General features: G+C 64.9%; 54 protein-coding genes and 2 pseudogenes (1 of these 56 running past the window's edge). 23 read left to right on the forward strand and 33 right to left on the reverse strand.

What is annotated here, in order from left to right; genetic code table 11:
* The 14 genes from ASE11_RS26625 to ASE11_RS12500 form a co-directional block, all read right to left on the reverse strand.
* A partial coding sequence (locus ASE11_RS26625) for a hypothetical protein (protein WP_235501279.1) occupies nucleotides 1–296 on the reverse strand: 296 nt, incomplete at its 3' end.
* A 142-nt stretch (nucleotides 297–438) separates the two neighbouring features.
* On the reverse strand, nucleotides 439–1929 hold the full coding sequence (locus ASE11_RS12440) for a DegQ family serine endoprotease (RefSeq protein WP_082585704.1): 1491 nt from the start codon (nucleotides 1927–1929) through the stop codon (nucleotides 439–441).
* Nucleotides 1930–2046: 117 nt separating this feature from the next.
* Complete coding sequence (locus ASE11_RS12445; RefSeq protein ID WP_235501280.1) at nucleotides 2047–3027, reverse strand: MucB/RseB C-terminal domain-containing protein; 981 nt, start codon at nucleotides 3025–3027, stop codon at nucleotides 2047–2049.
* A 120-nt stretch (nucleotides 3028–3147) separates the two neighbouring features.
* Nucleotides 3148–3873 carry a sigma-E factor negative regulatory protein gene (locus ASE11_RS12450; protein ID WP_056271544.1) on the reverse strand — a complete coding sequence of 242 codons (726 nt, stop codon included), beginning with the start codon at nucleotides 3871–3873 and terminating at the stop codon, nucleotides 3148–3150.
* A gap of 60 nt (nucleotides 3874–3933) precedes the next feature.
* On the reverse strand, nucleotides 3934–4572 hold the full coding sequence (rpoE, locus tag ASE11_RS12455) for an RNA polymerase sigma factor RpoE (RefSeq protein ID WP_056271547.1): 639 nt from the start codon (nucleotides 4570–4572) through the stop codon (nucleotides 3934–3936).
* 94 nt (nucleotides 4573–4666) lie between these two features.
* Nucleotides 4667–5140 carry a hypothetical protein gene (locus tag ASE11_RS12460; RefSeq protein ID WP_056271550.1) on the reverse strand — a complete coding sequence of 158 codons (474 nt, stop codon included), beginning with the start codon at nucleotides 5138–5140 and terminating at the stop codon, nucleotides 4667–4669.
* A 33-nt stretch (nucleotides 5141–5173) separates the two neighbouring features.
* Nucleotides 5174–6418: a beta-ketoacyl-ACP synthase II gene (gene fabF, locus ASE11_RS12465; RefSeq protein WP_056271553.1), complete on the reverse strand. Its 1245-nt coding sequence runs from the start codon at nucleotides 6416–6418 to the stop codon at nucleotides 5174–5176.
* A gap of 92 nt (nucleotides 6419–6510) precedes the next feature.
* Nucleotides 6511–6750: an acyl carrier protein gene (gene acpP, locus ASE11_RS12470; RefSeq protein ID WP_056271556.1), complete on the reverse strand. Its 240-nt coding sequence runs from the start codon at nucleotides 6748–6750 to the stop codon at nucleotides 6511–6513.
* 123 nt (nucleotides 6751–6873) lie between these two features.
* The gene (fabG, locus tag ASE11_RS12475; RefSeq protein WP_056271559.1) at nucleotides 6874–7635 is read right to left on the reverse strand and encodes a 3-oxoacyl-ACP reductase FabG; all 762 of its coding nucleotides are present in this window, start codon (nucleotides 7633–7635) and stop codon (nucleotides 6874–6876) included.
* Nucleotides 7636–7650: 15 nt separating this feature from the next.
* Nucleotides 7651–8601, reverse strand: coding sequence for an ACP S-malonyltransferase (gene fabD / locus ASE11_RS12480; protein WP_056271563.1), 951 nt, complete (start codon nucleotides 8599–8601; stop codon nucleotides 7651–7653).
* 54 nt (nucleotides 8602–8655) lie between these two features.
* Nucleotides 8656–9633: a beta-ketoacyl-ACP synthase III gene (locus tag ASE11_RS12485; RefSeq protein ID WP_056271567.1), complete on the reverse strand. Its 978-nt coding sequence runs from the start codon at nucleotides 9631–9633 to the stop codon at nucleotides 8656–8658.
* A 19-nt stretch (nucleotides 9634–9652) separates the two neighbouring features.
* Nucleotides 9653–10714, reverse strand: coding sequence for a phosphate acyltransferase PlsX (gene plsX, locus ASE11_RS12490; RefSeq protein WP_056271572.1), 1062 nt, complete (start codon nucleotides 10712–10714; stop codon nucleotides 9653–9655).
* Between the two features lie 134 nt (nucleotides 10715–10848).
* Nucleotides 10849–11031 carry a 50S ribosomal protein L32 gene (gene rpmF, locus ASE11_RS12495; RefSeq protein WP_019575026.1) on the reverse strand — a complete coding sequence of 61 codons (183 nt, stop codon included), beginning with the start codon at nucleotides 11029–11031 and terminating at the stop codon, nucleotides 10849–10851.
* Nucleotides 11032–11175: 144 nt separating this feature from the next.
* Nucleotides 11176–11742, reverse strand: coding sequence for a YceD family protein (locus ASE11_RS12500; RefSeq protein WP_056271576.1), 567 nt, complete (start codon nucleotides 11740–11742; stop codon nucleotides 11176–11178).
* Nucleotides 11743–11779: 37 nt separating this feature from the next.
* Here ASE11_RS12500 and ASE11_RS12505 point away from each other — a divergent pair, with 37 nt between their 5' ends.
* Nucleotides 11780–12394, forward strand: coding sequence for a Maf family protein (locus ASE11_RS12505; RefSeq protein ID WP_056271580.1), 615 nt, complete (start codon nucleotides 11780–11782; stop codon nucleotides 12392–12394).
* A 59-nt stretch (nucleotides 12395–12453) separates the two neighbouring features.
* Nucleotides 12454–13188 (forward strand): SAM-dependent methyltransferase, encoded by a 735-nt coding sequence (locus tag ASE11_RS12510; RefSeq protein WP_082585730.1) that lies wholly within the window; start codon nucleotides 12454–12456, stop codon nucleotides 13186–13188.
* A gap of 18 nt (nucleotides 13189–13206) precedes the next feature.
* On the opposite strand, the gene galU is transcribed toward ASE11_RS12510, so the two are convergent.
* Nucleotides 13207–14091 carry a UTP--glucose-1-phosphate uridylyltransferase GalU gene (galU, locus tag ASE11_RS12515; RefSeq protein WP_056271586.1) on the reverse strand — a complete coding sequence of 295 codons (885 nt, stop codon included), beginning with the start codon at nucleotides 14089–14091 and terminating at the stop codon, nucleotides 13207–13209.
* Nucleotides 14092–14236: 145 nt separating this feature from the next.
* Between galU and ASE11_RS12520 the strand changes: the two genes are divergently transcribed.
* Nucleotides 14237–15673, forward strand: a complete 1437-nt coding sequence (locus tag ASE11_RS12520) for a mannose-1-phosphate guanylyltransferase/mannose-6-phosphate isomerase (RefSeq protein ID WP_056271590.1) — start codon at nucleotides 14237–14239, stop codon at nucleotides 15671–15673.
* 9 nt (nucleotides 15674–15682) lie between these two features.
* Nucleotides 15683–16714: a UDP-glucose 4-epimerase GalE gene (galE, locus tag ASE11_RS12525; RefSeq protein WP_056271593.1), complete on the forward strand. Its 1032-nt coding sequence runs from the start codon at nucleotides 15683–15685 to the stop codon at nucleotides 16712–16714.
* A 95-nt stretch (nucleotides 16715–16809) separates the two neighbouring features.
* On the opposite strand, the gene ASE11_RS12530 is transcribed toward galE, so the two are convergent.
* Genes ASE11_RS12530 through ASE11_RS12555 form a run of 6 tightly spaced genes read right to left on the reverse strand, consistent with a single transcriptional unit; the run spans nucleotide 16810 to nucleotide 21300 of the window.
* A complete protein-coding gene (locus tag ASE11_RS12530) occupies nucleotides 16810–17793 on the reverse strand; it encodes a S49 family peptidase (protein WP_056271596.1) in 984 nt (327 codons plus the stop codon).
* Nucleotides 17794–17806: 13 nt separating this feature from the next.
* Nucleotides 17807–18187, reverse strand: a complete 381-nt coding sequence (locus ASE11_RS12535; RefSeq protein ID WP_156406336.1) for a Rieske (2Fe-2S) protein — start codon at nucleotides 18185–18187, stop codon at nucleotides 17807–17809.
* 7 nt (nucleotides 18188–18194) lie between these two features.
* A complete protein-coding gene (locus ASE11_RS12540; RefSeq protein ID WP_056271599.1) occupies nucleotides 18195–18854 on the reverse strand; it encodes an HAD family hydrolase in 660 nt (219 codons plus the stop codon).
* Nucleotides 18855–18858: 4 nt separating this feature from the next.
* Nucleotides 18859–19704: an S-formylglutathione hydrolase gene (gene fghA / locus ASE11_RS12545; protein ID WP_056271602.1), complete on the reverse strand. Its 846-nt coding sequence runs from the start codon at nucleotides 19702–19704 to the stop codon at nucleotides 18859–18861.
* Nucleotides 19704–20810 carry an S-(hydroxymethyl)glutathione dehydrogenase/class III alcohol dehydrogenase gene (locus ASE11_RS12550; RefSeq protein ID WP_056271607.1) on the reverse strand — a complete coding sequence of 369 codons (1107 nt, stop codon included), beginning with the start codon at nucleotides 20808–20810 and terminating at the stop codon, nucleotides 19704–19706. The genes fghA and ASE11_RS12550 overlap by 1 nt, the downstream gene beginning before the upstream one ends.
* Before the next feature lie 46 nt (nucleotides 20811–20856).
* The gene (locus ASE11_RS12555) at nucleotides 20857–21300 is read right to left on the reverse strand and encodes a MarR family winged helix-turn-helix transcriptional regulator (RefSeq protein WP_056271611.1); all 444 of its coding nucleotides are present in this window, start codon (nucleotides 21298–21300) and stop codon (nucleotides 20857–20859) included.
* A gap of 109 nt (nucleotides 21301–21409) precedes the next feature.
* On the opposite strand from ASE11_RS12555, the gene ASE11_RS12560 reads away from it, so the two are divergent.
* Nucleotides 21410–23101, forward strand: a complete 1692-nt coding sequence (locus tag ASE11_RS12560; protein WP_056271614.1) for an FAD-dependent oxidoreductase — start codon at nucleotides 21410–21412, stop codon at nucleotides 23099–23101.
* 4 nt (nucleotides 23102–23105) lie between these two features.
* Here the strand turns inward: ASE11_RS12560 and ASE11_RS12565 are convergent, their stop codons facing one another.
* Entirely contained in the window at nucleotides 23106–24302 is a 1197-nt protein-coding gene (locus ASE11_RS12565) for a urate hydroxylase PuuD (RefSeq protein WP_056271618.1), read from the reverse strand.
* Between the two features lie 140 nt (nucleotides 24303–24442).
* A complete protein-coding gene (gene xdhC, locus ASE11_RS12570) occupies nucleotides 24443–25303 on the reverse strand; it encodes a xanthine dehydrogenase accessory protein XdhC (protein ID WP_056271621.1) in 861 nt (286 codons plus the stop codon).
* A 174-nt stretch (nucleotides 25304–25477) separates the two neighbouring features.
* Here xdhC and ASE11_RS25860 point away from each other — a divergent pair, with 174 nt between their 5' ends.
* Entirely contained in the window at nucleotides 25478–26047 is a 570-nt protein-coding gene (locus tag ASE11_RS25860) for a hypothetical protein (protein ID WP_056271625.1), read from the forward strand.
* Between the two features lie 209 nt (nucleotides 26048–26256).
* Here the strand turns inward: ASE11_RS25860 and uraH are convergent, their stop codons facing one another.
* Nucleotides 26257–26610: a hydroxyisourate hydrolase gene (gene uraH / locus ASE11_RS12580; protein WP_056271629.1), complete on the reverse strand. Its 354-nt coding sequence runs from the start codon at nucleotides 26608–26610 to the stop codon at nucleotides 26257–26259.
* A 71-nt stretch (nucleotides 26611–26681) separates the two neighbouring features.
* Here uraH and ASE11_RS12585 point away from each other — a divergent pair, with 71 nt between their 5' ends.
* The 8 genes from ASE11_RS12585 (at nucleotide 26682) to ASE11_RS12620 (ending at nucleotide 37113) form a co-directional block, all read left to right on the forward strand.
* Nucleotides 26682–27347, forward strand: a complete 666-nt coding sequence (locus tag ASE11_RS12585) for a GntR family transcriptional regulator (protein ID WP_056271632.1) — start codon at nucleotides 26682–26684, stop codon at nucleotides 27345–27347.
* A gap of 121 nt (nucleotides 27348–27468) precedes the next feature.
* Nucleotides 27469–28419 carry an allantoinase PuuE gene (gene puuE / locus ASE11_RS12590; protein WP_056271635.1) on the forward strand — a complete coding sequence of 317 codons (951 nt, stop codon included), beginning with the start codon at nucleotides 27469–27471 and terminating at the stop codon, nucleotides 28417–28419.
* 3 nt (nucleotides 28420–28422) lie between these two features.
* Nucleotides 28423–30207 carry a 2-oxo-4-hydroxy-4-carboxy-5-ureidoimidazoline decarboxylase gene (uraD, locus tag ASE11_RS12595; protein ID WP_056271637.1) on the forward strand — a complete coding sequence of 595 codons (1785 nt, stop codon included), beginning with the start codon at nucleotides 28423–28425 and terminating at the stop codon, nucleotides 30205–30207.
* A 6-nt stretch (nucleotides 30208–30213) separates the two neighbouring features.
* Complete coding sequence (locus ASE11_RS12600) at nucleotides 30214–31461, forward strand: M20/M25/M40 family metallo-hydrolase (protein ID WP_056271640.1); 1248 nt, start codon at nucleotides 30214–30216, stop codon at nucleotides 31459–31461.
* A 100-nt stretch (nucleotides 31462–31561) separates the two neighbouring features.
* Nucleotides 31562–33856 carry an NADP-dependent malic enzyme gene (locus ASE11_RS12605; RefSeq protein ID WP_056271643.1) on the forward strand — a complete coding sequence of 765 codons (2295 nt, stop codon included), beginning with the start codon at nucleotides 31562–31564 and terminating at the stop codon, nucleotides 33854–33856.
* 546 nt (nucleotides 33857–34402) lie between these two features.
* Nucleotides 34403–35434: an ABC transporter substrate-binding protein gene (locus tag ASE11_RS12610; protein ID WP_056271647.1), complete on the forward strand. Its 1032-nt coding sequence runs from the start codon at nucleotides 34403–34405 to the stop codon at nucleotides 35432–35434.
* Nucleotides 35435–35504: 70 nt separating this feature from the next.
* Complete coding sequence (locus tag ASE11_RS12615) at nucleotides 35505–36326, forward strand: ABC transporter ATP-binding protein (protein WP_056271650.1); 822 nt, start codon at nucleotides 35505–35507, stop codon at nucleotides 36324–36326.
* A gap of 13 nt (nucleotides 36327–36339) precedes the next feature.
* Nucleotides 36340–37113 (forward strand): ABC transporter permease, encoded by a 774-nt coding sequence (locus ASE11_RS12620; RefSeq protein ID WP_056271654.1) that lies wholly within the window; start codon nucleotides 36340–36342, stop codon nucleotides 37111–37113.
* 348 nt (nucleotides 37114–37461) lie between these two features.
* Here the strand turns inward: ASE11_RS12620 and ASE11_RS12625 are convergent, their stop codons facing one another.
* Nucleotides 37462–37893 (reverse strand): hypothetical protein, encoded by a 432-nt coding sequence (locus ASE11_RS12625; protein ID WP_414842454.1) that lies wholly within the window; start codon nucleotides 37891–37893, stop codon nucleotides 37462–37464.
* 30 nt (nucleotides 37894–37923) lie between these two features.
* Nucleotides 37924–38034 (reverse strand): annotated as a pseudogene (locus tag ASE11_RS27095) (Rieske 2Fe-2S domain-containing protein); the annotation flags it as partial.
* Between the two features lie 142 nt (nucleotides 38035–38176).
* Between ASE11_RS27095 and ASE11_RS12630 the strand changes: the two are divergent.
* Nucleotides 38177–38359, forward strand: a pseudogene (locus ASE11_RS12630) (nucleoside deaminase); the annotation flags it as partial.
* Between the two features lie 4 nt (nucleotides 38360–38363).
* Here ASE11_RS12630 and ASE11_RS26630 read toward each other — a convergent pair.
* A complete protein-coding gene (locus tag ASE11_RS26630) occupies nucleotides 38364–38732 on the reverse strand; it encodes a hypothetical protein (protein ID WP_156406337.1) in 369 nt (122 codons plus the stop codon).
* Nucleotides 38733–39208: 476 nt separating this feature from the next.
* Nucleotides 39209–39799 carry a phage tail protein gene (locus ASE11_RS12640; RefSeq protein WP_056271667.1) on the reverse strand — a complete coding sequence of 197 codons (591 nt, stop codon included), beginning with the start codon at nucleotides 39797–39799 and terminating at the stop codon, nucleotides 39209–39211.
* Nucleotides 39800–39934: 135 nt separating this feature from the next.
* Between ASE11_RS12640 and ASE11_RS12645 the strand changes: the two genes are divergently transcribed.
* Both ASE11_RS12645 and ASE11_RS12650 read left to right on the forward strand, forming a co-directional pair.
* Nucleotides 39935–40762, forward strand: coding sequence for an urease accessory protein UreD (locus ASE11_RS12645; protein ID WP_056271670.1), 828 nt, complete (start codon nucleotides 39935–39937; stop codon nucleotides 40760–40762).
* A 116-nt stretch (nucleotides 40763–40878) separates the two neighbouring features.
* Nucleotides 40879–42564 carry a tetratricopeptide repeat protein gene (locus ASE11_RS12650; RefSeq protein ID WP_056271673.1) on the forward strand — a complete coding sequence of 562 codons (1686 nt, stop codon included), beginning with the start codon at nucleotides 40879–40881 and terminating at the stop codon, nucleotides 42562–42564.
* Between the two features lie 81 nt (nucleotides 42565–42645).
* Here ASE11_RS12650 and ASE11_RS12655 read toward each other — a convergent pair whose 3' ends face one another.
* Nucleotides 42646–43554: a LysR family transcriptional regulator gene (locus tag ASE11_RS12655; RefSeq protein WP_200959356.1), complete on the reverse strand. Its 909-nt coding sequence runs from the start codon at nucleotides 43552–43554 to the stop codon at nucleotides 42646–42648.
* A 110-nt stretch (nucleotides 43555–43664) separates the two neighbouring features.
* Here ASE11_RS12655 and ASE11_RS12660 point away from each other — a divergent pair, with 110 nt between their 5' ends.
* The 6 genes from ASE11_RS12660 to ASE11_RS12685 all read left to right on the forward strand — a co-directional run bounded on the left by ASE11_RS12660 (nucleotide 43665) and on the right by ASE11_RS12685 (nucleotide 52047).
* Nucleotides 43665–45830 (forward strand): indolepyruvate ferredoxin oxidoreductase subunit alpha, encoded by a 2166-nt coding sequence (locus tag ASE11_RS12660; RefSeq protein WP_056271679.1) that lies wholly within the window; start codon nucleotides 43665–43667, stop codon nucleotides 45828–45830.
* A 2-nt stretch (nucleotides 45831–45832) separates the two neighbouring features.
* Nucleotides 45833–47443, forward strand: coding sequence for an indolepyruvate oxidoreductase subunit beta family protein (locus ASE11_RS12665; protein ID WP_056271683.1), 1611 nt, complete (start codon nucleotides 45833–45835; stop codon nucleotides 47441–47443).
* Between the two features lie 59 nt (nucleotides 47444–47502).
* Nucleotides 47503–48501: a Bug family tripartite tricarboxylate transporter substrate binding protein gene (locus ASE11_RS12670; protein ID WP_056271688.1), complete on the forward strand. Its 999-nt coding sequence runs from the start codon at nucleotides 47503–47505 to the stop codon at nucleotides 48499–48501.
* A 328-nt stretch (nucleotides 48502–48829) separates the two neighbouring features.
* On the forward strand, nucleotides 48830–49606 hold the full coding sequence (locus tag ASE11_RS12675) for a class I SAM-dependent methyltransferase (RefSeq protein WP_082585708.1): 777 nt from the start codon (nucleotides 48830–48832) through the stop codon (nucleotides 49604–49606).
* Between the two features lie 394 nt (nucleotides 49607–50000).
* Nucleotides 50001–50243, forward strand: coding sequence for a glutaredoxin domain-containing protein (locus ASE11_RS12680; protein WP_056271703.1), 243 nt, complete (start codon nucleotides 50001–50003; stop codon nucleotides 50241–50243).
* A gap of 85 nt (nucleotides 50244–50328) precedes the next feature.
* Nucleotides 50329–52047, forward strand: coding sequence for a hypothetical protein (locus ASE11_RS12685; RefSeq protein WP_056271706.1), 1719 nt, complete (start codon nucleotides 50329–50331; stop codon nucleotides 52045–52047).
* Between the two features lie 4 nt (nucleotides 52048–52051).
* Here the strand turns inward: ASE11_RS12685 and urtE are convergent, their stop codons facing one another.
* From urtE to urtB, 4 genes are all read right to left on the reverse strand, one after another.
* Entirely contained in the window at nucleotides 52052–52744 is a 693-nt protein-coding gene (urtE, locus tag ASE11_RS12690; protein WP_056272219.1) for an urea ABC transporter ATP-binding subunit UrtE, read from the reverse strand.
* Between the two features lie 609 nt (nucleotides 52745–53353).
* Nucleotides 53354–54229, reverse strand: coding sequence for an urea ABC transporter ATP-binding protein UrtD (gene urtD / locus ASE11_RS12695; protein ID WP_056271710.1), 876 nt, complete (start codon nucleotides 54227–54229; stop codon nucleotides 53354–53356).
* Nucleotides 54226–55323, reverse strand: a complete 1098-nt coding sequence (gene urtC, locus ASE11_RS12700) for an urea ABC transporter permease subunit UrtC (RefSeq protein WP_414842450.1) — start codon at nucleotides 55321–55323, stop codon at nucleotides 54226–54228. Before urtC ends, urtD begins: the two co-directional genes overlap by 4 nt.
* 137 nt (nucleotides 55324–55460) lie before the next feature.
* On the reverse strand, nucleotides 55461–56488 hold the 3' portion of the coding sequence (gene urtB, locus ASE11_RS12705; protein ID WP_056271713.1) for an urea ABC transporter permease subunit UrtB. Its footprint extends 580 nt past the window's final position; the window shows 1028 of its 1608 coding nt (coding positions 581–1608); its start codon lies beyond the right edge, outside the window — the gene reads right to left on this strand; it ends in the stop codon at nucleotides 55461–55463.

Here is a 56488-nt window from a genome sequence, read left to right on the forward strand (position 1 = left end):
CCGTAACCAACAATCAATGGCAACTGCGATAGTTGGGGTTTCATTGTAGGCAAAAAGCCCGGAATGCACACCACAGAACCACCGACAGCCCCTTGTTGCGACGCAGCAACGTGAACTTTATGCACAGCATATCCACAAGACAACGGGAAAACTTGTGGACCGACTGTGGACGACCTGGGGACTTCCGAGGCCACTCCCACATCGTGGGTCAATGCAGCACCTCGGCGCAGGAATTTCTCTAAAAACAGGCCCATTTTAGCGAAATCGGTCAACACAAGATCATCGATAGTGAGCATCCACTAACAAATCTTCCATCCGGTGCACGATCACTTGACTCCACGCACTGTGGCGAATCGGCCACCCCCAGAAAAAACCCCCAGCTCGCAAAGGGTCTGAGGGTATTTGGAGCCTCCGACCAGCGGTCGGGCCGAGGCGGTCTCAGCGCTGCGGGCGGATCACCGCGTATTGCGCCCACTCACCGCGACGGAACAGCACATTCACAGGGCGTGACTTGTCGATCTTGGTCAGCGCGGTTTCCATGTCTTTCAAGCTCGCGGTCTCCGTGTTGGCGATGGCCACGATGACGTCGCCCTCGCGCAAACCTGCACGCGCTGCAGGCCCCTCGGCCGATGCGATGCGCACACCACCCTTGAGGTTGAGTTCCTTCTTTTCGGCGGCGGTCAACTCAGCCAGGCCAAGGCCCAGCGACTGCACGGCATTGCTCGCCTGGGGCTTGGTGGGCTCGGGTGCTGCGGCTTTCACCTCTGGCTTTTCGGGCTCAAGCTCCGCCACCGTGATGGTCAGTTCCTTCTGGGCCCCACGCCGCAAGACGGTCATGGCGCTCTTGTTGCCCGGCTTGGTGTTGCCCACAAAGCGCGGCAAGTCCACCGACTTCTCAATGGTCTTGCCATCGAACTTCAAAATGATGTCGCCGGGCTCGACGCCCGCTTTCGCAGCGGGCGAATCGGGCTCCACACCCCGCACCAACGCACCCTTCGGGCCACCAAGCCCGAGCGACTCGGCCACCTCCTTGCTCACCTGGTCGATCTGCACGCCAATGCGCCCTCGCGTCACGCGCCCGGAGGTCTTGAGCTGATCGGACACGCGCACCGCCTCGTCGATCGGAATGGCGAACGAGATGCCCTGAAAACCACCCGAGCGCGAATAGATCTGGCTGTTGATGCCGATCACCTCGCCCCGCATGTTGATCAGCGGACCGCCCGAGTTGCCCGGGTTGATCGCCACGTCCGTCTGGATGAACGGCAGGAAGTCGCCCGTGTCGCGCTGCTTGGCGCTCACGATGCCGGCGGTCACGGTGTTCTCGAGCCCAAACGGTGAGCCGATGGCCATCACCCACTCGCCCACCCGCAGCCGGTTCACATCGCCAATCTTCACTGGCGCCAGGCCGGTGACCTCGATCTTCACGACGGCCACATCGGTGCGTTTGTCGGCACCCACCACCTTCGCTTTGAATTCGCGGTTGTCGGGCAAGGTCACAAGCAACTCGTCGGCCCCCTCCACCACATGGGCGTTGGTCATGATCAGACCATCGGCGCTCAGGATGAAGCCGGAACCTACCCCGCGCGGCTGTGCATCCTCCGACGGTCCCCGCTCCTGTCTGGGTGTGCGCGGCGTCATGCCGGGCGGCACCGGAATGCCGAAACGCTTGAAGAATTCGAGCATCTGTTCGTCGGGCGCACCTCCAGCGCCAGGGCGAACAGCTGCGGCGCGCTCCAATGTGCGGATATTGACCACGGATGGACCGACCAGATCGACCAGATCGGTGAAGTCCGGCAGGCCTCGCACACTCGCCGCAGGCGTCACGGGAACCACCGTCTGCGCTGAAAGAGAGGGGTGCAGCATGAGCAATGCCGTCCCGATTGCGGCCAGTGCCAGCAGGGGTTGTTGAGTACGTTTCAGGTACGTCATGGTGATCCTTTACACAAACGCAAATGGCAGAACTGAGCAGCGTGCAGCCGCAGCGCAGGACTCAAATAAAACCTCGCGCAGATGCGGCTTCACCAGACAAAAACAAGCGTGGCAGGTTTACCGAGTCCGCTCCAACGCAAGGGCAAAACGGCGCAGTGTCGACGGAGGAACCTCGCCCAGCACCGTCAGCCAATGGTCGCCAACCCGCTTGCTGACAGAGTGCGTTGCGCCGACCGCAGCCGCCTTTTCCTGCCCATGCCGTTGCGGATCGAAGGGTTCGACAAACAGGGACACCGAGGCCAGGCCATCGGAGAACACCCATTGCATCGGTGCTGTGCCAGGCGCCTGGGCGGCACCGGTGTCGCGGGTGTGGCAACTCATGGCGGCGAATCCGGGCACAGCTTCTTTCAACCGCCATCCCTCAGCTTCAGCCGTGGTCTTCTTCAGCACCGGTTTGTGTACTTCATAGCCACGCGTGTCCTTCATCAGTCGCTGAAGCTTGTCCATGCTGACCGAAGCATCCAGGTGAAGTTCGGAGAACGCCATTTGCTCCAGCACGGCCCCTTGCTCACCCAGCGTCTGCAGCTTCACCACCAGACCCGTCTGCCGTTCGGACCAGATGCGATAGCCGAACCTGAGCTCATCTCTGGGCAGGATTTCAACCATGTCGGCCAAGTGCCCCGCCACGCGTTGCACACCGGTCTCGCGCGCCGAATAGAACTGTGGAATCAGGTTGCCCGGTGTGCGCAGCAACTCGGGGAACAGGCCCAGCGATTCGCGCTTTTCGACAAACGCCGTCTTGGTCTCTGGCTCGAACGTGATGACGTCGTTGTTGCGGCGAATGGTCGTGCGAGGCGCACCCGTCAGCGTGTCGATGCGCTCCATTTGCTGGGTACCGTCGCACACATGCCAGATCTTCGAAGCGGACATGGCGGGTCCTGCCGACACCACCAGCGTGCCGGTGTAGGCCCGTTGTCGCGAAGCCTCGTGCATGCGGGTGAGCCACTCATTGACGGTCCGCGTCCCGTTTTGGGCGCCCGGGCTGACCTGTGCCTGCAAGGGACCGCCCAACAGCAGCCCCGCGGCCAACAAGGCCATGGCTCCCACCGGGCGCCAACGGCCACGGCGAGAAAGACTGCGTGGGATGTGCATGAACGAGGCATCTGCAAAAACAGGCGCGACGGGTCTGGCGTCAAACAGGTGTGGCGTCATGGCAATTCAGCGCCCCGCCGCGTCGTACGTTGCGTTGCGAATGAAGCCGGAAGGCATTTGCAGGGCCGACATACCACCATGCTGGCGGTGCTCGGCCAGCAATGCTTCGAGCTGGGCATCGCGGATCAAAACGCCCCTATCGGTGCTGACCGCCACCGGCGTGGCGGTCGAAGGCACAGCGGCGGTTGCCGCCGTCGTGGGCTGCAGGGAGGGCATCGAATCAGTGCCAGGCGAAGTCAACGCCAGTTGAGCGCCCGCAGAGCCATCCAGCACGCCCCCCGATCCAACCAACACACTCCAGCTCACAGCCATCACGGCTGCGATGGAGGAAAGCCCTGCCACCAGCTTCCACCGAAAGACGGCATCGTTGGCGGCTTCGCTGCGGCGATTTGCGGCGCTGACAGCAATCACCTCTGCAGGTCGCAGGGGCGTGGCATCCACTTCGATGTCCTGTGTTTGCAGACCACGTCTGACCGCGGCCAGGAAATCGCTGGTCGAAGTGGAACCCATGGGATCTTCATGTCCACGGAGAACATCCCCGATCACCTGATAAGCATGCCAGTCCGACATGGTTTCGGTTGACACGTCAAGGGAAGCCAGCAAACGGCCCAGCTCCGATGCAAGGAGTTCCCCATCAACCAGCGCCGACATGGCGAGATCGTTGTCGGCGCCGTCCGTCAGGGCTGCGGCGTTTTCATCTGGCGACTGGTTGTGATGTTGTGCGGCATTCATGATTCGTTTCCCCGTTTGCAATGCAATCGGCCGAGCTTGTGTCATTCGATTGCTGCGCCGTTACCAGCGCTTACCCGTCTGGCGCTCCAGCATGGGCTTGATGCGCCCCGAAATCGCCTCGCGGGCCCGGAATATCCGCGAGCGAACTGTTCCGATCGGACATTCCAGCGCCTGCGCTATTTCCTCGTAACTCATGCCCTCAATTTCCCGCAAGGTAATCGCCATGCGCAACTCTTCGGGCAACGCATCCATGGCCGCATTGACCGCCTGGGCGATCTCCTTGCTGGCCAACACCGCTTCGGGCGTCTCGGTATCGGCAGCATTGAAATTTAGTTCGCGTTCTGACGAGGAAGTTTCATCGTCATCCGAGGATTTCATCTGCGACTGAAAAATCAAGGGATCACGCTTGAGCTCCATCAGTTGCTTCTTGGCCGTGTTGACCGCAATGCGGTAGAGCCATGTGTAGAACTGGGCGTCGCCCCGGAACTGCGCCAGGGCACGGTACGCGCGGATGAACGTTTCCTGCGCGATGTCCTGCACCAAGTCGGAATCGCGCACCATGCGGCCAATGAGCCGCTCGACTCGGCGCTGGTACTTGATGACGAGCAACTCGAATGCGCGCTGCTCGCCGCCCAGCGTGCGCTGCACCAACATGACATCGCTGTCGGGCGGCGGGGCTGTGTGATCTTCGGGTGTCATGCGCGCGGAAATATAACCCAAGGGGTCGAACGGAGGACTGGGCGTGCTCCAAGACCTGCCATGCGGGCCTCGGTCCAATGGGGGCAGGCGCTCCTCAGGCGCGACTCGAAACAAGGGCGCGGCGAAGGTCGTTCCAACGCGCCGGATGGCTGCGTCTCTCCAGCCAGATCCAGCGCTGGCCCGTGTTGACTGACCGAAAGCGCAGCAGAATCCTGTCTTGAAGATCCAGCACCCACTCCATATGGATCAGTGCTACAGGCTCGAAACTGGACAGGTCGCTCCAAAGCCACACGCCTGCCTCGCCCTCGTCGAGCGCCGCATTTGAGTTCCACTCCAGGTTTCCTTGTGGTGACCGCAGCCAACCCGTGACAGCGACCGCAGCCCAAGCCATCCACAACAGCAAGCAGGGCAGCACAGCGGTCCACCTCGAAGAATGATCCAACCGCTGAGCAAGCCCGAACAGGAACAAGGTCCCCACCGCCGCACTCACCAAGCCGATGATCGTCAGCAGCAAGGCATAAAAGGCGCAACGCCCCACCGGGTAGACCACGGATGGGGCGTTGTACATGGAGGTTTCTCAGGATAGAAGCGATCGTTGGGTTCAAACGCGCTTGAAAACCAGTGAGCCGTTGGTGCCGCCAAAGCCAAAGTTGTTCTTCAGCGCAACGTCGATCTTCATGTCTCGCGCCGTGTTGGCGCAGTAGTCCAGGTCGCATTCCGGATCCTGGTTGAAGATGTTGATGGTCGGCGGGCTCTTTTGATGATGCAGTGCGAGCACAGTGAACACACTCTCGATGCCGCCGGCTCCACCCAGCAAGTGACCAGTCATGGACTTGGTGGAGTTCACCACCACCTTGTGCGCATGGTCACCCAGGGCCGCCTTGATGGCATTTGTTTCGTTCAGATCTCCCAGAGGCGTCGAGGTGCCGTGCGCGTTGAGGTAATCCACCTGATCGGCGTTCAAGCCTGCATTGCGCAGTGCATTGACCATGGCGCGCCGAGGGCCATCCATGCTGGGCGCCGTCATGTGGCCGGCATCGGCGCTCATGCCGTAGCCCGAAAGCTCGGCATAGATTCGCGCGCCGCGTGCCTTGGCGAACTCGTACTCTTCCAGCACCATGACCCCGGCACCTTCACCCAGCACGAAACCGTCCCTGTCCTTGTCCCATGGACGAGAGGCAGTTGCGGGGTCGTCGTTGCGCGTCGATACCGCCCGCATCGCGGCGAAGCCCCCGACACCCAAGGGCGACACAGTGGCCTCCGAGCCACCTGCAACGATCACGTCGGCATCGCCGTATTCGATCTTGCGCGCGGCCTCGCCGATGCAATGCAAACCCGTCGTGCATGCGGTGACCACCGCCAGGTTCGGGCCCTTGAAGCCGTATCGAATGGAGACGTGGCCGGCGATCATGTTGATGATCGAAGCAGGCACAAAAAAGGGCGAGATGCGGCGCGGGCCGCGACTCACCAGCTCGGCGTGCATGTTTTCGATGAGCGGAAGCCCGCCGATACCCGAACCGATGATGCAACCGATGCGGATGGCGGTCTCTTCATCCAGCGCATCACCCAAGGGCAGTCCCGAGTCAACGACGGCCTGGTGAGCCGCTGCAATTCCGTAATGGATGAAGCTGTCCATCGTGCGCGCCTCTTTGGCGCTCATGTAGGACTCCAAATCGAAGCCCTTCACTTCGCCTGCGATCTTGCAGGCGAAGTTGGATGCGTCAAACCGGGTGATGAGATCAATGCCGGAACGTCCGGCCAGGAGATTGGTCCAAGCGTCTGCCACCGTGTTGCCCACGGGGCTGATACAGCCCAGACCGGTCACGACAACGCGACGACGGCTCATTCAATTCCCCCACGCCCTGTGTCGCGCACCTCGGACGCGGCGTCTGATGGACGTGCGGGCCGGGCGACGATCAAGCGTTTGCAAATGGACAATCAGGCCTTCTGGTGGGCCGTTGCGTATTCGATGGCGTTTTGCACCGTCGTGATCTTCTCGGCGTCTTCGTCGGGGATTTCGATACCGAATTCGTCCTCGAGAGCCATCACCAGTTCGACCGTGTCCAGGGAATCGGCGCCGAGATCGGCCACGAAAGCTTTCTCGTTGGTGACCTGACCCTCTTCCACGCCGAGTTGTTCGGCAATGATTTTCTTAACACGTGCTTCGATATCGCTCATAAGTCCCTCTGAGGGTGGTTGAAATACAAGGCCGCCATTTTAGCCGGGCTAGGGAGGTCTCCCCAGATGGCCCGCCGGGCGGCTGGCGCGGCGATTCAACAAAATTGAAAGCGGATGACCTCGTCAGGACATGAACATGCCGCCATTGACGTGCAACTCCTGGCCCGTGACGTAAGACGCCTGTGGGCCGGCCAGGTAAGCCACCGCATGCGCGATGTCGGCTGGTTTGCCCAGATGCCCGAGTGGAATCTGGCCCAACAAAGCCTTTTGCTGCTCTTCGGGCAGCGCCGCGGTCATGTCTGTTTCGATGAAACCTGGCGCCACGCAATTCACCGTGATGTTGCGGCTGCCTAGTTCACGCGCCAGCGCACGTGTCATGCCCGCCACGCCGGCCTTGGCGGCTGCATAGTTGGCCTGGCCTGCATTGCCCGAGGCGCCGACCACGCTGGTGATGCTGATGATGCGACCGTAGCGCTGCTTCATCATCGGTCGAATCACAGCCCGGCTCATGCGAAAAACGGCTTTGAGGTTGGTGTCCAGCACGGCATCCCAGTCGTCGTCCTTCAGGCGCATGGCCAGCATGTCACGGGTGATGCCGGCGTTGTTCACCAGCACCTGCAGACCGCCGTGGGTCTTGACGATCTCATCGATCAGCAGCTCAGCCAAGGCCGCATCGTTCACATCCAGCTTCGCGCCACGGCACCCCGCAGCAACCCCGGGAACACCGGCCAGACTGGTGGTGATCTTGGCGGCACCCTCGTCGCTGGTGGCGGTACCGATCACGATCAGGCCGCGTGCAGCGAGCTCGTGAGCAATGGCGGCACCGATGCCGCGCGAGGCCCCGGTGACGAGCGCCACCTGACCTGCAAACTTCACTTCAGACATGGTGTGCTCCGGGCCTCAGGCCAACAAGGTTTTGACATCGGCCAGCGTGGCCGGGTCGTACAGGGCCGCGCCTGTGAGTTCGGTGTCGATGCGTTTGACCATGCCGGCGAGCACCTTGCCCGGGCCGCTCTCGATGATCGTGTCAATGCCACGCGCCTTGATGGCCTGCACACATTCGACCCAGCGCACCGGGCCGAAGGCCTGGCGGTACAACGCGTCGCGGATGAGGTCGGCGTCGGTTTCCTCGGCCACGTCGATGTTGTTGATCACGGGAATCTGCGATGGGGCAAATGCGGTATTCGCCAACATCTCCCTCAACCGCTCTGCCGCCGGCTTCATGAGGCTGGAATGGAAAGGCGCCGACACCGGCAACAGCAGCGCGCGCTTGGCACCATTTGTCTTGAGCACCTCGCAGGCCTTGTCCACCGCTGCCTTGCTGCCGGCAATCACGGTCTGGGCGGGATCGTTGAAGTTCACGGCCTCAACCACTTCAACACTGCCCGCGCCAAACGTGGCTTGCGCCTCGGCACAGCCGGCGATGACACGTTGCGCCTCCATGCCCAGGATGGCGGCCATGGCCCCGGTGCCGACAGGCACCGCTTCCTGCATGGCAGTCGCGCGAAATCGCACCAGCGGCGCTGCCTGGGCCAGCGTCAACACGCCAGATGCAACCAACGCGGCGTATTCACCCAGTGAGTGTCCAGCCAGCACGGACGGCAACGCACCACCCTCGGCGCGCCAAACGCGCCATGCGGCCACGCCCGCAACCAGCATCACCGGCTGGGTATTGGTGGTCAGGGACAGCAATTCCTTGGGGCCTTCGTGAATCAGCTTGCCCATGTTTTCGCCCAGCGCATCCGATGCTTCGGCGAGGGTGCCCAGCACCTCGGGATGGTCGCCCCAGGCGTCGAGCATGCCCACAGATTGGGAGCCCTGGCCTGGAAATACAAACGCGAAATTCTTCATGTGATCTTCAATTGGTCTTGTGCGGGAGAAGCCTTGGCTCAGAGGCCACCGAGCTCAGAAGTCCAGCAGCACAGCGCCCCAGGTGAAGCCGCCGCCCACCCCTTCAAGCATCAAGGTGTCACCCCGCTTCACCTGCCCCTTGCGCACGGCATGGTCCAGCGCCAGCGGAATCGAGGCTGCTGACGTATTGCCATGCTGATCGACGGTCACCACCACCTTGTCCATGGGCAGCTTGAGCTTGCGTGCCGTGCTTTGCATGATGCGGATGTTCGCCTGGTGAGGAATGAGCCAGTCGACATCTTCGGCTGTTCGGCCCGCCTTGGCGAGCACGGCTCGCGCGGTGTCTTCGAGCACGCCAACGGCCAGCTTGAACACCGCTTGGCCGTCCATCTTGAGCAAAGGGTCGCCCAGAATTGCGCCACCCGACACATGCCCGGGCACACACAGGATGCCCGAGTGCTTGCCATCGGCATGGATGTCGGTGGCGAGAATACCGGGCACATCAGACGCTTCGAGCACCACGGCGCCCGCACCGTCACCGAACAACACGCAGGTCGTGCGGTCATTGAAATCCAGGATGCGGCTGAACACTTCGGAGCCGACCACGAGCGCCTTGTGGGCCGTACCCGACTGGATCAGGGCGTCGGCCACGGTCAGCGCGTAGATGAACCCACTGCAGACCGCCTGCACATCGAACACCGGACAACCCGCCATGCCCAGTTTGTGCTGCAGAAGCGCCGCGGTGGAGGGAAAGACCATGTCAGGCGTCGACGTGGCCACGATGATGAGATCAATGTCTGCCGGCTGCACGCCTGCGGCGGCTATGGCGTCGCGGCAGGCCACGGCGGCCAGATCGCTGGCAAACACGCCGTCAGCGGCGAAATGCCGCGCGCGGATGCCGGTGCGCTCGACGATCCAGTCGTCGCTGGTTTCCACACCGCGCTTGGCCAACATGTCAACCATGTCGGCGTTGGTCAGGCGGTTGGGCGGCAGGCAACTGCCGGTGCCGGTGATGCGGGCAAAGCGGGTCATGCGAAGCGGATCGGGCGGATCAAAGTGTCGGGATGCTCTTGAGCTCGCTGGGCAGCGACTCTGGCGAGATCAGTTGCTTGGCATGTGCGATGCGATCACGCACGTTGTCCAGCAGCTGGTTGTGGGCCGCATCATAAGCCCGCCTCAAGGCATGCTCGAACGCAAAAGCATCTGCGGAGCCGTGACTCTTGAACACCAGCCCTTGCAGGCCGAGCAAGGCAGCTCCGTTGTACCTGCGATGGTCTACGCGATTTTTAAACGACTTTAAAACCGGATAGGCAACAATCGCCGCCATTTTTCGGAAAATGCTGCTTGAAAACTCTTCGCGTATGAAGCCGCTGATCATGGAGGCCAAGCCTTCGCTGGCCTTCAGCGCAACATTGCCCACAAAACCGTCGCAAACAACAATGTCGGTCGTCCCCTTGAAAATGTCATCACCCTCAACATTGCCAAAAAAGTTGAGATCGCCGGTGTTGGCTGCATTTCGCAGCAAAACACCCGCTTTTTTTATCACCTCACTGCCTTTGATGACCTCCTCACCCACATTCAGCAACCCGACGCTGGGCTCCGGGCGACCGGAGGCGGCTGCCACCAGGGCCGAACCCATCACGGCGAACTGCAGAAGGTGTTCGGCCGAGCAATCGACGTTGGCGCCCAGGTCCAGAACGGTTGTGGCACCACCGCGGGCATTGGGCATTTGCGTGGCAATTGCAGGTCGGTCGATACCATCCATGGTCTTGAGCACATAGCGGGCAATTGCCATCAAGGCACCGGTGTTGCCGGCCGAGACCACCGCCTGCGCATGGCCGTCCTTGACCTGATTGATGGCAATTCGCATGGACGAGTCTTTTTTGCGGCGAAGCGCTATCTCCAGCGGATCGTCCATCCCGACAACCTCTGTGGCCGACACCACCGTGCAGCGGACGTTGTTGAGCAACTGTGGCCATGCCCGGAACACCTCGGGTTTGCCCACCAACAACAGTTGGGCCTGCGGGTGACTGGCAAGAAAGGCCTGGCAGGCGGGCATCGTCACGCCCGGGCCGACGTCTCCACCCATGCAATCCACGGCAATGGTGATCATCTCAACTTCCTGAGGCGGGCACGCAAGATGCCCCGTCCATGAAAAAAGCCCGCATGGATCATGCGGGCCTGTGCCTGTCGAGCCCGCCCGGCCCCGAGCGCATGACGCAGCAGGGCCAACGGCGAACCGTCACGTCAGGCTTCGGATTTGTTCTTCAACACCTGGCGGCCACGGTAGAAACCGTTGGGGCTGATGTGATGACGCAGGTGGATTTCGCCGGTGGTGGGTTCCACAGCAATGCCCGGCACGTTCAGGGCGTTGTGCGAACGGTGCATGCCGCGCTTGGAGGGGGACTTTTTGTTTTGCTGAACAGCCATGGTGGGCTCCTGAAATCGGTAGGGTCAAACGGGTGCGCCTGAACCATGCACATCGGTGTGCCTTTGGATGCCAGCGCAAAGCCAAGCATTATAGCCCGAAGCCTGGGCCTGCAGCCACCTCCTTGTCGGGGCTGCTCAAAGAGCCTACTTCTTGAGCTTGGCCAGCCCGGCGAACGGGTTCTTGCGCTCGGGCTCACCGTCCTCCAGCCCTGTCATGGGATCGGATGTGCTCATGACCACAGGGACTGGACAGGTTTCGTGCAGCGGCACCAGCGGCAATTCCATCAGCAGTTCGTCTTCCAGCACATCGTAGAGCCTGGGACGTGGCTCCAGCGCCAGCAGGTCTTCTTCGCAATCGTCGTCTTCCGCGGCCGCGGTGGCCTCGTCGGCGACAAAGCGGAACCAGCGGTCCACCGACAGGGACGTTTCAACCGGACCCAGGCAGCGCTGACAAATCAGGGGCACCCGGGCGCTGGCCTCCAGGTGCAACCAGACGGCCGGGGCACCGCCGGAAGCCCCGGGGCGCATTTCGCCCTGGGCCTGCCAGTTCACGCAGCCCAGCGCTGGTGCACCGTCTTCCAGGTGAGCTTCGGCTTGGAGGCGCTCGAAACGCGACATGGAATCTTGGGCTTTCAAACTGGCGCCGGCCTGGGCAAATGCGCGCACATCCAGCCGATCGGGGCTCCAGGCTGTCTTGGGGGTGGGTTTCATATGGGTCAGTTTAAGAGAATGCAAGGAGAATAGCGGGATGACCTCCGATCGCCCAAGCGCAACACCTCCGGCCTCGCGCCCTCTCATACTGGGCTCCACGTCCCGCTACCGGCACGAACTGCTGTCGCGCTTGAAATTGCCCTTCGAGGCTGTGGCGCCGGATGTCGACGAAACCCCGCGTTCGGGCGAAAACCCCGCCGACCTGGCGGTGCGGCTGGCGTTGGCCAAAGCGCGCGAAGTGGCGCAGCGCCATCCGCAGGCCGTGGTGATCGGCAGCGACCAGGTGGCAGATCTGCGCGGCGAGCCGCTGGGCAAACCTGGCACGCACGAGCGAGCGGTGGCACAACTCAAACGGCTGCGCGGCGAAACGGTGGTGTTTCAGACCGCGCTGGCCGTGGTTTGTGCGGCCACGGGATTCGAGCAATGCGACATCGCCTCGGTACGCGTGGTGTTCCGCAAACTCAGCGACGCCGAGATCGAGCGCTACCTGCGGGCTGAGCAACCTTACGACTGCGCCGGCAGCGCCAAGAGTGAAGGCTTGGGCATTGCGCTGCTGGAGCGCATCGACAACGACGACCCCACAGCACTTGTGGGCCTGCCCTTGATCCGCACCTGTCGCATGATCCGCGCCGCCGGCGTACATGTGCCGTGAGCGGCAGGCAACCCCGAACGGGCGTGCTGTACCTGGTACCCACGCCACTGGATTTCGGCATGGCACTGGACGCCGCGCCGGCAGACACCTGGCTGCCCCGGGAGACGATGTTGGTGGCCAGCAGCCTGACCCACTGGATCACGGAGAACGCCAAGAGCACCCGTGCTTTCCTGAAGCGTGTGGAGACGGCAGCGGGTATCGCGGCGCCGATGCAGGGTCAACACATCACCGAACTGCCCCGTGCTGCGCACAAGAAGGGTGACCACAACCCGCAGGCCGAGAGTGACGCCCAGGCGCGCGATCTGCTGGCACCAGCCCTGCAAGGCCACGACATCGGCCTGGTGAGTGAAGCCGGCATGCCGGCCATCGCCGACCCGGGCAGTGCGGTGGTGCGCGCTGCGCACGCGATGGGATTGAGGGTGGTGCCGCTCACGGGCCCAATATCACTGATGCTGGCACTGGCGTCCAGCGGTCTGAACGGGCAGAACTTCGCGTTTGTCGGCTATGTGCCGCAAGAGGCCACGGAGCGGGGCAAGCGCCTGCGCGAACTGGAAGCTCTGGCCCTGAAGACTGGACAGACTCAGATACTGATCGAGACGCCCTACCGCAACACCACGTTGTTGCAAGCGCTCCTGCAGACGCTGCATCCGCACACCCGGCTGGCCGTGTGCTGCGCGATGTCGCTGCCGCAGCAGGTAAGCCGCAGCGCGTTGGTGAGTGAGTGGAAACGCACCCAGGGCATGGTCAACGGACTGCCACTGGACACGCCAGCGGTGTTTCTTTTCGGTCGCTGAGGCGATCCCCCGCAGTGTTCAGCCCATCACACGTTTGAGGTGGGCGCGCACAGACGCGCCGAGATCGGTATTGGCCAGTGCCAGATCGATCGTCGCCTCCAGAAAACCCTCTTTGCTGCCGCAGTCGTAACGTGTGCCGTCGTACCGGAACGCCTGCACCTTCTCGATGCCAATCAAGGCGGCAATGCCGTCGGTGAGCTGGATCTCGCCACCCGCGCCGCGCGGCTGACGCCGAATGCTCTCGAACACCGCGGGCGTGAGGACGTAGCGGCCAGCCACGGCCAGGGTGGACGGCGCCACGTCGGGCGCGGGCTTCTCGACCATGGCAAACACCTCGGCCAATGCCGAGCTCACGCCATGCACATCGACCACACCATAGCGCCGGGTATCCGCTCGCGGCACGTCCTGCACGGCCAGCACGGTGCCGGGGCTGGATTCGTACGCCTGCACCATCTGCTGCAACACGGTCGGGCCACCCTCGCTTTGGCGGGATCCCATCATCAAGTCATCGGCCAGCAGCACGGCAAACGGTTCATCGCCCACCAGCCGCTCGGCGCACAGCACCGCGTGACCCAGACCGAGCGCGCGGGGTTGGCGCACATACACGCAGTCCATGTCGTCGGGTTTGATGGAGTGCACCAGTTCGAGCAGAGCCGACTTGCCGGCCGCTTCGAGCTCCATCTCCAGTTCATAGGCGGTGTCGAAGTGATCTTCAATGGCCCGTTTGTGTCGGCCGGTCACGAAGATCATTTCGCGGATGCCGGCGGCATAAGCTTCCTCCACCGCGTACTGGATCAAGGGCTTGTCCACCACCGGCAGCATTTCTTTTGGAATGGCTTTGGTGGCGGGAAGGAATCGGGTGCCCAGGCCACCCACGGGGAAAACGGCTTTGCGAATTTTCATGCTCTCACTTTGCGTTGTGGTGTCGTGCACGAAGGATAGCCTTCCACGGCCACGGTCAGATGTAAAAATACGTTGAAAGGCTACACTGCCCCCAGCATCGAGGCGGCCTCATCGTCCTCACCGCCCAACCCAAACACTGCAGCGCATGAGCATCACCCCCGTCATTCTTTGCGGAGGCTCCGGCACCCGCCTGTGGCCACTGAGCCGCCAGAGTTTCCCCAAACAATTCGTGCCCCTGGTGGGTGACCAGAGCCTGCTGCAACTCACGCTCGCGCGCCTGGCCTGGTGTGGCAATCCACCCGTGTGCGTGGCCTCGGAAGACCACCGCTTCCTGGTGGCCGATGCGATGGAATCGCAAGGAACGGCGGGCCAGGTGCTGCTGGAGCCCGCCGCGCGCAACACGGCTGCGGCCATGGCACTGGCCGCGCTGCTCGCCGCCAGCCCTCCCGATGCCGACCCGCTGCTGCTGTTCTGCCCGTCCGATCACCACATTCCGGATGTCGCGGCTTTTGCACACACGATCCGTCAGGGTGTTCCGGCGGCGCAGGCCGGTGCCATCGTCACCTTTGGTGTGGTGCCCAGTTTCCCGAGCACGGCCTATGGTTACATCGAGCAAGGCGATGCCCGAGCCGACGGCAGCCGCCGCGTGGCGCGCTTCATCGAAAAGCCTGCCCCTGCGGCCGCGCAGGCCTTGCTGCTGCAGGGCAACGTGCTGTGGAACGCCGGCATCTTCCTGGCTCGCGCCAGCACGCTGCTGACCGCGCTCGGCCAGTACGCCGACGACATCCTTCAATCCTGCCGCCTGGCCATGGCCAGTCCGAAGCAGGACACCGTGGGTCAAATCCATTTCGTGCGACCGGACGCCGTGCCGTTCCTGGCCTGCCGCTCGCAGAGCATCGACTACGCCGTCATGGAGCACCACGCCGATGTGGCCGTGGTGCCTTTCCAAGGCCAGTGGAGCGATGTCGGCAGTTGGAACGCTGTGGCCGACCTCAGCCCGGCCGACGACGACGGCAACCGCATCACCGGACAAGGCCACGCCCTGCACGCGAGCAATACCTTCATCCACGCACCCGGCCGCACCGTGGTGGCCCTGGGCACGCGAGACCTGTTGATCATCGACACGCCCGATGCCTTGCTGGTCGCGCAGCGGGACCACGCGGAACAGGTCAAGGACGTGGTCGCGCATCTCTCGCGGTTGCAGGTGCCGCAGGCCGCCCTGCACCGCCGCGTGGCGCGCCCCTGGGGCTGGTACGACAGCGTCGACATGGGCGAGCGGTTCCAGGTCAAGCGCATTGGCGTCAAACCCGGCGCCTCCCTGAGCCTGCAAAAGCACCACCACCGCGCCGAACACTGGATCGTCGTCAAGGGTACGGCCGAGGTCACGCGTGGACAAGAGGTCTATCTGCTGTCCGAGAACCAGTCCACCTACATCCCCATTGGCGAGGTGCATCGTCTGCACAACCCCGGCAAGCTGCCGCTGGAGATGATCGAGGTGCAGTCCGGCAGTTACCTGGGTGAAGACGACATCGTTCGCCTGGAAGACAAATACGGCCGCCAGCCCGACGCCGCCAAACCCTGAGAACCCGACATGAAGATCCTGCTAACCGGCGGCGCCGGCTACATCGGCAGCCACACTGCGGTGGCCCTGGTCGCGGCCGGGTTCGATCCGGTCATTCTGGACAACTTCGCCAACAGCCATCCGGTGGTGATGGAGCGCCTGGCCACGATCACCGGCAGGCGGATGGTGCTCGAACACGGCGATGTGCTGGACACGCCTTGGGTGGAAGATGTGTTGCGCCGCCACCAGCCGGCGGGCGTGGTGCATTTTGCTGGCGACAAGGCAGTGGGCGAGAGCGTGGCGCTGCCACTCAAGTATTTCCACAACAACATTGGTGGCGCGGTGAGCCTGCTGCGCGCCATGGAAACCGCACACGCCGACGACCCCGGCACGGCGCCAACGCTGGTGTTTTCCAGCAGCGCCACGGTGTACGGCGACCCGGCCACCGTACCCATCACCGAAGATTTTCCGCGCAGCCACACCAACCCATACGGGCACAGCAAGCTGGTGATCGAGGACATGCTCTCGGCGCTGGGCGCGGCCAACCCGGCCTGGCGGGTGGGCGTGCTGCGCTACTTCAATCCGGTCGGCGCACACCCCAGCGGACTCATCGGCGAAGACCCCGCGGGCATTCCCAACAACCTCATGCCCTACGTGGCCCAGGTGGCCGTGGGCCAGCGCGAACACCTCAATGTCTACGGCAACGACTACCCAACGCCCGATGGCACCGGCGTGCGCGACTACATCCACGTGCAAGACCTGGCCGCCGGCCATGTGGCCGCCATCAAGGCGTTGCTGGGTCGTGGAGAGAGTTTCACGGTGAACCTGGGCACAGGCCGCGGCCACAGCGTGCTCGACGTGGTGAAGGCGTTTGAGGCCGCCAGCGGCAACCCCGTACCCTACCGCGTAGCGCCGCGCCGCGCGGGCGATGTGGCGCAGTGCTGGGCCGACCCCGCGCTGGCGCTGCGGCTGCTCGGCTGGCAGGCCTTGCACACGCTGGACGACATGTGTGCCGATGCCTGGCGCTGGCAGAGCGCCAACCCCAGCGGCTACAGAAGTTAGCCGCGGTGATTTTTCCAGGGCACCCGCGGAACCGGCTCTGCCGGGCCGCCAGGTGCGCCCCCTGCAGGGGGTGACGCCGAAGGCGGCGCGGGGGGTTACCTCAATTGAACGCCTGCGGCGCGGGCTGCGAGGAACATGCCTTCGCCCACGCTCGCACCGAAACGCTTGGCCAGCCGCAGACCCACGTTTTCGCGGCGCGTGTAGTCCACCAGCTCCTCGGCCTTGACGATCTCGCGCGCCACGTAGTCGAGGTTTCCCAGACCATCGGCCAGGCCCAGCGCGACGGCTTGCTGGCCGTTCCAGACCAGGCCGCTGAAGGTGTCGGGCGTTTCCTTGAGGCGCTCGCCACGGCCTTTTTTCACCACTTCGATGAACTGCGCATGGATTTCACCCAGCAGGTTCTGCATGAACAGGCGCTGCGATTCGTCCTGTGGGCTGAACGGATCGAGCAGCCCCTTGTTGGCACCCGCCGTCATGAGGCGGCGCTCGATGCCCAGTTTTTCCATCAATCCGGTGAAGCCAAAGCCGTCCATCAGGACACCGATGCTGCCGACCAGACTGGCCTTGTCCACATAGATGTCGTCGGCCGCCGCCGCGATGTAGTACGCCGCCGATGCGCAGGTTTCTTCAACCACCGCATAGACCTTTTTCTCGTGCAGGCCCTTCAGGCGCGTGATCTCGTCGTTGATGATGCCGGCCTGCACCGGGCTGCCGCCGGGTGAATTGATCAGCAGCACCACCGCCTGTGCGCCTTCGTCGTCAAAAGCAGAGCGCAACGCAGCGACCACGTTCTCCGCGCTGGCTTCAGCGCCCGAGGCGATTTCCCCCTTGATTTCCACCACCGCGGTGTGCGGTGTGCTGGTGGTCGATACCACGCCATCGCTGGAGTAGATCAGCCAGACGATGGCGCCCAGGATGGCCAGCCACATGAAGCGGGTGAACATCTTCCAGCGGCGTGCCGCCTGTTGCTCGCGGATGGTGGCGAACACCAGTTTTTCCAGCGTGGCGCGCTCCCAGGCCCCGCCGTTGTTGCGGTCGTTGCCAGCGGAATTGGCCGAGCCCAGGTTGTCGTCGTTCATGGTGCGTGTGTTCTCAGAATTCAACGGGTTTGAGGTGGTATTGTGACCGCCAGTGGATCACCCCATCGAGCTCCAGCAGTTCGATCTTGAACAGCCCGCCGCGGCAAGGTCCGCCCCGGCATTCCCCTGTTGAAGGCTCATATACCGCTCCGTGCGTGGCGCACATAAGCCAACGACCCGTGTCGTCGAAAAAGCGGTCGGGCTGCCAGTCGAGTTCCATCGCCACGTGCGCGCAGCGGTTCAGATAGGCGTGCGGCTGGCCCTGGTAACGCACCGCAAAAGCTCGACAGGTCTGGCCCGCGTAGTTCACATCGAACGAGACCGCCCTCCCCCCGTCGACCAGATCACGGCTGTTGCACAGCGGGTGGACCGGGTCGTCGGGCAGTGGCGTCATGGTGGCCTCAGGCGTGCTCGGTGAGCCAGTCGTGCAGTTCGCGCACCGAATGCGCCACATGCAAGGGCTTGAGTTCGTGGAAGGCGTCGGGCACGTGCGCGCCATAGCTCACACCCACGCTCGCACAGCCCGCGTTCAGCGCCATCTGCAGGTCGTGCGTGGTGTCACCGATCATGAGCGTGCGCTCAGGCGTCACACTGAACTCGTGCATCAGCTCGTTGAGCATCAACGGGTGGGGCTTGCCGGCGGTTTCGTCGGCCGTGCGCGAACCGTCGAACACGCCAGCGAGTTCCACCGTGCGCAACACCTCGTCGAGACCGCGGCGGCTCTTGCCCGTGGCCACCGTCAGCCAATGCTGGCGGTGCTTGAGCTCGGCGAGCAGCGGCAGCACGCCCTCGAACAGGCTGAGATCATGCTGTCGCGCCATGTAGTGATGGCGGTAGCGCTCGCCGAGCTGCGGGTATTTCTCGGCGGGCACGTCGGGCGCGGCGTGGGCCAGTGCCTGCATCAAGCCCATGCCGATCACGTAACTGGCGGCCTGGGTGGTGGGCGGTGTGCCTCCCACGTCGGTCACGGCCAGCTGGATGCAGCGGGCGATGAGCGCGGTGGAATCGAACAGGGTGCCGTCCCAGTCGAAGGCGATGAGGTCGAATTGGCGAGCACGCATGGTGTCAGTGACCCGCCAGAGCCTGCGCGTGGTGGCGCAGATGATCTTCGACAAAGCTGGCAATGAAGTAGTAGCCGTGGTCATAGCCCGGGTGGCTGCGCAACACGAGCGGCTGGTCAGCGTCCACGCACGCGGCCTGCAGCAGGTGCGGATGCAGCTGCACGGCGAGGAAGGTGTCGCCCAGGCCCTGGTCGATCAGCAGGGGCGGCGCCTTGTGGCCGGCCTTCACCAGTTCGGTGGCGTCGTGCGCGGCCCAGGCCGAACGGTCGGTACCCAGGTAACCGGTGAACGCCTTGTCACCCCAGGGGCACTGGCCGGGCGCGGCGATCGGTGCGAAGGCTGAGACACTCTGGTACAGCCCCGGGTGTCGCAAAGCCAGCGTGAGCGCGCCGTGGCCGCCCATGGAGTGGCCGAAGATGCCAACACGATCGGGTTTCGCCGCGAAGTTCGCCAGTACCAGAGCACGCAGCTCCTGCGTGATCCAGCTCTCCATGCGGAAGTGCTTCGCCCAGGGCGCCTCGGTCGCGTCCAGGTAGAAGCCGGCGCCGTGGCCGAAATCCCAGGCGGCGCTGGCACCGTCGATGCCGGTGTCGCGCGGACTGGTGTCGGGCGTGACGATCATCAAGCCGAGCTCGGCCGCCATGCGCTGCGCGCCGGCCTTGATGGCAAACGTTTCCTCGGTGCAGGTCAGGCCCGCCAGGAAGAACAACACCGGCACCGGGCCATGAACGGCCTGTGGCGGCACGAAAACGCCGAACTTCATCGGCAGGCCGATCTCGGTGGATGCATGCCGGTAAAAGCCCTGCACGCCACCAAAGCAGCGGTGCTCGCTGAGCGTCTCCAGGCTCATCAGAACTCCACCACGGCGCGGATGGATTCGCCGCGCTTCATCAGGTCGAAGCCTTCGTTGATCTGGTCCAGACGCAGCTTGTGGGTGATCAGGTCGTCGATGTTGATCTTGCCTTCCATGTACCAGTCGACGATCTTGGGCACGTCGGTGCGCCCGCGCGCGCCGCCGAAGGCCGAGCCTTCCCACTTGCGGCCAGTGACCAGCTGGAAGGGGCGCGTGCTGATTTCGGCGCCGGCCTCGGCCACGCCGATGATGATGCTGCGACCCCAGCCCTTGTGCGTGCACTCCAGCGCGTCGCGCATCACCTTGGTGTTGCCGATGCACTCGAAGCTGTAGTCGGCACCGCCGTCGGTGAGTTGGACGATCGCATCCACCACATTGGGCACTTCCTTCGGGTTGATGAAGTGCGTCATGCCGAACTTGCGGGCCATGGCTTCGCGCGCGGGGTTGAGGTCGACACCGATGATCTTGTCGGCGCCCACCATCTTCGCACCCTGGATCACGTTCAGGCCAATGCCGCCCAGGCCGAACACGACCACGTTGGCGCCCGCTTCCACCTTGGCCGAGAAGATCACCGCGCCGATGCCGGTGGTCACGCCGCAGCCGATGTAGCAGACCTTGTCGAACGGTGCGTCTTCACGGATCTTGGCCAGCGAGATCTCGGGCGCCACGGTGTAGTTGCTGAAGGTGCTGGTGCCCATGTAATGAAAGATGGGCTTGCCGTCCAGGCTGAAGCGGCTGGTGGCGTCAGGCATCAAACCCTTGCCTTGCGTGCCGCGGATGAGCTGGCACAAATTGGTCTTGCGGCTCAGGCAGAACTTGCACTGGCGGCATTCGGGCGTGTAGAGCGGGATGACATGGTCGCCCTTCTTGAGCGAGGTCACGCCTGGGCCCACATCCACCACGATGCCCGCGCCTTCGTGGCCCAGGATGGCGGGGAAGATGCCTTCGGGATCGGCGCCCGAGAGCGTGTAGTAGTCGGTGTGGCAGATGCCGGTGGCCTTGATCTCCACCAGCACTTCGCCGAACTTCGGGCCTTCCAGATCCACGGTTTCAATGGTGAGAGGCTGGCCTGCTTTCCAGGCGACGGCGGCTTGCGTTTTCATGGTGTCTTCGATGGGTTGATGAGGTCTCTGTCGAGAGTACCGCAGATCAGTTGGCGCTGCCCTGGGGACCGATGGATTCCACCACGCCGGCATACCTTGCCAGAGCATCGAACAGTGCGGCAGCCGCGTCATCGCCAATTTCGTCCATCAGCTCCCGTTCCGCCTTCTTCAATGCTTTGGAGAACGCGGCCAGCCACAAACGGCCCGCCTCGGTGAAATTCACGATACGCACCCGCTTGTCCGAGGGATCGGCCATGCGAACCACCAGGCCCAGGCTTTCACATTGGTCGATCAGCTCCGTCATCGCTGCATTCGTCATGTTCGCGCGCTGTGCCAGCACCGTGATGCGGGTGCCTTTGAGGTCGAGGTGTCGAGTGAGGTTGATGTGGGGAAGCCGTGTCTGGCCGTGGCCAGCCTGAACCATCAAGTCCAGTACCCGTGCCTCGAAGCGCGTGAGCGCATTGCCCAGCACACGTCCTGCGTTGTGCATGCGCCAGGCGTCGGACGCACGGCGCGCCCTGGACGGCGATCTGTTTTTCGGTACACTCAAAGTATTTAGGCAACCTAAGTAAATAACCGACATGGCTGGAGAATTATCGATGAGCCCGGCGGTCGTTCCGAAGGAAGACATTCATACCGATGTGCTGATTGCTGGCGGCGGGCCCTGCGGTCTCATGCTGGCCAATGAACTCGGGCGACGCGGCGTGCGCGCCTTGCTGGTGGAGCCCAAGCCCGGAACCGCATTCAACCCGCAGGCCAATGCGACGCAGGCACGCACCATGGAACATTTCCGGCGACATGGTTTTGCCGACGAGATCCGGGCTCAGGGGCTGCCTGCTGACCACCCGACCGACATCGCGTACTTCACCCGCTTTGCGGACCACGAGCTGGCCCGGCTTCGCCTGCCCACGGCGGGGCAGGCTGCAACAACCATCAAGGGTCTCGACGGCTCGTGGAGTGCAGCAGAGCTGCCCCACCGCGTGTCGCAAAAGTTCGTCGAAGCCACCCTGCTGCGCCACGCCTGCGGTTGGCCGAGCATCGAGATCCGGCATGGCTGGCAGCTCCGGCAGTTCACCGACTGGGGAACCGATGTTGAGGCACACATCACCACCGTGGACGAAACGGATGCCCGCACCGTGAGGGCACGCTATCTGGTGGGTGTGGACGGTGCGCGCAGTTCGGTGCGCCAACGGCTCAACATCGGTTACGGTGGTGCGACAGGCTTCAAACGGGCGTTCATGGGCGGCAAGATGTTTGCCGTGTACTGCCGCGCCCCCGCCTTCTACGAAGCGTTTCCGCATGACCGGGCCTGGATGTACGTGTCCGTGAACGCGCAGCGGCGCGCGTTCATGGCGTCGGTCGACGGCCAGAGCGAATTTGCCTTTCATGCCGCCGTCCACGAGGGCGAAGATGCCGACGCCTGGACGGAAGACGACGCCAGACGCATTTTTTCTGAAGCCATGGGCCGCGAGCTCCCCATCGAGGTCTTGTCCTTGCTGACGTGGACGGCCGGTCACGCGCTGGTGGCCGAGAGATTCCAGAAGGGCCGCGTGTTCCTGGGTGGTGATGCTGCCCATCTGTTCACGCCGACGGGTGGTCTGGGCTACAACACCGCCGTGGAGGATGCCGTCAACCTGGGCTGGAAACTGGCTCACGTGCTCAAAGGTTGCGCACCCACCTCACTGCTGGACACCTACGAGGCCGAGCGCAAGCCGCTGGCCGAACGCAACACGGGCTATGCCCGGCACTTTGCCGACTCGGTGGGTCTGTTCCAGGCCACGGCAGAACTGGAGCAGGACACGGCCGGCGGTGAGCTCGCCCGACAGGCCGCGTCGGCGCACCTCAACACGCACGTGCGACTGGAGTTCAACATACCGGGCGTGACCTTTGGTGGCCGCTACGACGGATCGCCCATCATCGTGTCCGATGGCTCCAAACCCCCACCCGACAAGCCCAACGAATACGTGCCGACGGCCTGCCCCGGTGGACGCCCTCCGCACGTCTGGCTGGAAGACGGTCGATCGCTCTACGACACGTTCAACTTCGAGTGGACGCTGCTGGCATTGGGGCCGCACCCGCCCGACACCGGTGCTTTCGAGCGCGCCGCCCTGGAGCGGGCGCTGGACCTGCGGGTGACCCGTCACGCCGCGCCGGATCTGCTGGCCTTGTACGAAGCCCCGCTGGTGCTGATTCGGCCAGATCAGATCGTTGCCTGGCGCGGGGCCGATGCAGGCAACGCCGCGTGGATCCTGGGCTCCTGTGTCGGCGCCGCTGCGCCAACAATGCCCTGACACATCACTCGACCTTGGCGCCACCCTTGAACCATTGCGCCACCAGCGCGCGCTCTTCATCGGTGATGCCCGTGGCGTTGTTCATGGGCATGAGGCGCGACACCACCACTTGCTGGTAGACCGCTTGCGCGTGCTGCTGCAACGCCTCAGGTGAATCGAGCCGCACGTTCTTGGACTGCAGTGCCTCGCCGTGGCACATGACGCAACGTTGTTCGATCACCGGTTTGAGCTGCGCATAGCTCACGGTGTCGGGCACCGCCACGGCCTGCACCGGCGCGGGCTTGAGCCAGACGATCAGCGCCACCAACACCACCACACCGACGGCGGCGTAAGGCCATGGATGCGCATTGCGGCCCAGCTTGAAGCCGTGGCGCATGACGAAGAACTGCCGGATCGCCGCGCCCGCGAACATCATGCCGATCAGGATCAGCCAGTTCTGCGGATGGGTGTAGGTAAAGCTGTAGTGGTTGCTCAGCATGGCGAACAGCACCGGCAGCGTGAAGTAGGTGTTGTGCACGCTGCGCTGCTTGCCGCGCTGGCCGTGGATGGGGTCCACCGGACGCCCCGCCTTGAGGTCGGCCACCACGGTGCGCTGCCCCGGGATGATCCAGAAGAACACGTTGGCGCTCATGGCGGTGGCGATCATCGCGCCCACGAGCAGGAAGGCCGCGCGCCCGGCAAACAGCTGCGTGGCCAGCCAGGCCGCCACGCACACCAGCACCAGCACCAGCGCACCGACCTTGGCGTCGCCGTTCTCCTTCTGCCCCAGCGTGCGGCAGATCGCGTCGTACAGCAGCCAGAACACCACCAGGAAAGCCAGCGCACCGGCGATCGCGGCGGCCGGACTCCAGACGAACACCTTGGGATCGATCAGGTAGACGCTCGGGCTCCACAGGTACGAAATGAGGAACAGCGCAAAGCCCGAAAGCCAGGTGGAATAGCTCTCCCAGTAGAACCAGTGCAGGTGCCCGGGCAGTTGGGGCGGCGAGACCGCGAACTTCACCGGGTGGTAGAAGCCTCCGCCGTGCACGGCCCAGAGCTCGCCGCTCACGCCGTCCTTCTTCAACTGTTCGTCTTCAGGCGGCGTGAGGCTGCTGTCGAGGAACACGAAATAAAACGAGGAGCCGATCCAGGCAATGGCCACGATCACGTGCAGCCAGCGCAGCAGCAGATTGGCCCAATCGAGCAGGTAGGTTTCCATGGCACCTCAAGGCAACATCAAGGGTTGCGACTCACCACCGCGGGCGCTGTGAGTCGACTGAGGGCCGCGATTGGGTGGGCTGGTGCTCACCTGCTCCGCTGCGACCAAGCCATCAAAGTGTATACACATTTTGGAGACAATCAAGGTGTTTCTGAACTGCGGGCATGGGCATCCACGGCAAGCAACAACTGAGCCACGACCGACGCCGCGATCACCGCGGGCACCTTGCTGTCAATGCCCGGCAAGCCGATCGGGCAGGTCACGCGGCCCAGGTCTTCCGCGGAAAAGCCGCGCTCCATGAGGCGATGGCCAAAGGTCGCCCACTTGGTGCGGCTGCCGATCAAACCAATGAAGACCAGATCGTTGCGCTCCCGCTGGCGCTGCAGGCACGCCGCCACCACGTCCAGGTCTTCTGCGTGCGAGAAGCTCATGATCAATACGCAGGAGCCCGCGGGGAGGTCGCGCACGGCGGCGTGCACCGGGTCGGAATGTTCGGTGCTCACCTGCGCCGGCAGGCTCAAAGGAAACACGCCGTCGCGGCTGTCGATCCAGGTCACGTCGAACGGCAATGGCTCCAGCGCCTGCACGATGGCGCGTCCCACATGGCCGCCGCCGAACAGCGCCAGCGGTGTGTGCGCGGGCCGCAGCCGGACGCGCAGTTCCTCGGCGTGCGATGCATCCACCGGCTCGAAGCGCAGCACCAGAGAACCGCCGCAGCACTGGCCCAGACTGGGTCCGAGCGTGACGCGCTCTTGCCAGCCCTGTGGGGTTTCGTCGGGTTGCTCAGCCCGGCGAGCCAGCGCTTCGCGCGCCTGGTGCATGGCTTTCCACTCCAGATGCCCACCGCCGATCGTGCCCACTTCGCCGCGTGTCGCGTCCGCAAAGACCGCCATCCACGCACCCGCTTCGCGAGGAACGGAGCCCCGTGTTTGCTCAACGGTGATGAGCACTGCGGGAACATGCGCCAGAGTCAGCAGAAAGGTTTCAAGTTCGCTGGGCATGTGTGGCGTCGAAGTCAAAGAATGTGTATGAAAAAGTAAGGTCAAACCAGGCGCGTCAGTATCAACCGTACTGTGCGAAACCTTGCAGTCCAGCCACAATACATTCCATCCACCCGTTTGTATGCGCACACGTGGCCACACCGGGTTCCGATCAGTTCAAACAGGCCAGCCCATATGAGAGACATTGAACCCGCACCGCAACAGGCTTCACGGCCCGATGCGCCTGTTACATCCAACCGCGCCAGCCGCGGCTCGTGGGCCTGGATCGGCGTGCTGACCGCAACACTGCTCGCCTCGTGCGCATCCCCGCCTCCGCCTCCGCCTCCCCCACCGCCGCCCCCACCGGCACCGGCGCCCGCACCGCCACCCGTCTCCGAACTGCCTGCGCCCGACATCGTGTCCAACGCTGTGTCACCGCTTGACTACCGCAAGGACGGTGCCCGGCACATCTACCAACGCAACGGCCACCGCATCTACAAAGGCCAGTTGCCCCCGCTCATGCATGCGGTGGGCGTGCTGCAGGTCGAAGTGGATGGCCGTGGCAATGTGCGCAACGTGAACTGGATGCGTGCGCCGAGCCACGTGCCCGACGTCATGCGCGAAATCGAGCGCACGGTGCGCGCAGCCGCGCCCTTCCCGGCACCGGTGCGCATGGGTGGCGTGACGTACACCGACATCTGGCTCTGGGACAAGAGCGGCAACTTCCAGCTCGACACGCTGACCGAAGGGCAACGCAGCAAGTAATACACCCCCCGCGCCGCCTGCGGCGTCACCCCCCAAGGGGGGCGATGCGAGTGGCCTGGCAGAGCCAGTTCCACCGCATCCTGGGCGTGGGAGACAGTTCGCGCCGGAGAAAGTGCCTGAACCCAGAACGCGGCGGAACTGGCTTCGCCAGGCCGCACCGCGTTGCCCCCTTGAGGGGGTGACGCCGCAGGCGGCGCGGGGGTGCACCGTCAGCTGCCCCTATACGTGGAATAGCTCCATGGGCTCACCAGCAACGGCACGTGGTAATGCTGGTCGGTGTGCGCCACGCCGAAGTCCAGCGAGACCCGGTTGAGAAAGTTCGGCTCCGGCAAAGCCACGCCCTTGGCGGCAAAGTAACCCTTCACGTCGAACACCAGCCTGTAGGTACCTACCTTCAGGCTGGCGCTGTCGTACAGCGGGCCATCGGGGTTGCGCCCATCCTGGTTCAGCACGAAGCGTTTGACCAACGTGGACTGATCGCCTTGCGTGGTGTGCAGCTCCACCTGCATGCCGGCGGCGGGGCAGCCGTGCATGGTGTCCAGAACGTGTGTACTCAAGCCCATGGTCGTCCTTTGAAGATTTGCAGTCGACTGAAAGTGTATACACTTTTTGTTTTTCTGGATATGATGATTCCATGGAAACCTCCAGCACCCTGCACATCGTCGAATCGCTCACCAGGGCCATCGTCGAACACCGACTGCACCCGGGCACCAAACTGGCCGAGCAAAAGCTCGCCGACCATTTCGGCGTCTCCCGAACCCTGGTGCGCCAGGCGCTGTTCCAGCTGTCGCAGAACCGGCTGATCCGCCTGGAGCCCGCGCGCGGCGCCTTTGTGGCCGCGCCGTCGGTGGAGGAAGCGCAGCAGGTGTTTGCGGTACGGCGCATGCTGGAGGCGGAGATGACGCGAGCCTTCGTCAAGACCGTGACCAACGCCAAGATCAAGGCGCTGCGTGAACACGTGGCGCAGGAAAAGCTCGCAGTGAACAACGAGGACGTGGCCGGGCGCACCGAACTGCTGGGCGACTTCCACGTGCGCATGGCCGAACTCATGGGCAACCGGGTGCTGGCCGAGATGCTGCGCGATCTCATCTCGCGCTGCGCGCTGATCACGCTCATGTACCAGAGCAACCAGGCCGCCGAGCATTCGAACGACGAACACGCCGACATCGTGAAGGCGTTGGCAGCGCGCGACGAGGCACTGGCGGTGCGGCTGATGACCGAGCACCTGCAGCACGTGGAGGAAAACCTGACCTTCGATCGCAAGCTGCCGACCAACGACATCTCCATGGCCCTGTCATGACAGGTATGCCTCACCCCCGCCACGCCCCTGCGGGTCGTGACCCCCTCAAGGGGGCAACACCTGCGGCCCGGCAAAGCCGGTTCTGCGGTGTTCTTGAAAAAGACCTCTCGCTCCAACGCTCATGAGTCTCTACGATTCGACTTTGCCCTACCCGCGCGACCTGGCCGGCTACGGCCGCGACGCGCCCCATGCCCGTTGGCCGAACGGCGCACGCATCGCCGTGCAGTTCGTGCTGAACTACGAAGAAGGTGGTGAGAACAGCGTGCTGCACGGCGATGACGCGTCCGAGCAGTTCCTCTCCGAAATGTTCAGCCCGGCGGCCTACCCGGCGCGGCACATGAGCATGGAAGGCATCTACGAATACGGCTCACGTGCTGGCGTGTGGCGCCTGCTGCGCGAGTTCGAGCAGCGCGGCCTGCCGCTCACCGTGTTCGGCGTGGCCACCGCGCTGCAGCGCTGCCCGGACGTGACCGCCGCCTTCAAGGAGCTGGGGCATGACATTGCCTGCCACGGCCTCAAGTGGATCCACTACCAGAACGTGGACGAAGCGACCGAGCGTGCGCACATGGCGCAGGCCATGCAACTCATTCAGCAGCTCACCGGCAGCCGGCCACTGGGCTGGTACACCGGGCGCGACAGCCCGAACACGCGCCGCATGGTGGCCGACTTCGGCAGTTTCGAATACGACAGCGACTACTACGGCGACGACCTCCCGTTCTGGATGAAGGTGCGCAAGACCGATGGCAGCGATGCGCACCAGCTCGTCGTGCCCTACACGCTGGACTGCAACGACATGCGCTTCGCGCTGCCGCAGGGCTTCTCGCATGCCGATCCGTTCTTCCAGTACCTCAAGGACAGCTTCGACGTGCTGTATGCCGAAGGCGACCCGGCCGGCCTGGACCGACCCAAAATGATGAGCATCGGCATGCACTGCCGCCTGCTCGGCAAGCCAGGCCGCATCGCCGCGCTGCAGCGTTTCCTGGACCACGTCGCGCAGCACGACCACGTGTGGGTGGCGCGGCGCATCGACATCGCCCGCCACTGGCGGCAACACCACCCGGCCCCCGCCTGATCCATGACCCTCACCCTGCAACAACTCAACAGCGCCGACCCTGCCGAGGCGCTGCGCCTGCTCGACGGTCTGTACGAACACTCGCCCTGGATCGCCGAGCAGGCGCTGGCGCAACGTCCGTTTGCCTCGCTGGCCGCGCTCAAGCACGCCATGGTGACGGTGCTGGCCCACGCGGGCGTGGACGCGCAGCTCGCCCTGATCCGCGCCCACCCCGAGCTCGCGGGCAAGGCCATGGTGAGCCAGTCGCTCACCGCCGAGTCCACCAACGAGCAGACCAAGGCCGGGCTCACGAACTGCACGCCCGAAGAGTTCGCGCACATCCAGCAGCTCAACGCGCAATACAACACCAGGTTCGGCTTCCCGTTCATCCTGGCCGTGCGCGGTCCGCGCGGCACCGGTCTGGCCAAGCGCGAGATCATCGCCACCTTTGAACGCCGCCTGGGCAACCCGGTGGACTTCGAACGCGCCGAGTGCCTGCGCAACATCCACCGCATTGCCGAGATCCGTCTGAACGACAAGTTCGGCTTCGAGCCCATGGTCGGCAACGCGGTGTGGGACTGGCATGAAGACCTCTCGCGCCACAGCGACCCCGAGTTCGCCGAACAGGGCCAGCTCACCGTGACTTACCTGACCGACGCACACCGCGCCTGTGCCGCCGACCTGGTGGTGCGCATGCGCGAGTGCGGCTTTGATGAAGTGGACATCGACGCGGTCGGCAATGTGGTGGGCCGCTACCACGGCGCCACGCCGGATGCGCCCGCCCTGCTCACCGGCAGCCACTTTGATACCGTGCGCAACGGCGGCAAGTACGACGGGCGCCTCGGCATCTTCGTGCCCATGGCCTGCGTGCGGCAACTGCATGCCGCTGGCCGGCGCCTGCCCTACGCCTTCGAGGTGGTGGGCTTTGCCGAAGAGGAAGGCCAGCGCTACAAGGCCACCTTCCTCGGCTCGGGCGCACTCACCGGCCACTTCAACCCGGCCTGGCTCGACCAGCAGGATGCCGATGGCGTGACCATGCGCGCGGCCATGCAGCACGCCGGCCTGCCCGCCACGCTGGGGTCCATCGGTGCGCTCAAGCGTGACCCGTCGGACTACCTCGGCTTCGTCGAGGTACACATCGAACAGGGCCCGGTGCTCAACGAAATGGACCTGCCGCTGGGCGTGGTCACCTCCATCAACGCCAGCGTGCGCTACTTGTGTGAAGCCATCGGCATGGCCAGCCACGCGGGCACCACGCCCATGAACCGCCGGCGCGATGCCGCCAGCGCCGTGGCCGAGCTCGCGCTCTACGCCGAGCAGCGCGCCGCCACCGATGGCGACTCGGTTGCCACCATCGGCATGCTGCAGGTCCCCGGCGGCTCGATCAACGTGGTGCCGGGCCGTTGCCTGTTTTCGCTCGACCTGCGCGCACCCAGCAATGCGCAGCGCGACGCCCTGGAACGCGACATCCTCGCGCAGTTGCGCGTCATCTGCGAACGGCGCGGCATTGGCCTGAAGACCGAAGAAACCATGCGCGCCGCCGCCGCGCCCAGCGCCCCCGCCTGGCAGGCCCGATGGGAACGCGCCGTGGCCGCGCTGGGCGTGCCGCTGCACCGCATGCCCAGCGGCGCCGGCCACGATGCGATGAAGCTGCACGAGGTGATGCCGCAGGCCATGCTCTTCGTGCGCGGCCAGAACAGCGGCATCAGCCACAACCCGCTGGAGTCCACCACCAGCGACGACATGGAGCTGTGCGTGAACGCCTTCTCGCACCTGCTCGACCAACTCGCCACCGAACACAAGCACTGAAGCCACATGACCACCGACCAACAACTGGATGCCTGGATCGACGCCCACTTCGACGAGGAGGTGCGCTTCCTGCAGGAACTCGTGCGCGTGCCCACCGACACGCCACCCGGCAACAACGCACCACACGCCGAACGCACGGCCGAGTTGCTCGCCGCCATGGGCCTGAATGCCGAAAAGCACGCCGTACCCGCGGCCGAGGTGCAGGCCGCCGGCCTGCAGAGCATCACCAACCTGATCGTGCGCCGCCCTTATGGCCCGGGCAGGACCATCGCGCTCAATGCGCATGGCGACGTGGTACCGCCGGGCGAAGGCTGGACGCACGACCCCTACGGTGGCGAGATCGTCGACGGCAAGATCTACGGCCGCGCCACCGCGGTGAGCAAGTGCGACATCGCGAGTTTCAGCTTTGCGATCCGCGCGCTGGAATCGCTGAACGCGAAGCTCGCCGGCGGCGTGGAACTGCACGTGACCTACGACGAGGAATACGGCGGTGAGGTCGGCCCCGACTGGCTGCTGAAGAAGGGCCTGACCAAGCCCGACCTGATGATCGCCGCCGGATTCAGCTACCAGGTGGTGGTGGCGCACAACGGATGCTTGCAACTGGAGGCGACGGTGCACGGCGACATGGCGCACGCCGCCATTCCCGACAGCGGCACCGACGCGCTGCAAGGCGCGACGCACATCCTCAACGCGCTCTACGCGCTCAACGCCGACTACCTGAAGATCACGTCCAGCGTCGAAGGCATCAGCCACCCGTATCTCAACGTGGGCCAGATCAGCGGCGGCACCAACACCAACGTGATCCCCGGCAAGGTGCTGCTCAAGATCGACCGCCGCATGATCCCCGAGGAGGACCCGGCCGAGGTGGAAGCGGCCTTGCGCCGCACCATCGAGCAGGCTGCGGCCAGCTTCAACCCGCCACGCGGGGGCCGCGCGATCCGCGTCGATGTGAAGCGCATCTTGCTGGCGCGTGCACTCAAACCCCTGCCGGGCAACCAGCCGCTGGTCCAGGCGATCCAGAAGCACGGCCAGGCGGTGTTCGGTGAAGCCATCCCCGCCGTGGGCACGCCGCTCTACACCGATGTACGCATCTACGGCGAGCACGGCATCCCCGGCGTGATCTACGGCGCGGGCCCGCGCACGGTGCGCGAATCGAACGCCAAGCGCGCTGACGAAAATCTGCTCCTGGAAGACCTGCGCCGCGCCACCAAGGTGATCGCGCGCACGCTGTTCGATCTGCTGCAAGCCACCTGAATCCCCTCTCGGAATCACCTATGAAATGCCGCGCCCGTCGCGGTCATCGGGGGCCGAACGCGTGACACAATAAACGTGCATTCACGCCTCTGGAGACAACATGACCCCCGCTGAACAAGCCCTGCGCGACGCCGCGTTTGAATACCACCGCCTGCCGCGCCGCGGCAAGATCTCCGTCACCCCCACCAAGCCCCTGTCCAACCAGCGCGATCTCTCGCTGGCCTACTCGCCCGGCGTGGCCTACCCTTGCCTGGCCATCGAGGCCGACCCCACGCTCGCGGCCGAGTACACCAGCCGCGGCAACCTGGTCGGTGTGATCACCAACGGCACGGCCGTGCTGGGCCTGGGCGACATCGGCCCGCTGGCCAGCAAACCGGTGATGGAAGGCAAGGGCTGCCTGTTCAAGAAGTTCGCCGGCATCGACGTCTTCGACATCGAGCTCGATGAAAAGGACCCGGACAAACTGGTCGAGATCATTGCCGCGCTCGAGCCCACGCTGGGCGGCATCAACCTCGAAGACATCAAGGCACCCGAGTGCTTCTACATCGAGAAGAAGCTGCGCGAGCGCATGGGCATTCCGGTGTTCCACGACGACCAGCACGGCACCGCCATCATCTCGGCCGCTGCCCTGCTCAACGGCCTGGAGCTGGTGGACAAGGACATCAGCACGGTCAAGCTCGCCGTGAGCGGCGCGGGCGCCGCCGCCATTGCCTGCCTGGATGTGATGGTCGGTCTGGGTGTGGCGCGCGAGAACATCTTCGTCTGCGACTCCAAGGGCGTGGTGTACGAAGGCCGCCCCGGCGGCTACGACGAGTCGAAGGCGCGTTTCGCGCAGAAGACGCAACTGCGCACGCTGGCCGATGCGGTCAACGGTGCCGACGTGTTCCTGGGCTGCTCGGCGCCCGGCGTGCTCACCGCCGAGATGGTCAAGAGCATGGGCAGCAAACCCATCATCCTCGCGCTGGCCAACCCCGAACCCGAGATCCGGCCCGAGCTGGCCAAGGCCGTGCGGCCCGACTGCATCATTGCCACCGGCCGCAGCGACTACCCGAACCAGGTCAACAACGTCCTGTGCTTCCCCTACATCTTCCGTGGCGCGCTCGACTGTGGCGCCACCAAGATCACGGAAGAAATGAAGCTGGCCTGCGTGCGTCAGATCGCCGATCTGGTCAAGAGCGAGACCAGCGAGGAAGTGGCCAACGCCTATGCGGGGCAAGACCTCTCCTTCGGCCCCGACTACATCATCCCCAAGCCGTTCGACTCGCGGCTGATCCTGCGCATTGCACCCGCCGTGGCACAGGCCGCGGCCGACTCCGGTGTGGCCACGCGGCCCATCAAGGACATGGACGCCTATCGGCAGGAACTCAGCCGCTTCGTCTACCAGACCGGCATCTTGATGCAGCCGATCTTTCACGCGGCCAAGTCGCAGCCCGACCGCAAGCGCGTGGCCTACGCCGATGGCGAGGACGAGCGCGCGCTGCGCGCCGCGCAGATGGCGATCGACGACCAGCTCGCGCTGCCGATCCTGATCGGGCGTCCGGCGGTGATCGAGGCGCGCATCGCCAAGGCGGGCTTGCGCATGAAGCTCGGGCAGGATGTGCAGAACGTCAACCCCGAGGACGACCCGCGCTTTCGCCAGTACTGGGAGCACTACCACCAGCTCATGGGCCGCGAAGGTGCCACGCCCGAGGTGGCCAAGGCGGCGGTGCGGCGCTCCAACACCATCATCGGCTCGCTCATGGTCTCGCTCGGTGACGCCGACGCGCTCATCTGCGGGTTGGTCGGCGGCTACATGACGCACCTGGATCGCATCGACCACGTGCTGGGTCGCCGCGACGGCGCGGGGCTCTATGCCTCGGTCAACGCGCTCATGACGGACCGTGGCCCGATCTTCATCGCCGACACCTATGTCAACGAGCTGCCTTCCGCCGAAGAGCTGGCCGAGATCGCCTGGATGGCCGCGCAAGAAGTGCAGCGCTTCGGTCTGCCGCCCAAAATCGCCTTCCTCTCGCATTCGAGTTATGGCTCCAGCAAGCGTGCATCGGCCCGCAAGATGGCGCACGCCCGCGACCTGTTCGTGGCCGCGCACCCCGAGATCGAGTGCGACGGCGAGTTGCACGGCGATGCAGCGCTGCAGCCCGAAATCCGCAGCGCCTACCTGGCCGAGACCACCCTCAAGGGATCGGCCAACCTGCTGATCTGCCCCAACCTGGACGCGGCCAACATCCTCTACAACGTGATGAAGACCACCGCCAGTGGCGGCGTCACGGTGGGCCCCATCCTCATGGGCTCGGCGGGCACGGTGCATATCCTCACGCCGGCGGCCACGGTGCGGCGCGTGCTCAACATGACTGCGCTTGCGGCGGCCAGTGCGCAGGGTGTGGCCAAAGCCTGAGCGCTTGCTGTGTGCATGCAAGGGGACGCCGCGCGTCCCTTTTTTTCGTGCCTGCACCGCGTGGGCTCGCGGACGCGGCGTGCGCTGCTCTGCGGCTGTCCCCCAGCGGCTGGAGCCGCCTCCTCCTTTATGCCGCTGCGCAGCGCACACCGCGCCCGCGAGCCGAAGTGACATTGGCCCACTCACAGACCGAGTACCACCGAGGTCATCGGCGGCCATGGGGCACGGCGCAGCGAAATAGAGGAGGAGGCGGCCCCAGCCGCCGGGGGACATTCGCGGAGCCGTGTCTCGTGGTCGCCGATGACCGGAACCACGCAGAATTCCCATTCATGGTGCACCCCAATATGGTGCGCACCATTCAGGGTTACCCATGTAGACGCGCCCGGCCCCCGAAATCAGAATCTGTATACACATTCTGTGTTCAAACCGTGTCCAAACACCTGCTTCCAAGGGTAAGCACCGCTGGCACCCTTATTGCTGATGAAGAAACATGCCTGGGCGCTCCATTCCCGGCCCCTCACAACCCCTCACCCCACAGGAGAACCCATGAACAAACGCCACTTCATCCAGACCGCCGCCGCCCTGGCAACCCTGGCCGCCATGGGCACCACCCAGGCCCAGACCCCCATCAAGTTCCAGCTCGACTGGCGCTTCGAAGGCCCGGCCGCGCTGTTCCTGCAGCCCGCTGCCAAGGGTTACTTCAAAGCCGCCGGCCTGGACGTGACGATCGACTCCGGCAACGGCTCGGGCGGCACCGTCACCCGTGTGGCCTCGGGCACCTACGACATCGGCTTCGCCGACATGGCCGCACTCATGGAGTTCCACGCCAACAACCCGGACGCCCCGAACAAGCCGGTCGCCGTGATGATGGTCTACAACAACACGCCAGCCGCCGTGCTCGCGCTCAAGAAGAGCGGCATCACCAAGCCCGCCGACCTCAACGGCAAGAAACTCGGCGCGCCGGTGTTCGACGCAGGTCGCAAGGGCTTTCCGATCTTCCAGAAGGCCAACAACATCGGCAACGTGGCCTGGACCTCGATGGACCCACCACTGCGTGAAACCATGCTGGTGCGCGGCGACATCGACGCCATCACCGGCTTCTCGTTCACCTCGCTGCTCAACCTCGAAGCACGTGGCGTGAAGGCCGAGGATGTGGTTGTCATGAACTACGCCGACAACGGCGTGAAACTCTATGGCAACGCGATCATCGCCTCGCCCAAGCTCATCGCCGAGAACCCGGCCGCCGTGAAAGCGTTTCTCACGGCCTTTGCCAAGGGTGCCAAGGACGTGATGGCCAACCCCGCGGCCTCGATCGAAACCGTGAAGGCACGCGACGGCATCATCAACGTGCCGCTGGAAACGCGCCGCCTGCAGCTCGCCATCGACGCGGTGGTGGCCAGCCCCGACGCCCGCAAGGAAGGTTTTGGCCAGGTCGTGCCCGGTCGCCTGGCGCTGATGGCTTCGCAAGTCTCCGATGCCTATGGCACCAAGACCCGCGTCGATCCCGCCAAGATCTGGAACGGCTCCATGCTGCCCGCCGCCGCCGACCTCAACGTGCTGCCGCCCGCGAAGAAATAAGGCCGAAGACCAGCCCCTCTGGCCCAGGCCAGCCACCCTGCGGCGGCTGGCCTTTTTTTCAGGAAGATCCATGCAAGACACCCTCGGCACCGCGCCCTTCGTCGATTTCGACCAGGTCTGGCTGGCCTACAACGACGAGCTGCTGGCCAAGAACATCTTTGCCGTCGAAGACATCAACCTCAAGGTCAGGCAGGGTGAGTTCATCGCCATCGTCGGCCCCTCGGGCTGCGGCAAGTCCACCTTCATGAAGCTCACCACCGGGTTGAAGATGCCCAGCATGGGCAAGATCCGCATCGACGGCCAGCCCGTCACCGGCCCGCTGAAGATCTCGGGCATGGCGTTTCAGGCGCCTTCGCTGCTGCCCTGGCGCACCACGCTGGACAACGTGCTGCTGCCGCTGGAGATCGTCGAGCCCTACCGCAGCCAGTTCAAGGACCGGCGCAAGGAATACGTGGAACGCGCCGGCCGCCTACTGGCCAGCGTGGGCCTGGGCGGCATGGAGAAGAAGTTTCCGTGGGAACTCTCCGGCGGCATGCAGCAGCGCGCCAGCATCTGCCGCGCGCTGATCCACGAACCCAAGATGCTGCTGCTCGACGAGCCCTTCGGCGCGCTCGACGCCTTCACCCGCGAAGAACTCTGGTGCACGCTGCGCGACTTGTGGGAGGCGCAGCGCTTCAACGTCATCCTGGTCACGCACGACCTGCGCGAGTCGGTGTTTCTGGCCGACACGGTGTACTGCATGAGCAAGAGCCCGGGCCGCTTCGTGGTGCAGCGCGAGATCCCGATCCCGCGCACGCGCGACCTGGAGGTCACGTACACCAAAGAATTTTCAGACATCGTGCTCGAACTCCGAGGCCACATCGGGGCCATGCGCACCCCTGTCAACCAGTGAACGGAACCACGCCATGAACCTGAACAAAAAACAGATGGAGCGATGGTCGCCGTTTTTGCTGCTGCTGGCCATCATCGTCATCTGGGAAGTCATCACCAGCGGCTTCGGCGTTTCCGAATTCATCTTCCCCAGCCCCTCGCGCATCTGGGAACAGACGCTGGAACACAAGACCACCATCCTCGGCCACGCCTGGCGCACCTACTGGGTGACCATGGCCGGCTTCGGCATCGCCATCGTGGTCGGTGTGTTGTTGGGCTTTCTCATCGGCAGCTCGCGCCTGGCCTATGCGGCGGTCTACCCGCTCATGACAGCCTTCAACGCCCTGCCCAAGGCGGCCTTCGTGCCCATCCTGGTGGTGTGGTTCGGCATCGGCGTGGGCCCGGCCATCCTCACGGCCTTCCTCATCAGTTTCTTCCCCATCATGGTGAACATCGCCACCGGTCTGGCCACGCTGGAGCCCGAGCTGGAGGACGTGTTGCGCGTGCTGGGCGCCAAGCGCTGGGACGTGTTGACGAAGGTCGGCCTGCCACGCTCCATGCCCTATTTCTTCGGTTCGCTCAAGGTCGCGATCACGCTGGCGTTTGTGGGCACCACCGTGTCGGAGATGACGGCGTCGAACGAAGGCATCGGTTACTTGCTGATCTCGGCCGGTTCGTCGATGCAGATGGGTCTGGCCTTCAGTGGTCTGCTGGTGGTGGGTGCAATGGCCATGGTCATGTACGAGCTGTTCAGCTGGATCGAGAAGCACACCACGGGTTGGGCACACAGAGGCTCGCAGAACACATGACCCCGGATCTGGTCAGGGCCTGTGGCTTCCTTGGAGGCTGAGATGTTGGAGCCTCACCTCGGCTTTTGGGCCTCTCGCTGAGTGGCTTCTCCGGCTGGTCCGGTCATCGGCGACCACGGGGCACGGCTCCGCGAATGTCCCCCGGGGCCTGCGGCCCCTCCTCCTTGATTTCGCTGCGCCATGCCCCATGGCCACCGATGACCTCGCTTTCACTCGGCCTGTGGGCTCCCATACGCCACTTCAGGCTCGCGGACGCGGTGTGCGCTGCGCAGCGGCATCAAGGAGGAGAGGCGGCGAAGCCGCCTCCACACCACGTCCGCGAGCCTGCGAGGTGCAGGCACAAGAACCTCAGCGATGAACCTCAGCCTCCCCAGCAGAACTCAACAAAGCCATCAACCGAGGACGAATCAGAATCCCGGGCCGATCCGAGTCCATCGAATACTCCACACCGCGCCGCCGCAGATCCACCACCGCATCCGGATCGGTGGATTCGAGAATGTCCTTGTCCTCCCGCGTGATCTCGTCGTCGAAATCGATCAGCATCTGCGCTGGGCAATCGGCCTCGGTGTCGATGCGAAACTGCCATTGGCACAACTGCATGCGACCGTCGTCAATGGGCGTGAACGCGTTGATGATGATGTGGCGAATGCCGCTCGGGTACTCGATAGCGAGCCGGCGCGAGAACTGCTGGTAGTACGCGTTGCGCATGTGGCGCTGCGTGATCGCGTCCTTCACGCCGCTGATGCGCTGAAACCGCTCCGGGTTCGCTGCGTCGATCACCGTTTCGGCATAGAAGCCGGCGCGCCCGCTGCGGTTGTAGACCCAGCCGTGGTAGCCACACTGGATGTTGCCGTCCTTGCACCGGCCCTTGCTCAGCCTGGCGGTGCGGTGGCAACAGCGGTCTTTCAACGCGGCGGGCTCGCCGTGTTCATCAAGGAAATGGCTTGAGAAATCTCAAGAGCAATTTCCTGCTTCGCATGGCGCGGCGCTGAACGCTTCTACTCTGGGTGGGGATGCTAGCAAAACGCAGGCCATGGTCATGCACCGATTTGAAGAACCGCTGCTGGTGTTCGGCATCGACGCGGTGCGGCTGCGGTTGTTTCGCGGCGATCTCGCCGAGCAGCGCGATGCCGAGCTCTCATGCCGAGATGTGTTCAACGCCTCACCGCACCCGATCGAATGTATCGGGCCGGTGTTGATCGAAGAGGCCAGCGCACCGCACAAAGGTTTCTGGACGCCTGGGTGACCGGCTAATTGCAGCTGAACGCGATGCCGATAGGCCCCGGGACGGCCTGCGCCAAAACGGTCGCCGAGTTGATCCATTGAAGTTCAATCGCATCGCCGGCGTTGAAGTTCACCACGCCTGAAGTGACACAACTGCGCGCGGCACTGCTGATCGTGCAGGAGAACGCGGCAGGTTCCTGCAGGTCTGCGATAGCCGGTGAGGGACCAGGCGCCCGTAGCAAGTTGAAAGTATGGGTCTGATCCGCAGCGGGCACACCCAGCGTCGCAACGCGAAGGGTTCCAGTGCCGCAGTCCTGGGGAAGAATCTGGACAAAACGGGTGGTGCTGATGGGCGAGGCACCAATGGCCTGCACCGAATTGGTTCCCGGTGGCAATTGGTTGTTGCTTGACAGCGACCAAGTGGCTTCAAAAGAAGCGGGGCCCGTGGCGCCCGTCGGTCCCGTGGCACCTGGGGCACCTGGGGCACCTGGGGCACCTGGGGCACCCGCAGGGCCTTCCGGTCCGACGGGACCTGTCGGACCCACCTCACCTGCGGGGCCCACGGCGCCCACAGGCCCTGCAGGCCCGACAGCGCCGTCTGCACCCGCCTGGCCCGCCAGGGAGACCGGCGTCGATGGCCAGGCGCCGGCGACCTTGGGCCCATACAGCGCCCCGGTCAGGTCGTCGACGAAATAGTCACCATCCTTGCCCACGGAGGCAACGGGTGCGCCCGGCCCACCGTAAAACACCGGGTGGGTGATCTCGGGCGCACTCGGGGCTGCTCCGTCGCCACCACCGCAGGCGCTCAACAACAAGGCAACCAGCACCGCGACAGGCAGCGGGCGTGCGGGAGAAGAGCGAAGCTTCATGCTCAGCCCCGCGACGGAAACACGCCTTCGAGGGCGATCACGTAGTACACCCCAAGGTAGGGGTTGCGCAGCGCCACCGGCTTGTTGTTGCCGGTGGAGCCCACGCCGATGTTCAGCGTCAACGGCAAGGGGGCCAGGGTCTGGTTGGCTGCCGAAGGAGGGGCAAACGCGGACAAGACCTCATTGGACGTGGATTCAAAAATTTCCGCGGGAATGGCCCCGGCGGGGCTGGGGAGGGTGCCGAAGTTGGTGGAGCAACTCTGCTGCGCATGTGCTCCGGGCTGGACGGACGCCGTGTGCGTGTGCGCGGGCAGCTGGTCGGTGTTCAGGACCACGTATTCGGAACCGCCGGACTGGCCCAGGTACACCGGCTGCAATCCGGAACCGGTGCCGGCACAAACGGGGCCACGGCCACGCAGATCGGGGATCGCGAAGGTCTGTACCCCATCCCCCCCGTACGCCACACCGATCAACGAAAAGAGCGCGGGGTACTGCGCGATCTGCAACAAACTGCCATCACACTGGGCGAAGCCCACGGGCGCGAACGGGAAAGACACCATCTGGATTTCACCGAGAAAGGGTTCTGTGCTCATTTTTGATTCCTCCTGAATGTTTGACGAATGGCTGACGAATGCCACACCGATGTGGCCGCGCCGATGCTAGGGAGCACCAACGCCCACGCAAATACTGCGAAGGGACTAATTCATTGCGCCTCGTACACTTTCGCCATGCCTTGGCACGCCCGTCTCTCGCTCGACCTGACATTCGAGAACCACAAAACCACCGCCCGTTTCGAGCACGACGGCCCGCTGCGCATCCTCAAGAGCCTTTACCCGGAGGGCCCTGCGATCTGCCACAACGTGATCGTTCACCCACCCGGCGGTCTGGTCGGGGGTGATGTGCTCGATGTCAGCGTGCACGCGGGCGCGGGCACGCATGGTTTGATCTCCACACCCGGGGCCACGCGCTTCTACCGCTCCGAGGGCCCGGCCACCGAGCAACGGGTCTCGCTCACGCTCGACGAAGGCGCGCGGCTCGAATGGCTGCCGCTGGAAGCCATCGCCTACCCCGGTTGCCTGGCGCTCAACAGCCTGCGTGCCACGCTGGCCGAGGGTGCCGAGATGATCGGCTGGGACGTGTGCGCGCTCGGTCTGCCCAACGCCAACCAGCCGTTTGACCGCGGCAGCCTCACGCAGCACCTGGAGATACCGGGCCTGTGGCTGGAGCGCTCGCGCATCGACGCCAGCGACACGCGCCTGCTCGAATCCCCGTTGGGCCTGGGCGGGCACAAATGCATGGGCACGCTGTGGCTGGCCTGCGGCACACCGATCACGCGCGAGCGTCGCGAACACCTGCTGGAGGCGGTACGCACCGTGCTGGGCGGTGAGCACGGCGTGCAGGTGGGCGCCACCTGCCCCAACCCCCGCATGCTCGTGGTGCGCGCCGTGGCGCCGCTGGTGGAGCCGCTCATGGCGCTTTTCCAGCAGATCTGGGCCACGCTGCGCACGCAGGCCTGGGCCCTGGACAGCACCCCACCCCGCATCTGGAAAGTCTGAAACGCACCGAACTGGGGGGCAAAACGCCCGCTGATCGGCGCACCAGGACGAGGCCGCTGTGAGCAGAATGGGATAGCCATTGATGGGCGAGCACGCCGCGCGCCCTGAACCACCCCATGCCCTTCGCCCCGAACAGCCTGCAAGACGCCCATGCACTCGTGATCGAGGGCAACCTGCAGTCGCGCTCCATCCTGGTGTCGCAACTGCGCGAGCTCGGCGTGGGCACGGTCTCGCAGTGCTCGCGGCTGGTGGAGGCTCGGCGCAAGCTGGAGGTGAACCGCTACGACGTGGTGATCTGCGAACAGCATTTCGAGCGCGACTCGATGTCGGGCCAGGATCTGCTCGACGACCTGCGGCGCAACCAGCTGCTGCCCTTCTACACGGTGTTCATCATGGTCACCGCCGAGGCCTCGTACGCCAAGGTGGCCGAGGCCGCCGAGTCCGCACTTGACGCCTACCTGCTCAAGCCCCACACCGGCGCCCGCCTGAGCGACCGCATCATGATGGCGCGTGAACGCAAGAAGGCGCTGGAGGCCATCTTCACCGCCATCGACGCCGAGCAGTTCCACGAAGCCGCGGTCCTGTGCCTGGATCGGTTCGAGGCCCGCGGCACCTACTGGCTCTATGCCGCGCGCATCGGCGCCGAGCTGCTGCTGCGCAACGGCGAGATCGGCGACGCGCAGAAACTCTACGAAGCCGTGATCGCCGCCAAAACCCTGCCCTGGGCTCGCCTGGGTGTGGCGCGCGCGCAGCTCGAAGGCGGCCAGCCCGCCAAGGCCGTGACCACGCTGGAGAGCCTGATCCAGGACGACAACACCTACGCCGATGCCTACGACGTGATGGGCCGTGCGCAGTTCGAGCTGGGCAATTTCCAGAGCGCGCTGACCACCTACCAGATGGCCACCAAGCTCACGCCGTCCTCCATCAGCCGCCTGCTCAAGCACGGCATGCTGGCCTACTACACCGGCGACAAGAGCGAAGGTGTGGAGCTGCTCGACCGCGCCACGCGCCTGGGGCTGGACTCCAAGATGTTCGACGCCCAGGCCCTGCTGCTGCTGGCCTTCGCGCGCCTGGACAACAACGACCAGCGCGGCCTGGCCCGCACGGTGGACCAGCTCACCCGCCTGCGCGACCGCAGCCACGCGCCCGCGCGACCGCACCGCCTGCTGACCATCGCCGAGAGCCTGCTCGCGCTGCAGCAGCAACACACCTCGCGCGCACTCGACGATGTGCGCCGCATGGCCAACGACGCCTTGAGCCCCGACTTCGACTTCGAGACCGCGTGCAACCTGCTCGCGCTCATGAGCCGGCTGCAGGTGCGCTCCATCGCGCTCAACGAAGCCGAAGGCGCGGTGGACACGCTGGCCCTGCGTTTCTGCACCAGCAAGGCCATGAGCGAGCTCATGGCCTGCGCCGCTTCGGGCAGCCAGGACTTTGCCGATCGCGTGCGCGGCGCGCACAGCCAGATCCTGAAAATGACCGAGCAGGCCATGACGCTGAGCATCAAGGGCGACCCGCAGGGCACGGTGATGAAGCTGCTGGACGACGGAGAGCGCACGCTCAACGCCAAACTCATCGAGTCGGCCCACCAGGTGCTGCAGCGTTACACGGTGCGCATCGCCGACCACGTTGCCCTGAACGAGCGCACCGAAGCGTTGCGCGAGCGGTACCGCACCACCGCGCAGCATTCCCGCCTGGGCGAGCACACGGGCGCGGCGCCAACGCCTGGCGGCGTGTCCTTGCCAACGGGCTACAAGCCACCGAGCGCCGACGGCCTGCTCGGCAGCGCAGAACCGAACTAGAGTGCCCCCACGCTCCGCCGCTGCGCGGGTCGCTGCCCCCCGAGGGGGCGAAGCCTGCCTTGGGGCGGCCCGGCGGCTGGCTCAACGGTCCGCGAACAGCGACAGCACCTGTTCGCGAAACCAGCGGTTGTCCGGGTCGCCTTCAAAGCGGTGGCTCCAGTGCAGCGACACGGTGAAGCCCCGGTCCACAAACGGCGGCTGCACGATCACGCACCCGCCGGTTTGCACGAAGCCCTGCGCGATGTTGCCCGGCATCACCACGCACAGGTCGGTGGCCTGCACGATGGAGGGCAGCACCATGAAGTGTTCGGTGGTCAGGCGCAGGCGCTCCTGCAGACCGGTCTGCGCGAGGATGCGCAAGGTGTCGCTGTGCGTGCGAACCGCCACGAAATCGAGCTGTTGCAAAGCCTTGAGCAATGCCGCGCCGCGCAGGCGCGCCAACGCCGCGTGCATCGGGTGGCCGCTGCGCATGAGCACCACGTAGCGGTCTTGCAGCAGCTCGGTGCGCTGGGTGTCCTTCACCTGCGGCAGGAAGCCGAACGCGAAATCGATGACGCCACTGTCCAGCGCATCGGTCAGCCCACCGTGGGGCACAGGCCGGGTGGCCACGCGCACGCCGGGCGCCTGCTGCTGCAGGTGGGCCATGAGCTCGGGCAGGAAACGGCTCTCGCCGATGTCGCTCATGTGCAGGCGGAACAGGCGGCGCGAGCTGGCCGGGTCGAAACCGCTGGATTCACTCAGCGCGCTGGCCAGCGTGGCCAGCGCGCCCTGCACCGCCTCGGCCAGCGCCACCGCCTTGGGCGTGGGCTTCACGCCGCCGGGTGCGCGCACGAACAGCGGATCCTTCACCAGCAGGCGCAGGCGCGTGAGGCCGTGGCTCACCGCCGGCTGGGTCAGGCCCAGGTGTTCGGCGGCCCGGCTCACGCTGCCAGCGCGGTACACCTCGTTGAACAGGCGCAGCAGATTCAGGTCCAGGTCTTTGATATGCATGGCGTTCATGTCGCTTAGTCCGTTCATTGTATTGATCGATGACCGAGGCCTGCCCATACTCGAAGGCTCGGTCGCAAGCTCACGATGACGACCCCGCTGGAGACAAGCACTTGGAAGTTTCATTCACTCAGGAAATCGAGTCCCTGCGGCTCGGTGACGGCCAGACCTTTCATGGCGAGGGCATCCTGGCCATCACCAAGGCCCTGCTGCAATCGGGCGTGGCCTATGTAGGCGGCTACCAGGGCGCGCCGGTCTCGCACCTGCTCGACGTGATGGTGCAGGCCAAGCCCTACATGGACGAACTCGGCGTGCACGTGGAGGCGTGTTCGAACGAAGCCTCGGCCGCGGCCATGCTGGGGGCCTCCATCCACTACCCGCTGCGCGGCGCGGTCACCTGGAAGTCCATCGTCGGCACCAACGTGGCGGCCGACGCGCTCTCCAACCTGGCCTCGCCCGGCGTCACCGGCGGTGTGCTGGTGGTGGTGGGCGAAGACTACGGCGAGGGCGCCAGCGTGATCCAGGAGCGCACCCACGCCTACGCGCTCAAGTCCAGCATGGTGCTGCTCGACCCGCGCCCCGATCTGGAGCGCATGGTGCACATGGTCGAACAGGGCTTCCGGCTCTCGGAAGCGTCGAACATGCCGGCGCTGATGGAACTGCGCATCCGCGCCTGCCACGTGCGCGGTAGCTTCGTGGCCAAGGACAACGTCAAGCCCGCGCTTTCGCGGCACAAGCTGATCGACGAACCCGCCAGCTTCGACTACAACCGCCTCGCCCACCCGCCGGTGACCTTCCGCCACGAAAAGCTCAAGGGCGACGAGCGCATTCCCGCCGCGCGGCGCTACATCGTGGAGAACGATCTCAACGAGTTCTTCGACGGCGAGCACCAGGACCTGGGCCTGATCGTGCAAGGCGGCCTGTACAACACCCTCATCCGCGCGCTGCAGCAGTTCGGTCTGGCCGACGCCTTCGGGCAGACCGCCATTCCCATGCTCGTGCTCAACGTCACCTGCCCGCTGGTGCCCGATCAGCTCACGAACTTCTGCCTGGGCAAACGCGCGGTGCTGCTGCTCGAAGAAGGCCAACCCGAGTACATCGAACAGGAGCTCGCCACGCTGCTGCGCCGGCTGGACATCCAGACCCCGCTGCACGGCAAGGACATGCTGCCCAACGCCGGCGAGTACACCGCCGAGGTCATGGCCAACGGCCTGGCCAAGTTTGTCGGCCGCTATTTGCAGGACCCGGCCATGCAGGCCATCACGGAGACGGCCCGCGCCTGGCTGCAGGGCAACCAGACGCGGCGCGCCGAGTCGGTGCAGCAGCTCTCGGCCCCGCTGCCCGCGCGCCCCCCCGGCATGTGCATCGGCTGCCCGGAGCGCCCGGTGTTCTCCGCGCTCAAGCTGGCGCAGCAAGACACCGGGCCGGTACACATTGCGGGCGACATCGGCTGCCACGCGCTCGCCACTTTCGAGCCGTTTTCATTCGGCCACTCCATCCTGGGCTACGGCATGAGCCTGGCCAGCCGCGCCGGGGTGTCGCCGGTGATGAAGCGGCGCGTGTTGTCCGTGATGGGCGACGGCGGTTTCTGGCACAACGGTCTGCTTACCGGTGTGCAGAGCGCACTGTTCAACGGTGACGATGCGGTGTTGCTGATCTTCAAGAACGGCTACACCTCGGCCACCGGCACGCAGGACATCATCTCCACGCCCGATGACGACGCCAAAGACAAGGCCAGCGACAAGCAGGCGAGTCTGGCCCACACCAACCAGACCATCGAAACCACGCTCAAGGGCCTGGGTGTGAAGTGGATGCGCACCGTCAACACCTACGAGGTGGACACCATGCGCGCCACGCTCACCGAGGCTTTCAGCACGCCGTTTCAAGGCCTCAAGGTGATCGTGGCCGAGGGCGAATGCCAGCTGGAACGCCAGCGCCGCATCAAGCCCTGGATCGCCAACCTCCTCAAGAAGGGAAAACGCGTGGTGCGCGTGAAATACGGTGTGGACGAAGACGTGTGCAACGGCGACCACGCCTGCATCCGCCTCTCGGGCTGCCCCACGCTCACGCTGAAAGACAACCCCGACCCGCTCAAGGTCGACCCGGTGGCCACCGTCATTGACGGCTGCGTGGGCTGCGGCCTGTGTGGCGCCAACGCCCACGCGGCCACGCTGTGCCCTTCCTTCTACCGAGCCGAGGTGGTTCAGAACCCCAGGTGGCACGAGCGCCTGATCCATTCGCTGCGCGGCAGCGTTGTTCGTCTACTGCAACCTGCTTGAACATGACCACCAACCAACAACCCATCTCCCTGCTGCTCTGCGCCCTGGGCGGCGAAGGTGGCGGCATCCTCACCGACTGGCTGGTGGAGGCAGCGCGCCACGCGGGCTATGCGGCGCAGGCCACGTCCATCCCCGGCGTGGCGCAGCGCACGGGGGCCACCACCTACTACATGGAGGTGTTCCCCGTGCCCATGGCACAGCTGGGCGGGCGCAAGCCGGTGTTTGGCCTGAACCCGCTGCCGGGCAGGCTCGACGCGCTGGTGTCTTCAGAACTGCTGGAAACCGGCCGCCAGATCACCAACGGCCTGGTCTCGGATTCGCACACGCTGGTGATCACCTCTTCAGCCCGGGCACTCACCACCGGCGAGAAGATGGTGATGGGCGACGGCCGGCGCGATGCCGCCGAGCTGATCGACCTCGTCAACACCCACAGCCGCGCGCGCCACGTGCTCGACATGGCCGCGCTCACGAAACAGGCCGGCACCGTGGTGAGCGCGGTGATGCTGGGCGCCATTGCCGGCAGCGGCCTGCTGCCGTTTGCGCGGCAAGACTTTGAAGCCGTCATCGGCACCGCCGGCGCCAGCGCCAAAGCCAGCCTGCGCGGCTTCGCGCTCGCGTTCGATGCGGTGCAGGCACAGCGCGCCCAGGCTGCGTATGTGGAGCAGGTGCTCGCCCCCGAGCCCGCCCCTGCAGGGCCGCAATTGCCCGCCGCGCTGGCGCACGAGTTCCCACCCGAAGTGCACCCGCTCATGGCGCTGGGCCATGCCCGGGTGTGCGAGTACCAGAACGCCGCCTACGGCACGCACTACGCGACGCGGCTGCGGCGCGTGCTCGAAGCCGAGAAACGCACCGACCCACAAGGTGAGCACGGCTGGAGCACCACCGTGGAGATGGCGCGCTGGGTGGCGCTGTGGATGGCGTTCGACGACATCGTGCTGGTGGCCGACCTCAAGAGCCGCGCCAGCCGCCAGGCCCGCGTGCGCAGCGAAACCAAGGCCGGCAACGACGACCTGCTGCGCGTGTACGACCACTTCAAGCCCGGCGCGCCCGAGTTCGCCGCCATGCTGCCCACCGGCATGGCGCAGCGCGTGCTGGCCTGGGACCGCCAGCGTGTGGCCGCTGGAAAAGCGCCGTGGGCGCTGCCGCTGAAGATCGGCACGCACTCGGTGCTGGGCATGCTCGCCTTGCGCGGCCTGGCCGCCACCAAACGCCTGCGCCCCATGGGCAGCCGCTTCCAGGCCGAGCAGGCCCTCATCGACCGCTGGCTCGCCGCCGTGGTGCAGCTCAGCTCCATCCACTGGCAACTGGGCCACGAGGTGGCGTTGTGCGGCCGGCTCATCAAAGGCTACGGCAGCACCAACGAACGCGGCAAGGACAACCTGCTGCACATCATCGAACACCTCGCCTTGCCCGCGCTCAGCGACCCCACCAGCGCAGCACACCGCTGCCGCGCCGTGGCCGCAGCCCGCACTGCCGCGCTGAGCGACGAAGCCGGAAAAGCCCTGGACCTGGCCCTGCAGCAACACGGTGCACCCGCGCGCCCGGTGAAGGCCCAGCCGATCCGATGGCAGCACAACCCCCGATTGAAAGTGAAGGCCATTGCGCCACACTGAACGCCACACTGAGCTTTTCCATTCACCGTTGATTTGCCAATACCTACAAGGAGACAGACATGACCCGCACCACCACCCAACTTTCCCGCCGCTGGCACCTGGCCGGCGCCGCCGCCATTGGCCTGATGGCCTTGGCCGCCGTGCCCGCCGCGCTGGCCCAAGCCTGGCCCGACAAGCCGCTCAAAGTCGTGGTGGGTTTCCCGCCCGGTGGTGCCGCCGACCAGATTGCGCGGCTCGTGTCCACACCGCTGGCCGCTGCCCTGGGCCAACCCGTGGTGGTGGAGAACCGCGCGGGTGCCAACGGCAACATCGCCGGCGACGCGGTGGCCAAAGCACCGGCCGACGGCTACACGCTGCTCATGGGCTCGGGCGGCATGGTGTCGGTGAACCCACACATCTACCCCCGCATGCCCTTTGACCCGGCGAAAGACCTGGTCCCCGTGGCCTCGGCCGCGCGCGTGCTGGTGTACCTCATGGGCAAGCCCACGCTGGAAGCCAACAACGTGCAGGACCTCATCAAGCTCATCAAGGCCAACCCGGGCCGCCTCGTGTATGGCTCGGCCGGCAACGGCAGTTCGCCCCACCTGGCCGGCGAAATGTTCAAGAGCCAGGCCGGCCTGTTTGCGGTGCACGTGCCCTACCGCGGCGCCGCCCCCGCGCTCACCGACCTCATGGGCAACCAGATCGACTACTACTTCGACCCGGGCATCGGCCTCTCACACGCCAAGGCCGGCCGCACCAAACTGCTGGCCGTGGGCAGCATGAAGCGCTCCCCTCTGTTCCCCGACGTGCCCACGCTCGACGAAGCCGGCCTGAAAGGCTTTGACGCCGACTCCGTGTTCGGCTTCTACGCCCCGGCCGGCACGCCACAGGCGGTGATCACCAAGCTCAACGCCGAGATCAACAAGATCCTGGCGACCTCGGCGGTGAAAGACCGCATCACCGCGCTGGGTGGTGAAGCACTGGCACTCACGCCGGCGGAGTTTGGCAAACGCGGTGCGGATGATTCGCAGCGGTTCGGCGCGATCATCAAGGAGCGGAAGATTTCGGCGGAGTGAGGGAAGGCGAGTGGCAGCGTGCCACTCGTGAGTTTCGGGCCGCGGTTGGAGAGAACTTCGTCAACTGACGGCATGCGGCCATGAGCTGACGGTGGCGACAGGCGGCTCCCGGGCAGATCATCGACTTCGCTTCGATGCTACTCAACTGGCCAGCTGGCCGCGGATCGGGACACGAACCGGCGGCACGTGTCTGGTATGACAGTACAGCACGACAGACCGGCACTTGGCATCGACTTCGCCCCGCGGTAGCATGTTCCCGTGACATGACTCGTCTCGAACGACGGGCAGATCGCAGTGCCCATCCCAGCCAGCACGCAGGCCAGTCTCGATGAACACCAACCCGATAGAAGCCCTTTGGGCGGTCGTGAAGTCGCAGACCGGCCGGGTTCGCGAGTGGCATGGCGATGATCTCCTCAACCATCAGCCGCGCTACCTCGCAGACCTGCGCCTGATCGAGTCGCTCACCCCGGCCGGCACGGTCCTCGAAGTCGGCTCGGCACCGTGCCACATGACCGCGCTGCTGAGTCTTGCTGGCTTTTCTGTGGTGGGTGTGGACGTCGATCCGGGCCGCATCGCCGAGCTGATCGAGCAGCTTGGTCTCGACGTGCGGCGCTGCGACATCGAGCGCGAACAGCTTCCATTTGCAGACGGTTCCTTCGGCTGTGTGATGTTGTGTGAGACGTTTGAACACCTGCGCATCGACCCCGCATTCGTTCTGAGCGAGATCAATCGAGTCTTGGCTCCCGGGGCGACACTGGTGCTCACCACGCCCAACGTCTATTCGTTACCCAGCCTGGCTCGGCTTCTGCTGGGACGCAGCATCGCCGATCCCGTGACGGAGTTTGGCAAGTTGCGCCGATTGGGTCACATGGGTCATGTGCGTGAGTACTCCGCGGGTGAGGTTCGGCGCTTTCTTGAAGCTTCCGGTTTGGCGGTCGAGTCCGTCGATTACCGATTCCACGCCCCGCTGCTCGGCCGAAAGAAGAAGCTGCTGTCCCTGGCCTATCACCTCGTGCCCCGACGCTTCCGGCGCGAACTCGTGTTCGTGGCGCACAAGGTCGCAGAGGGACCGAACTTGAGCGCCTTGGTGCCACTGCTGCCGTAGGGGCTCGCGAAGCCTCGCGGGGCCATACAGGCATGTCGACACGCTCCAACGCGCGAGAAAGTGCAGGCCCAGAGGTCGGTGCAATCGCGAGTTGCCACCCCTGTCATGACAGGAAGCCCCGCTCCTGCAGCAACGCGCGCAGTTCGGCCTAGTCGATGGCGAACTGGTCCGGGTCGTGCTGGCGGCCTGAATGCCAGGGGCAGCACCTGATCCGTCTAAATAGCGCGCCGGGGAGGTGCCGAGGTCAGCTTTGTAGTCATTGATTCGTTGACCTGACTGATGGCTGTGGGCCCCAATCAGACAAATCGGCCACGGTGTCACGCTCATCTCAAGCGACCCGTTTGACCAAGAAGCACTGGGACGATGCAGGACCCTCGCCCCGTAAACTCCCCCCATGCAACCCAAAATCACCGTTTACTCCAAGTCCGCCTGCCCGCAATGCGAGTCGGCCAAGATGCTGCTCAAGTCCCGCTCGCTCGGGTTTGAAGAGATCAAGATCGATGACGAGACCGAGCGTCTTGCGTTCTATGAAAGGTGCGGGCCGTCGGTGCGGCAGATGCCGCAGATCTTCATCAACGACCAGCGCGTGGGTGGTCTGTCGGGCTTGCAGGCGGCGCTGGTTCAGTTGGGCAAATAGGGCGCTGCCCTGGGCTGGCGAGCGGATTCACACCGCGCATGCGCTGAAAGACGATGGAGGTCCCTTCCATCTTCTGCGACCCGCCATGCGCTCCACTGCCTCCCCCATCCAACGTATTCAAGCCCTTCGCAGCGCCGCACCCGCCCAGCCGCTGCTGCGCACGGAGATCCGCGCCGCAACGCGTCACGACATCACGCCCAGTCAGGCGCAGGGGCTGCTGCTGCAGGCGCTGGACGAGTTGCAACTGATCCCCATCGACGACGCGGACGCCCACCTGCCGGCCCGGTTCCACGAGTCCTTTGTGCAGATCCTGCACATGGCGCGGGCGCAGCATCACACGGTGGAAGAGACGGTGATCGAGCGCATGTCGCACGCACTGCGCGTGCACTACGCCAACCACGACCGCGTGGCCCATGCCCTGGTGTCGGCCTGGACCTGCGTGGTGCCACGCGACCCGGTGAAGCTGGTGGTCCAGCTCGTGGACATCCTGGCTTCGGAAGCAGCGCCGCTGCCGTTCTGGCTGTCGCACGTGTTGCAACTGCTGCCGCTCTCGGGGCCGTCGCTGGAGCTGCCCAATGCGCAGCGGCAAGCGCGTGAGTTGTTGCGTACCCGCCTCGACGAGCTCACACCGGCGCACGTGGCCAAGCGCCTGCAGCGGCTGGAGCAAGACCCGGACCCCCGCGGCCTGGAGCAACTGATTGGCGACCTGGGTCTGCTCGCGCTGGAACAGTCGCCCACGGCGGGTCTGGCACGCGTGGTTGAAATGCCGCCGAAAGACGACGAAGCTCTGGTGTGGTTCTCGCACCAGCATCCGGCGCTGGTGTGCGTGGGCAACATGGCCTGCGACGACCACTGGCTGCTCACCCCGCTCGGCCACGCCACGCTCGAGCGCGTCCTCCACCTCTGCACCTTTCTGGAGGCCGGCGCCGCACACCGCCTGCGCCGCCAGATGCTCTACCAGTACGCGCACGCCGCGCGGCTGCCGCTACTGCGCCCCAGCCGCCGCCACCCCTGCCTGGTGCTGGCGCAGATCCACCGCATCGTGCAGACCCTCGACAAGCGCGACGACGCGTGGACCGATGTGCTGGAGTGGCTGGCCCCGCAGCGCTCCGGGCACCACGGCCACCCCTCAAGCCCGTCGCCGCAGCACACGGTGTTCGACCTGCTGCTGTTGCCCTCGTTCGAGCTGTGCCCGTTGCTGGCGCTGCACACCATGCTGGACGCACAAGCCGACCCAACTGTGTGGTTGCCGGGCGTGGTTCGCAGCTGCATGGCCACGCAGCCCGGCCTCTCGCGCCTGTTGCGTCCCATGCAGCACCTGCACGCCACCGCCCACCTCAATCACTGCCTGGTCAGCGAGGTGGCGAAACAGTGCCCTCCGGCACACCTGATGCGGGTCGGCTTTGAAATGGGGCTGACGGTGTTCAACGACCCTTTGAAACTCAAGGGCCTGACCCGAGATGGCCTGCACGCCCTGGCACGCACACAGGCGCGGTTCGGCCCGGGCTGGGTGCCTTTCAGCCTGCTTGCCCACTTGCTGGACGAAGGCAAGCGCTTCGGCTGCGTGGGGCTGGGCGCCACCGAGGGCCACTGGCTGCTCGCGTTCGGGCTGGAGAATGGACACAAGCTGAAGCCAGAGACACACTTGCCGTCTCTGGAGGAAGCGCTGAAGAACCTGCACGACGTGGTCACCCAACTGGGGCTGGAACCCGAACCGGCGGCCGACGCCTGCATACGCCTGCTCGACCAGTGGGACGTGCACACGATCGCGAAAAGACCGGCCCAGTCCGTCAACAAGTCCTGAAGCTTCAGATCGCGACGAGCTGGCGCACGCCTTTGGCCTGCATCTCGCTGCCGGGGCCGCTCGCAATCACTTCGCCGCGCTCCATGACCACGTAGCGGTCGGCCAGGGCTTCGGCGAAGTCGTAGTACTGCTCCACCAGCACGATGGCCATGTTGCCGCGGTCGGCCAGCATGCGGATGACGCGGCCGATGTCCTTGATGATGTTGGGCTGGATGCCTTCGGTGGGTTCGTCCAGGATCAACAGCTTCGGGCCAGCCGCGAGCGCCCGCGCAATCGCCAACTGCTGCTGCTGGCCGCCCGAGAGGTCACCACCGCGGCGGCCGAGCATCTGCTTGAGCACCGGGAACAGTTCAAACAGTTCGGGTGGAATGGGCGTGTTGCCCTTTTTGTAGGCCAGGCCCATGAGCAGGTTTTCCTGCACGGTGAGGCGCCCGAAGATCTCGCGGCCTTGCGGCACGAAGCCCATGCCCATTCGCGCGCGTTCATAGGGCGTGGCCTTGTCGATGGACGTGCCGTTGAGCGTGATGCTGCCGCTCTTGATGGGCACCAGGCCCATGAGCGATTTGAGCAACGTGGTCTTGCCCACGCCGTTACGGCCGAGCACCACGGTCACTTGTCCCAGCTCGGCCGTGAGGTTCACGTTGCGCAGGATGTGGCTGCCGCCGTAGTACTGGTTGATGTCTTTGACTTCGAGCAGGCTCATTGCGTTGTCCTCTTTGAAGTGATCTGTCTTCTTTCGTGGCGAGCCGGGTCTCGGCCCGGCGGCCGAGCTACTTTCTTTTGCTTCGCCAAAAGAAAGTAGCCAAAGAAAAGGCGAGCCGAAGTCCGGGGCCCTGCGGGCTTCCTTGCGCTGCTCGTGTCGCGGGGGAGGTCCGCAAACTTGTCCGCTGCGCGGCCTTCGGACATGCGGACCTCTGATCCCCGCGCCCCTGCGCTGCTCAGCCCGGCCACACGGCAGAAGCGGAATCGGAATCGGGATCGGGTTCGGACTTCCCTTCCGGCGGGCGTGTCTTGCTCCCTCTCCCTCTGGGAGAGGGCCGGGGTGAGGGCTCCCCCTGCCGTCATTCGCTGGCGAGTAGCGCAGGAGCGCCCGGACAAGGGGCGCACATGTCCGAAGGCTGCGTAGCAGACAAGTTTGTGCGCACCCCGGGCGATCCGAGCAACGCAGCGTGCCCGAAGGGCCAGCGAATTCGGCTCGCCTTTTCTTTGCTTACTTTCTTTTGGCGAAGCAAAAGAAAGTGAGTCGGCCGCCGGGCCGAGACCCGGCCTGCAACGAAAGCAAAACCCCAACGAAGCAGAAACAAGATCAGCGCCCAAGGTAAACCTCGATCACCCGCTCATCCGCCTGAACTTCGTCAAGAGTCCCCTCCGCCAGCACAGCCCCATCACACAACACCGTGACCTTCTCCGAAATCGTCCGAATGAAGCTCATGTCGTGCTCCACCACCATCAGCGAATGCTTGCCCTTGAGCGTCAAGAAGAGCTGCGCCGTGCGCTCGGTTTCCTCATCGGTCATGCCGGCCACCGGTTCGTCCAGCAGCAAGAGCTTGGGGTCCTGCATCAGCAGCATGCCGATCTCCAGCCATTGCTTTTGCCCGTGGCTCAGGTTGCCGGCCTGGCGGGCGGCGCTGTCGGCGAGGTGGATGGTTTGCAGCACTTCGCCCAGGCGGTCTTTCTCGGCGCCGGTGAGGCGAAACACCATGGAGCGGCGCACGCCCTTGTCGGTGGCCAGGGCCAGCTCCAGGTTCTCGAACACGCTGAGGTGTTCGAACACCGTGGGCTTCTGGAACTTGCGCCCGATGCCCATGGCCGCGATCTCGGCTTCGCGGTAGCGCAGCAGGTCGATGGTGCTGCCAAAGAACACGTGGCCCGAGTCGGGTCTGGTCTTGCCGGTGATGATGTCCATCATCGTGGTCTTGCCCGCGCCGTTGGGGCCGATGATGCAGCGCAGTTCACCGGGTGCGATGTCCAGGCTCAGGTTGTTGATGGCCTTGAAGCCGTCGAAGCTGACGTTCACGCCCTCCAGGTACAGGATGCGGCCGTGCGTGGTGTCCACCTCGCCGGGCGTGACGAGCCTGGAGAAGCCCGCCGCGCGGCCACCCGATTCGGTGTTGCCCGCCAGACCAGCAGAGGCGATCTTCTCCAGGCGGCGCGCGCCCTCTTCCATCAGGTCGGGTGTCATGCGCGTTCTCCCTTTGCGCCGCGAAGCTTCTTCACCAGGCCCACCACACCCTGCGGCATGAAGAGCGTGACCACGATGAACAGCACGCCCAGGAAATACAGCCAGTACTCGGGAAAGCTCACGGTGAGCCAGCTCTTGGCGCCGTTGACGATGAAGGCGCCGACGATGGGGCCGATGAGTGTGGCGCGGCCACCCACCGCGGCCCAGATCGCGATCTCGATGCTGTTGGCCGTGCTCATCTCGCCGGGGTTGATGATGCCGACCTGCGGCACGTACAGCGCGCCGGCAATGCCGCACATCACGGCCGAGAGGGTCCAGATGGTGAGCTTGTAGGGCAGCGGGTTGTAGCCGCAGAACATGACGCGGCTCTCGGCGTCGCGCACGGCCTGCAACACGCGACCAAACTTGCTGTTGACCAGCCAGCGCGCCCACAGAAAGAAGCCCAGCAGCGTGAGGCCGGTGATGATGAACAGCGTCATGCGCATGTTGGGCGTGGCCAGGGGAATGCCCAGGATGCGCTTGAAATCGGTGAAGCCGTTGTTGCCGCCGAAACCGGTCTCGTTGCGGAAGAACAGCAAGAGCGCGGCAAAGGTGAGCGCCTGCGTGATGATGGAGAAATACACGCCCTTGATGCGCGAGCGGAAGGCGAAGTAGCCAAACACGAAGGCCACCGCACCGGGCACCAGCACGATGAGCAGCAGGGTGGCGATGAAGCTGTCGCTCAGAGACCAGTGCCAGGGCAGTTCCTTCCAGTCGAGGAACACCATGAAGTCGGGTAGTTCGCTCTTGTAGTTGCCGTCCAGGCCGATCTGGCGCATGAGGTACATGCCCATCACGTAACCCCCCAGCGCGAAGAACAGGCCGTGGCCCAGGCTCAGGATGCCGGTGTAGCCCCAGATCAGGTCCATGGCGAGTGCGCAGATGGCGTAACACATGATCTTGCCGAGCAAGCCGACCATGTAGTCGCTCAGGTGAAACGCGCTGCCTTCGGGCACGAACAGGTTGAGCAGCGGCGCCCCGGCGCACACCACCAGCAAGGCGACGACGAAGGCGCTCCAGCCGGTGCGGGTGAGCAGCGGGCCGGGCGAGGGCAAGACGATCTCCGTTCGCCCTGAGCCACCCTCATCCGTTCGGGCTGAGCCTGTCGAAGCCCCGGCCCAGGTGTTGGTGAGCCCTTCGACAGGCTCAGGGCGAACGGGGTGAAGCTCAGCCCGAACGGTATTTTGAGTGCTCATGCGGCCTCCCTGCCCTTCATGGCAAAGATGCCCTGAGGTCTCTTTTGAATGAAGATGATGATGAAGACCAGCACCGCGATCTTGGCCAGCACGGCGCCGGCCCAGCCTTCAATGAACTTGTTGAGCATGCCCAGCCCCAGCGCGGCGTACACCGTGCCGGCGATCTGGCCCACGCCGCCGAGCACCACCACCATGAACGAGTCCACGATGTAGCTCTGGCCGAGGTCGGGGCCGACGTTGCCGATCTGGCTGAGCGCGCAACCGGCCAGACCCGCAATGCCCGAGCCCAGCGCAAACGCGTAGGTGTCGATGCGCGCGGTGTTCACACCCATGCACGAAGCAATGGGGCGGTTCTGCGTGACGCCGCGCACGAACAGACCGAGGCGGGTTTTGGTGATCATGAGTGTCACGCCCACCAGCACCGCCACCGCGAAGCCGATGATGATGATGCGGTTCCACGGCAGGTTCAGGTTGCCCAGCAGGGTGATGCCGCCGCTCATCCAGCTCGGGTTTTCAACCCCCACGTTCTGCGCGCCAAAGAGGCTGCGCACGGCCTGCATGAGCACCAGGCTGATGCCCCAGGTGGCCAGCAGCGTTTCGAGCGGGCGGCCGTAGAGGAATCGGATCACCGTGCGCTCCATGGCCGCGCCCACCAGGGCCGAAGCGGTGAAGGCGATGGGCAAGGCGGCCAGGAGGTACCAGTCGAAGTACTCCGGCAACGACTGTCGAAAGAAGGTCTGCACCAGCCAGGTGGCGTAGGCGCCGATCATGATCAACTCGCCGTGGGCCATGTTGATCACGCCCATGAGCCCGTAGGTGATGGCCAGGCCCAGGGCGGCCAGCAGCAGGATGGAGCCGAGACTGATGCCGGTGAAGGCCTGCGCCAGCGTGTTGCCCAGGGCCAGCATGCGGTCGATGCCCTTGAGCGAATCGGCCAGCGCGGCTTTCACGCCGGCGTCGGTCTCTTTTTCCATCTGCTGCAGCAGCAGCGGGCGCACGATGGGTTGTTGGGCTTCGCCCAGTT

It is taken from the genome of Hydrogenophaga sp. Root209, assembly GCF_001428625.1.
GTDB lineage: Bacteria > Pseudomonadota > Gammaproteobacteria > Burkholderiales > Burkholderiaceae_C > Hydrogenophaga.

Bases quoted from the DNA above. Each gene is read 5' to 3' on its own strand.
- ASE11_RS12440 (WP_082585704.1), bottom strand. From the start codon at position 1,929: ATGACGTACCTGAAACGTACTCAACAACCCCTGCTGGCACTGGCCGCA.
- ASE11_RS12445 (WP_235501280.1), bottom strand. From the start codon at position 3,027: ATGGCCTTGTTGGCCGCGGGGCTGCTGTTGGGCGGTCCCTTGCAGGCA.
- ASE11_RS12450 (WP_056271544.1), bottom strand. From the start codon at position 3,873: ATGAATGCCGCACAACATCACAACCAGTCGCCAGATGAAAACGCCGCA.
- rpoE (WP_056271547.1), bottom strand. From the start codon at position 4,572: ATGACACCCGAAGATCACACAGCCCCGCCGCCCGACAGCGATGTCATG.
- ASE11_RS12460 (WP_056271550.1), bottom strand. From the start codon at position 5,140: ATGTACAACGCCCCATCCGTGGTCTACCCGGTGGGGCGTTGCGCCTTT.
- fabF (WP_056271553.1), bottom strand. From the start codon at position 6,418: ATGAGCCGTCGTCGCGTTGTCGTGACCGGTCTGGGCTGTATCAGCCCC.
- acpP (WP_056271556.1), bottom strand. From the start codon at position 6,750: ATGAGCGATATCGAAGCACGTGTTAAGAAAATCATTGCCGAACAACTC.
- fabG (WP_056271559.1), bottom strand. From the start codon at position 7,635: ATGTCTGAAGTGAAGTTTGCAGGTCAGGTGGCGCTCGTCACCGGGGCC.
- fabD (WP_056271563.1), bottom strand. From the start codon at position 8,601: ATGAAGAATTTCGCGTTTGTATTTCCAGGCCAGGGCTCCCAATCTGTG.
- ASE11_RS12485 (WP_056271567.1), bottom strand. From the start codon at position 9,633: ATGACCCGCTTTGCCCGCATCACCGGCACCGGCAGTTGCCTGCCGCCC.
- plsX (WP_056271572.1), bottom strand. From the start codon at position 10,714: ATGATCACCATTGCCGTGGATTGCATGGGTGGAGACGTCGGCCCGGGC.
- rpmF (WP_019575026.1), bottom strand. From the start codon at position 11,031: ATGGCTGTTCAGCAAAACAAAAAGTCCCCCTCCAAGCGCGGCATGCAC.
- ASE11_RS12500 (WP_056271576.1), bottom strand. From the start codon at position 11,742: ATGAAACCCACCCCCAAGACAGCCTGGAGCCCCGATCGGCTGGATGTG.
- ASE11_RS12505 (WP_056271580.1), top strand. From the start codon at position 11,780: ATGACCTCCGATCGCCCAAGCGCAACACCTCCGGCCTCGCGCCCTCTC.
- ASE11_RS12510 (WP_082585730.1), top strand. From the start codon at position 12,454: ATGGCACTGGACGCCGCGCCGGCAGACACCTGGCTGCCCCGGGAGACG.
- galU (WP_056271586.1), bottom strand. From the start codon at position 14,091: ATGAAAATTCGCAAAGCCGTTTTCCCCGTGGGTGGCCTGGGCACCCGA.
- ASE11_RS12520 (WP_056271590.1), top strand. From the start codon at position 14,237: ATGAGCATCACCCCCGTCATTCTTTGCGGAGGCTCCGGCACCCGCCTG.
- galE (WP_056271593.1), top strand. From the start codon at position 15,683: ATGAAGATCCTGCTAACCGGCGGCGCCGGCTACATCGGCAGCCACACT.
- ASE11_RS12530 (WP_056271596.1), bottom strand. From the start codon at position 17,793: ATGAACGACGACAACCTGGGCTCGGCCAATTCCGCTGGCAACGACCGC.
- ASE11_RS12535 (WP_156406336.1), bottom strand. From the start codon at position 18,187: ATGACGCCACTGCCCGACGACCCGGTCCACCCGCTGTGCAACAGCCGT.
- ASE11_RS12540 (WP_056271599.1), bottom strand. From the start codon at position 18,854: ATGCGTGCTCGCCAATTCGACCTCATCGCCTTCGACTGGGACGGCACC.
- fghA (WP_056271602.1), bottom strand. From the start codon at position 19,704: ATGAGCCTGGAGACGCTCAGCGAGCACCGCTGCTTTGGTGGCGTGCAG.
- ASE11_RS12550 (WP_056271607.1), bottom strand. From the start codon at position 20,810: ATGAAAACGCAAGCCGCCGTCGCCTGGAAAGCAGGCCAGCCTCTCACC.
- ASE11_RS12555 (WP_056271611.1), bottom strand. From the start codon at position 21,300: ATGCACAACGCAGGACGTGTGCTGGGCAATGCGCTCACGCGCTTCGAG.
- ASE11_RS12560 (WP_056271614.1), top strand. From the start codon at position 21,410: ATGAGCCCGGCGGTCGTTCCGAAGGAAGACATTCATACCGATGTGCTG.
- ASE11_RS12565 (WP_056271618.1), bottom strand. From the start codon at position 24,302: ATGGAAACCTACCTGCTCGATTGGGCCAATCTGCTGCTGCGCTGGCTG.
- xdhC (WP_056271621.1), bottom strand. From the start codon at position 25,303: ATGCCCAGCGAACTTGAAACCTTTCTGCTGACTCTGGCGCATGTTCCC.
- ASE11_RS25860 (WP_056271625.1), top strand. From the start codon at position 25,478: ATGAGAGACATTGAACCCGCACCGCAACAGGCTTCACGGCCCGATGCG.
- uraH (WP_056271629.1), bottom strand. From the start codon at position 26,610: ATGGGCTTGAGTACACACGTTCTGGACACCATGCACGGCTGCCCCGCC.
- ASE11_RS12585 (WP_056271632.1), top strand. From the start codon at position 26,682: ATGGAAACCTCCAGCACCCTGCACATCGTCGAATCGCTCACCAGGGCC.
- puuE (WP_056271635.1), top strand. From the start codon at position 27,469: ATGAGTCTCTACGATTCGACTTTGCCCTACCCGCGCGACCTGGCCGGC.
- uraD (WP_056271637.1), top strand. From the start codon at position 28,423: ATGACCCTCACCCTGCAACAACTCAACAGCGCCGACCCTGCCGAGGCG.
- ASE11_RS12600 (WP_056271640.1), top strand. From the start codon at position 30,214: ATGACCACCGACCAACAACTGGATGCCTGGATCGACGCCCACTTCGAC.
- ASE11_RS12605 (WP_056271643.1), top strand. From the start codon at position 31,562: ATGACCCCCGCTGAACAAGCCCTGCGCGACGCCGCGTTTGAATACCAC.
- ASE11_RS12610 (WP_056271647.1), top strand. From the start codon at position 34,403: ATGAACAAACGCCACTTCATCCAGACCGCCGCCGCCCTGGCAACCCTG.
- ASE11_RS12615 (WP_056271650.1), top strand. From the start codon at position 35,505: ATGCAAGACACCCTCGGCACCGCGCCCTTCGTCGATTTCGACCAGGTC.
- ASE11_RS12620 (WP_056271654.1), top strand. From the start codon at position 36,340: ATGAACCTGAACAAAAAACAGATGGAGCGATGGTCGCCGTTTTTGCTG.
- ASE11_RS12640 (WP_056271667.1), bottom strand. From the start codon at position 39,799: ATGAGCACAGAACCCTTTCTCGGTGAAATCCAGATGGTGTCTTTCCCG.
- ASE11_RS12645 (WP_056271670.1), top strand. From the start codon at position 39,935: ATGCCTTGGCACGCCCGTCTCTCGCTCGACCTGACATTCGAGAACCAC.
- ASE11_RS12650 (WP_056271673.1), top strand. From the start codon at position 40,879: ATGCCCTTCGCCCCGAACAGCCTGCAAGACGCCCATGCACTCGTGATC.
- ASE11_RS12655 (WP_200959356.1), bottom strand. From the start codon at position 43,554: ATGCATATCAAAGACCTGGACCTGAATCTGCTGCGCCTGTTCAACGAG.
- ASE11_RS12665 (WP_056271683.1), top strand. From the start codon at position 45,833: ATGACCACCAACCAACAACCCATCTCCCTGCTGCTCTGCGCCCTGGGC.
- ASE11_RS12670 (WP_056271688.1), top strand. From the start codon at position 47,503: ATGACCCGCACCACCACCCAACTTTCCCGCCGCTGGCACCTGGCCGGC.
- ASE11_RS12675 (WP_082585708.1), top strand. From the start codon at position 48,830: ATGAACACCAACCCGATAGAAGCCCTTTGGGCGGTCGTGAAGTCGCAG.
- ASE11_RS12680 (WP_056271703.1), top strand. From the start codon at position 50,001: ATGCAACCCAAAATCACCGTTTACTCCAAGTCCGCCTGCCCGCAATGC.
- ASE11_RS12685 (WP_056271706.1), top strand. From the start codon at position 50,329: ATGCGCTCCACTGCCTCCCCCATCCAACGTATTCAAGCCCTTCGCAGC.
- urtD (WP_056271710.1), bottom strand. From the start codon at position 54,229: ATGACACCCGACCTGATGGAAGAGGGCGCGCGCCGCCTGGAGAAGATC.